65 protein-coding genes and 1 tRNA gene (2 of these 66 running past the window's edge) are annotated in these 54,241 nt (G+C 60.5%); 56 read left to right on the top strand and 10 right to left on the bottom strand.

Annotation, left to right across the window (positions count from 1 at the left end):
• Positions 1 to 314: the final stretch of a protein-methionine-sulfoxide reductase heme-binding subunit MsrQ gene (locus DIC66_RS04090; protein ID WP_117174357.1), read on the top strand. The gene continues 343 nt to the left of window position 1, outside the view; the window shows 314 of its 657 coding nt (coding positions 344–657); the start codon falls outside the window, past its left edge; its stop codon occupies positions 312 to 314.
• Here the strand turns inward: DIC66_RS04090 and lptM are convergent.
• Positions 275 to 403, bottom strand: coding sequence for an LPS translocon maturation chaperone LptM (gene lptM, locus DIC66_RS04095; protein ID WP_117174358.1), 129 nt, complete (start codon positions 401 to 403; stop codon positions 275 to 277). The two genes, DIC66_RS04090 and lptM, sit on opposite strands and share 40 nt — an antisense overlap.
• 12 nt (positions 404 to 415) lie before the next feature.
• Between lptM and cyaY the strand changes: the two genes are divergently transcribed.
• The gene (gene cyaY / locus DIC66_RS04100) at positions 416 to 745 is read left to right on the top strand and encodes an iron donor protein CyaY (RefSeq protein ID WP_117174360.1); all 330 of its coding nucleotides are present in this window, start codon (positions 416 to 418) and stop codon (positions 743 to 745) included.
• Here cyaY and DIC66_RS04105 read toward each other — a convergent pair whose 3' ends face one another.
• Positions 746 to 3,058, bottom strand: a complete 2,313-nt coding sequence (locus DIC66_RS04105; RefSeq protein WP_233505779.1) for a penicillin-binding protein 1A — start codon at positions 3,056 to 3,058, stop codon at positions 746 to 748.
• A gap of 325 nt (positions 3,059 to 3,383) precedes the next feature.
• On the opposite strand from DIC66_RS04105, the gene DIC66_RS04110 reads away from it, so the two are divergent.
• From DIC66_RS04110 to tatC, 38 genes are all read left to right on the top strand, one after another.
• Positions 3,384 to 4,463, top strand: coding sequence for a pilus assembly protein PilM (locus DIC66_RS04110; protein WP_117174364.1), 1,080 nt, complete (start codon positions 3,384 to 3,386; stop codon positions 4,461 to 4,463).
• Positions 4,460 to 5,119 (top strand): PilN domain-containing protein, encoded by a 660-nt coding sequence (locus DIC66_RS04115; protein WP_117174366.1) that lies wholly within the window; start codon positions 4,460 to 4,462, stop codon positions 5,117 to 5,119. Before DIC66_RS04110 ends, DIC66_RS04115 begins: the two co-directional genes overlap by 4 nt.
• Before the next feature lie 9 nt (positions 5,120 to 5,128).
• Entirely contained in the window at positions 5,129 to 5,797 is a 669-nt protein-coding gene (locus tag DIC66_RS04120; protein ID WP_117174368.1) for a type IV pilus inner membrane component PilO, read from the top strand.
• Positions 5,794 to 6,336, top strand: coding sequence for a pilus assembly protein PilP (locus DIC66_RS04125; RefSeq protein ID WP_117174370.1), 543 nt, complete (start codon positions 5,794 to 5,796; stop codon positions 6,334 to 6,336). The genes DIC66_RS04120 and DIC66_RS04125 overlap by 4 nt, the downstream gene beginning before the upstream one ends.
• A 29-nt stretch (positions 6,337 to 6,365) precedes the next feature.
• Positions 6,366 to 8,381, top strand: a complete 2,016-nt coding sequence (locus DIC66_RS04130; protein WP_117174372.1) for a type IV pilus secretin PilQ — start codon at positions 6,366 to 6,368, stop codon at positions 8,379 to 8,381.
• Positions 8,382 to 8,509: 128 nt separating this feature from the next.
• A complete protein-coding gene (locus tag DIC66_RS04135; protein ID WP_117175076.1) occupies positions 8,510 to 9,034 on the top strand; it encodes a shikimate kinase in 525 nt (174 codons plus the stop codon).
• Positions 9,035 to 9,089: 55 nt separating this feature from the next.
• Positions 9,090 to 10,199: a 3-dehydroquinate synthase gene (aroB, locus tag DIC66_RS04140; RefSeq protein ID WP_117174374.1), complete on the top strand. Its 1,110-nt coding sequence runs from the start codon at positions 9,090 to 9,092 to the stop codon at positions 10,197 to 10,199.
• Complete coding sequence (locus DIC66_RS04145) at positions 10,184 to 11,428, top strand: deoxyguanosinetriphosphate triphosphohydrolase (protein ID WP_117174376.1); 1,245 nt, start codon at positions 10,184 to 10,186, stop codon at positions 11,426 to 11,428. The genes aroB and DIC66_RS04145 overlap by 16 nt, the downstream gene beginning before the upstream one ends.
• A 33-nt stretch (positions 11,429 to 11,461) precedes the next feature.
• On the top strand, positions 11,462 to 12,046 hold the full coding sequence (locus DIC66_RS04150; protein ID WP_117174378.1) for a DUF1415 domain-containing protein: 585 nt from the start codon (positions 11,462 to 11,464) through the stop codon (positions 12,044 to 12,046).
• A complete protein-coding gene (locus DIC66_RS04155) occupies positions 12,043 to 12,936 on the top strand; it encodes a class I SAM-dependent methyltransferase (RefSeq protein WP_117174380.1) in 894 nt (297 codons plus the stop codon). Before DIC66_RS04150 ends, DIC66_RS04155 begins: the two co-directional genes overlap by 4 nt.
• Positions 12,937 to 12,989: 53 nt before the next feature.
• Positions 12,990 to 13,457 (top strand): outer membrane lipoprotein, encoded by a 468-nt coding sequence (locus tag DIC66_RS04160; protein ID WP_117174382.1) that lies wholly within the window; start codon positions 12,990 to 12,992, stop codon positions 13,455 to 13,457.
• A 14-nt stretch (positions 13,458 to 13,471) separates the two neighbouring features.
• Positions 13,472 to 14,173 carry a transposase gene (locus DIC66_RS04165; protein WP_117174384.1) on the top strand — a complete coding sequence of 234 codons (702 nt, stop codon included), beginning with the start codon at positions 13,472 to 13,474 and terminating at the stop codon, positions 14,171 to 14,173.
• A gap of 169 nt (positions 14,174 to 14,342) precedes the next feature.
• Entirely contained in the window at positions 14,343 to 19,115 is a 4,773-nt protein-coding gene (locus tag DIC66_RS04170; RefSeq protein WP_117174386.1) for a glutamate synthase-related protein, read from the top strand.
• A 9-nt stretch (positions 19,116 to 19,124) separates the two neighbouring features.
• Entirely contained in the window at positions 19,125 to 20,591 is a 1,467-nt protein-coding gene (locus DIC66_RS04175; protein ID WP_117174388.1) for a glutamate synthase subunit beta, read from the top strand.
• Positions 20,592 to 20,666: 75 nt separating this feature from the next.
• Positions 20,667 to 21,506 (top strand): ABC transporter ATP-binding protein, encoded by an 840-nt coding sequence (locus tag DIC66_RS04180; RefSeq protein ID WP_117174390.1) that lies wholly within the window; start codon positions 20,667 to 20,669, stop codon positions 21,504 to 21,506.
• Entirely contained in the window at positions 21,503 to 22,285 is a 783-nt protein-coding gene (mlaE, locus tag DIC66_RS04185) for a lipid asymmetry maintenance ABC transporter permease subunit MlaE (RefSeq protein WP_117174392.1), read from the top strand. The genes DIC66_RS04180 and mlaE overlap by 4 nt, the downstream gene beginning before the upstream one ends.
• A 13-nt stretch (positions 22,286 to 22,298) precedes the next feature.
• Positions 22,299 to 22,781 (top strand): outer membrane lipid asymmetry maintenance protein MlaD, encoded by a 483-nt coding sequence (gene mlaD, locus DIC66_RS04190; RefSeq protein ID WP_117174394.1) that lies wholly within the window; start codon positions 22,299 to 22,301, stop codon positions 22,779 to 22,781.
• Positions 22,778 to 23,503, top strand: a complete 726-nt coding sequence (locus DIC66_RS04195; protein WP_117174396.1) for an MlaA family lipoprotein — start codon at positions 22,778 to 22,780, stop codon at positions 23,501 to 23,503. The genes mlaD and DIC66_RS04195 overlap by 4 nt, the downstream gene beginning before the upstream one ends.
• 147 nt (positions 23,504 to 23,650) lie before the next feature.
• Positions 23,651 to 24,226, top strand: coding sequence for an MlaC/ttg2D family ABC transporter substrate-binding protein (locus DIC66_RS04200; protein WP_338052475.1), 576 nt, complete (start codon positions 23,651 to 23,653; stop codon positions 24,224 to 24,226).
• A 14-nt stretch (positions 24,227 to 24,240) separates the two neighbouring features.
• A complete protein-coding gene (locus tag DIC66_RS04205; RefSeq protein WP_117174400.1) occupies positions 24,241 to 24,510 on the top strand; it encodes an STAS domain-containing protein in 270 nt (89 codons plus the stop codon).
• Positions 24,511 to 24,645: 135 nt separating this feature from the next.
• Entirely contained in the window at positions 24,646 to 25,605 is a 960-nt protein-coding gene (locus DIC66_RS04210) for an ABC transporter ATP-binding protein (RefSeq protein ID WP_117174402.1), read from the top strand.
• On the top strand, positions 25,602 to 26,357 hold the full coding sequence (locus DIC66_RS04215) for an ABC transporter permease (protein WP_117174404.1): 756 nt from the start codon (positions 25,602 to 25,604) through the stop codon (positions 26,355 to 26,357). The genes DIC66_RS04210 and DIC66_RS04215 overlap by 4 nt, the downstream gene beginning before the upstream one ends.
• Positions 26,358 to 26,400: 43 nt before the next feature.
• Positions 26,401 to 26,640 carry a BolA family protein gene (locus DIC66_RS04220; protein WP_117174406.1) on the top strand — a complete coding sequence of 80 codons (240 nt, stop codon included), beginning with the start codon at positions 26,401 to 26,403 and terminating at the stop codon, positions 26,638 to 26,640.
• Positions 26,640 to 27,905, top strand: coding sequence for a UDP-N-acetylglucosamine 1-carboxyvinyltransferase (gene murA, locus DIC66_RS04225; protein WP_117175078.1), 1,266 nt, complete (start codon positions 26,640 to 26,642; stop codon positions 27,903 to 27,905). Before DIC66_RS04220 ends, murA begins: the two co-directional genes overlap by 1 nt.
• Positions 27,902 to 28,543 (top strand): ATP phosphoribosyltransferase, encoded by a 642-nt coding sequence (gene hisG / locus DIC66_RS04230; protein WP_117174408.1) that lies wholly within the window; start codon positions 27,902 to 27,904, stop codon positions 28,541 to 28,543. The genes murA and hisG overlap by 4 nt, the downstream gene beginning before the upstream one ends.
• Positions 28,540 to 29,916, top strand: coding sequence for a histidinol dehydrogenase (gene hisD / locus DIC66_RS04235; RefSeq protein ID WP_117174410.1), 1,377 nt, complete (start codon positions 28,540 to 28,542; stop codon positions 29,914 to 29,916). Before hisG ends, hisD begins: the two co-directional genes overlap by 4 nt.
• Before the next feature lie 119 nt (positions 29,917 to 30,035).
• Positions 30,036 to 30,341 carry a hypothetical protein gene (locus DIC66_RS04240; protein ID WP_117174412.1) on the top strand — a complete coding sequence of 102 codons (306 nt, stop codon included), beginning with the start codon at positions 30,036 to 30,038 and terminating at the stop codon, positions 30,339 to 30,341.
• 101 nt (positions 30,342 to 30,442) lie between these two features.
• A complete protein-coding gene (hisB, locus tag DIC66_RS04245; RefSeq protein ID WP_117174414.1) occupies positions 30,443 to 31,072 on the top strand; it encodes an imidazoleglycerol-phosphate dehydratase HisB in 630 nt (209 codons plus the stop codon).
• Between the two features lie 15 nt (positions 31,073 to 31,087).
• Complete coding sequence (gene hisH / locus DIC66_RS04250; protein WP_117174416.1) at positions 31,088 to 31,744, top strand: imidazole glycerol phosphate synthase subunit HisH; 657 nt, start codon at positions 31,088 to 31,090, stop codon at positions 31,742 to 31,744.
• 27 nt (positions 31,745 to 31,771) lie between these two features.
• Positions 31,772 to 32,512 (top strand): 1-(5-phosphoribosyl)-5-[(5-phosphoribosylamino)methylideneamino]imidazole-4-carboxamide isomerase, encoded by a 741-nt coding sequence (gene hisA / locus DIC66_RS04255; protein WP_117174418.1) that lies wholly within the window; start codon positions 31,772 to 31,774, stop codon positions 32,510 to 32,512.
• Between the two features lie 86 nt (positions 32,513 to 32,598).
• Entirely contained in the window at positions 32,599 to 33,396 is a 798-nt protein-coding gene (gene hisF / locus DIC66_RS04260; protein ID WP_117174420.1) for an imidazole glycerol phosphate synthase subunit HisF, read from the top strand.
• Positions 33,397 to 33,410: 14 nt separating this feature from the next.
• Entirely contained in the window at positions 33,411 to 33,800 is a 390-nt protein-coding gene (hisI, locus tag DIC66_RS04265; RefSeq protein WP_117174422.1) for a phosphoribosyl-AMP cyclohydrolase, read from the top strand.
• A gap of 4 nt (positions 33,801 to 33,804) precedes the next feature.
• Entirely contained in the window at positions 33,805 to 34,185 is a 381-nt protein-coding gene (locus DIC66_RS04270; protein WP_117174424.1) for a phosphoribosyl-ATP diphosphatase, read from the top strand.
• Positions 34,182 to 34,589, top strand: coding sequence for a DUF4870 family protein (locus tag DIC66_RS04275; RefSeq protein ID WP_233505781.1), 408 nt, complete (start codon positions 34,182 to 34,184; stop codon positions 34,587 to 34,589). The genes DIC66_RS04270 and DIC66_RS04275 overlap by 4 nt, the downstream gene beginning before the upstream one ends.
• Positions 34,586 to 34,972: a histidine triad nucleotide-binding protein gene (locus tag DIC66_RS04280; protein WP_117174426.1), complete on the top strand. Its 387-nt coding sequence runs from the start codon at positions 34,586 to 34,588 to the stop codon at positions 34,970 to 34,972. Before DIC66_RS04275 ends, DIC66_RS04280 begins: the two co-directional genes overlap by 4 nt.
• 52 nt (positions 34,973 to 35,024) lie before the next feature.
• Positions 35,025 to 35,261, top strand: coding sequence for a Sec-independent protein translocase subunit TatA (tatA, locus tag DIC66_RS04285; protein WP_117174428.1), 237 nt, complete (start codon positions 35,025 to 35,027; stop codon positions 35,259 to 35,261).
• A 43-nt stretch (positions 35,262 to 35,304) separates the two neighbouring features.
• Positions 35,305 to 35,757 carry a Sec-independent protein translocase protein TatB gene (tatB, locus tag DIC66_RS04290; protein ID WP_117174430.1) on the top strand — a complete coding sequence of 151 codons (453 nt, stop codon included), beginning with the start codon at positions 35,305 to 35,307 and terminating at the stop codon, positions 35,755 to 35,757.
• A gap of 26 nt (positions 35,758 to 35,783) precedes the next feature.
• Positions 35,784 to 36,587, top strand: a complete 804-nt coding sequence (tatC, locus tag DIC66_RS04295) for a twin-arginine translocase subunit TatC (protein WP_117174432.1) — start codon at positions 35,784 to 35,786, stop codon at positions 36,585 to 36,587.
• 25 nt (positions 36,588 to 36,612) lie between these two features.
• Here tatC and DIC66_RS04300 read toward each other — a convergent pair whose 3' ends face one another.
• Positions 36,613 to 37,758, bottom strand: coding sequence for a S1C family serine protease (locus tag DIC66_RS04300; protein WP_117174434.1), 1,146 nt, complete (start codon positions 37,756 to 37,758; stop codon positions 36,613 to 36,615).
• Between the two features lie 68 nt (positions 37,759 to 37,826).
• Here DIC66_RS04300 and DIC66_RS04305 point away from each other — a divergent pair, with 68 nt between their 5' ends.
• From DIC66_RS04305 to pdxA, 3 genes are read left to right on the top strand one after another with little or no spacing between them, the layout of a single operon-like run.
• A complete protein-coding gene (locus tag DIC66_RS04305; RefSeq protein ID WP_233505782.1) occupies positions 37,827 to 38,219 on the top strand; it encodes a hypothetical protein in 393 nt (130 codons plus the stop codon).
• Positions 38,212 to 38,967 (top strand): Nif3-like dinuclear metal center hexameric protein, encoded by a 756-nt coding sequence (locus tag DIC66_RS04310; protein ID WP_117174436.1) that lies wholly within the window; start codon positions 38,212 to 38,214, stop codon positions 38,965 to 38,967. Before DIC66_RS04305 ends, DIC66_RS04310 begins: the two co-directional genes overlap by 8 nt.
• 8 nt (positions 38,968 to 38,975) lie before the next feature.
• Positions 38,976 to 40,034 carry a 4-hydroxythreonine-4-phosphate dehydrogenase PdxA gene (pdxA, locus tag DIC66_RS04315; RefSeq protein WP_117174438.1) on the top strand — a complete coding sequence of 353 codons (1,059 nt, stop codon included), beginning with the start codon at positions 38,976 to 38,978 and terminating at the stop codon, positions 40,032 to 40,034.
• Between the two features lie 88 nt (positions 40,035 to 40,122).
• Here pdxA and mscL read toward each other — a convergent pair whose 3' ends face one another.
• The gene (gene mscL, locus DIC66_RS04320; RefSeq protein ID WP_117174440.1) at positions 40,123 to 40,551 is read right to left on the bottom strand and encodes a large conductance mechanosensitive channel protein MscL; all 429 of its coding nucleotides are present in this window, start codon (positions 40,549 to 40,551) and stop codon (positions 40,123 to 40,125) included.
• Positions 40,552 to 40,691: 140 nt separating this feature from the next.
• Between mscL and petA the strand changes: the two genes are divergently transcribed.
• From petA to DIC66_RS04350, 6 genes are all read left to right on the top strand, one after another.
• Positions 40,692 to 41,306: a ubiquinol-cytochrome c reductase iron-sulfur subunit gene (petA, locus tag DIC66_RS04325; RefSeq protein ID WP_117174442.1), complete on the top strand. Its 615-nt coding sequence runs from the start codon at positions 40,692 to 40,694 to the stop codon at positions 41,304 to 41,306.
• An 11-nt stretch (positions 41,307 to 41,317) separates the two neighbouring features.
• Positions 41,318 to 42,730 (top strand): cytochrome b, encoded by a 1,413-nt coding sequence (locus DIC66_RS04330; protein ID WP_117174444.1) that lies wholly within the window; start codon positions 41,318 to 41,320, stop codon positions 42,728 to 42,730.
• Positions 42,731 to 42,746: 16 nt separating this feature from the next.
• A complete protein-coding gene (locus DIC66_RS04335) occupies positions 42,747 to 43,505 on the top strand; it encodes a cytochrome c1 (RefSeq protein WP_117174446.1) in 759 nt (252 codons plus the stop codon).
• Between the two features lie 115 nt (positions 43,506 to 43,620).
• The gene (locus tag DIC66_RS04340) at positions 43,621 to 44,232 is read left to right on the top strand and encodes a glutathione S-transferase N-terminal domain-containing protein (RefSeq protein ID WP_117174448.1); all 612 of its coding nucleotides are present in this window, start codon (positions 43,621 to 43,623) and stop codon (positions 44,230 to 44,232) included.
• Positions 44,233 to 44,247: 15 nt separating this feature from the next.
• Positions 44,248 to 44,682 (top strand): ClpXP protease specificity-enhancing factor, encoded by a 435-nt coding sequence (locus DIC66_RS04345; protein WP_117174450.1) that lies wholly within the window; start codon positions 44,248 to 44,250, stop codon positions 44,680 to 44,682.
• A gap of 55 nt (positions 44,683 to 44,737) precedes the next feature.
• Positions 44,738 to 44,813 (top strand) — tRNA-Thr (locus DIC66_RS04350).
• 33 nt (positions 44,814 to 44,846) lie between these two features.
• Here DIC66_RS04350 and DIC66_RS04355 read toward each other — a convergent pair.
• Positions 44,847 to 45,161, bottom strand: coding sequence for a DciA family protein (locus DIC66_RS04355; protein ID WP_117174452.1), 315 nt, complete (start codon positions 45,159 to 45,161; stop codon positions 44,847 to 44,849).
• A 20-nt stretch (positions 45,162 to 45,181) separates the two neighbouring features.
• Between DIC66_RS04355 and DIC66_RS04360 the strand changes: the two genes are divergently transcribed.
• The 7 genes from DIC66_RS04360 to DIC66_RS04390 all read left to right on the top strand — a co-directional run bounded on the left by DIC66_RS04360 (position 45,182) and on the right by DIC66_RS04390 (position 52,613).
• Complete coding sequence (locus DIC66_RS04360; protein ID WP_117174454.1) at positions 45,182 to 46,111, top strand: M23 family metallopeptidase; 930 nt, start codon at positions 45,182 to 45,184, stop codon at positions 46,109 to 46,111.
• Positions 46,112 to 46,253: 142 nt separating this feature from the next.
• Complete coding sequence (gene secA, locus DIC66_RS04365; RefSeq protein WP_117174456.1) at positions 46,254 to 49,040, top strand: preprotein translocase subunit SecA; 2,787 nt, start codon at positions 46,254 to 46,256, stop codon at positions 49,038 to 49,040.
• 71 nt (positions 49,041 to 49,111) lie between these two features.
• Positions 49,112 to 49,468, top strand: coding sequence for a type II toxin-antitoxin system RelE/ParE family toxin (locus DIC66_RS04370; RefSeq protein ID WP_117174458.1), 357 nt, complete (start codon positions 49,112 to 49,114; stop codon positions 49,466 to 49,468).
• Between the two features lies 1 nt (position 49,469).
• Positions 49,470 to 49,817 (top strand): helix-turn-helix domain-containing protein, encoded by a 348-nt coding sequence (locus tag DIC66_RS04375; RefSeq protein WP_117174460.1) that lies wholly within the window; start codon positions 49,470 to 49,472, stop codon positions 49,815 to 49,817.
• A gap of 45 nt (positions 49,818 to 49,862) precedes the next feature.
• The gene (argJ, locus tag DIC66_RS04380; RefSeq protein WP_117174462.1) at positions 49,863 to 51,092 is read left to right on the top strand and encodes a bifunctional glutamate N-acetyltransferase/amino-acid acetyltransferase ArgJ; all 1,230 of its coding nucleotides are present in this window, start codon (positions 49,863 to 49,865) and stop codon (positions 51,090 to 51,092) included.
• A gap of 136 nt (positions 51,093 to 51,228) precedes the next feature.
• Positions 51,229 to 52,104: an ATP-binding protein gene (locus DIC66_RS04385; RefSeq protein WP_117175082.1), complete on the top strand. Its 876-nt coding sequence runs from the start codon at positions 51,229 to 51,231 to the stop codon at positions 52,102 to 52,104.
• A complete protein-coding gene (locus tag DIC66_RS04390) occupies positions 52,101 to 52,613 on the top strand; it encodes an NUDIX domain-containing protein (protein ID WP_117174464.1) in 513 nt (170 codons plus the stop codon). The genes DIC66_RS04385 and DIC66_RS04390 overlap by 4 nt, the downstream gene beginning before the upstream one ends.
• A 6-nt stretch (positions 52,614 to 52,619) precedes the next feature.
• Here the strand turns inward: DIC66_RS04390 and DIC66_RS04395 are convergent, their stop codons facing one another.
• From DIC66_RS04395 to coaE, 5 genes are all read right to left on the bottom strand, one after another.
• Positions 52,620 to 52,901 carry a type II toxin-antitoxin system RelE/ParE family toxin gene (locus tag DIC66_RS04395; protein ID WP_117174465.1) on the bottom strand — a complete coding sequence of 94 codons (282 nt, stop codon included), beginning with the start codon at positions 52,899 to 52,901 and terminating at the stop codon, positions 52,620 to 52,622.
• Positions 52,898 to 53,095, bottom strand: coding sequence for a hypothetical protein (locus DIC66_RS04400; RefSeq protein ID WP_117174467.1), 198 nt, complete (start codon positions 53,093 to 53,095; stop codon positions 52,898 to 52,900). Before DIC66_RS04400 ends, DIC66_RS04395 begins: the two co-directional genes overlap by 4 nt.
• Before the next feature lie 84 nt (positions 53,096 to 53,179).
• Complete coding sequence (locus tag DIC66_RS04405; protein ID WP_117174469.1) at positions 53,180 to 53,383, bottom strand: DNA gyrase inhibitor YacG; 204 nt, start codon at positions 53,381 to 53,383, stop codon at positions 53,180 to 53,182.
• A 22-nt stretch (positions 53,384 to 53,405) separates the two neighbouring features.
• A complete protein-coding gene (gene zapD / locus DIC66_RS04410) occupies positions 53,406 to 54,161 on the bottom strand; it encodes a cell division protein ZapD (RefSeq protein WP_117174471.1) in 756 nt (251 codons plus the stop codon).
• Between the two features lie 22 nt (positions 54,162 to 54,183).
• Positions 54,184 to 54,241, bottom strand: partial view of a dephospho-CoA kinase gene (gene coaE, locus DIC66_RS04415; protein ID WP_117174473.1) — the end only. 554 nt of this gene lie beyond the right edge of the window; only the last 58 of its 612 coding nucleotides appear in the window; the start codon falls outside the window, past its right edge — the gene reads right to left on this strand; it ends in the stop codon at positions 54,184 to 54,186.

Genomic DNA, 54,241 nt, shown 5'->3' on the forward strand with positions numbered 1-54,241 from the left:
TAAAGCGTCCATTTATCCTGGTGGGGTTCAGTGCCTTCGTATTGCTGACCCCGCTGGCCCTGACGTCGTTCAATCGCGCCATCAAGGCCCTGGGTGCCAAGCGCTGGCAGACTTTGCACAAGCTGGTGTATGCCGTGGCGGGTCTGGCCGTGTTGCATTTCTTCTGGATGCGCGCTGGCAAGAACAACTTTGCCGAAGTGGCCGCGTACGCCTTGATTCTTGCTGTGTTGCTGGGCTGGCGCGCTTACCGGCGCTGGCACCTGTCCTGGCGCAGCTATTTGGGTGCTGTGCCAACGGGTGGTGCTGGCAGATAGAGCGGGCCGGTCTGCCCGCAGGCCGTGAGATTCAACACACAGACAACGAGGACAAGCACGCTGACTAAAATTCGGTTTGCATTCAACATGGTGAAATTGTAATGACTGACCTCGAATATCTGGACCAAGCCGAAGCGCTGCTCAATCTGGTGGAAGCTTGTTGCGACCGGATGAATGATGACAGTGACGCGGATATTGACAGCCAACGTGTCGGTGCCATGGTGACCCTGACCTTTGCCAACCGCAGCCAGATCGTCATCAACCTGCAAAAGCCGCTGCAGGAAATATGGATGGCCGCCAAGGCCGGCGGCTACCATTACCGCCTCAAGGACGGGCAGTGGATGGATACCAAGGGTGCGGGCGAGTTGCTGGCCGAACTGTCGCGTCAGGCCAGCACACAGGCTGGCATGACGTTGCAGTTTTCTGTCTGATCAGTTTTTGAACAGATCCAGAATTTTCTTTTTCTCTTCGGTGGGGGCTGGCGCTTGAGTTGGCTCTGACTTGTCCTCAGACTTCAGAGCGGCAATGCCGGCGCCTTTGGCAAATTCTTCAAAATACCATTCGCCACCTATGTGCGTCACGCCTTCTGGTGCCGTGGGCTCCATCACTGGGACACCCTTGAGTGCAGTCTCCATGAAGCTGATCCAGACCGGCAGGCTCAGGCCGCCGCCGGTTTCCTTGTCGCCCAGTTTGCGCGGCGTGTCATAGCCTATCCAGGTGACTGCGGTAATGGTCGGCTGAAAGCCGGCAAACCAGGCGTCCAGGGAATCATTGGTGGTGCCGGTTTTTCCGTAGACATCTGGACGTTTGAGTATGGCCTGCGCTTTGGCAGCAGTACCGGTACGAGTTACTTCCTGCAGCAGACTAGTCATCAGGAAGGCATTGCGCGGCTCGATCGTGCGCTGGGATTCATCCAGCACCACCGGCGGAGTGCTCACCAGCACCTTGCCACGCTGTTCGCTGATGCTCGATATCAGCCAGGGATTGATCCGGTAGCCGCCGTTCGCAAACACGGAATAGGCCCCCGCCATTTGCATAGGGGTGACTGAGCCTGCGCCCAAAGCCATGGTCAGGTAAGGTGGGTGCTTGTCGGCTTCAAAACCAAAGTGGGTGATCCAATCCTGGGCATATTCGGTGCCAATGGACTGAAGGATCTGGATGGAGATCATGTTTTTGGATTTGGCCAGTCCCCGCCGCATCGTCATGGGGCCTTCGAAGGTGCCGTCGTAGTTTTTGGGCTCCCATGGCTGCCCTCCGGTGACCCCCGCATCAAAGAACAGCGGCGCATCATTGATGACCGTTGAGGGCGTGAAGCCCTTTTCAAGGGCGGCCGAATAAATGAAGGGCTTGAAACTGGAGCCTGGTTGGCGCCACGCCTGGGTGACGTGGTTGAACTTGTTTTTGGCAAAGTCAAAGCCCCCAACCAGTGCGCGGATGGAGCCGTCACGCGGGTCAATCGCCACGAAGGCGCCTTCCACTTCGGGCAATTGCGTAATCTCCCAGCCGCCCTTGGTGGTTTTGGCAACGCGTATCACAGCACCTCGGCGCAGCTTGATGTTGGGTGCCGCTTTGTCCGATAGACCTGACTGCGCCGGCTTCAATCCGTCACCGGTAATCTCCAATGTCTCTCCTGCTGCCCGCATGGCCAGAATGTGCCGGGGATCCGCCTCCAACACCACGGCGGACATGACGTCACCGTTGTCTGGGTGCTCGTCCAGCACGTCATCCACCGTGTCTTCCAGTTCCTGTTGGACAGTGGGCAATGCCACAAATTGCTCGGGCCCGCGGTAGATCTGGCGTCGCTCAAAATCCATGATGCCCCGGCGCAGGGCTTTGTAAGCAGCGTCCTGCTCGGCCGAGTGGATGGTTGTCTGTACGTTCAGGCCGCGCGTGTACGTTTCCTCGCCGTACTGGTTGAACATCAACTGGCGGGCCATCTCCGCCACGTATTCGGCGTGTATTTTGGAGCTGTCCGGGCCGGTTCTGACATTGAGCTCCTGGGCCTTGGCTGCTTCCGCTTCCTGTGCTGTGATGAAGCCGTTCTCCACCATGCGGTCAATGATGTAGAGCTGGCGCGAGCGCGCCCGCTTGGGATTGCTGATGGGGTTGTAGGCCGAGGGCGCCTTTGGCAATCCGGCCAGCATGGCTGCCTCGGCGATGGTGATGTTCTTCAGGGGCTTGCCAAAATAGGCTTCCGAGGCGGCCGCAAAACCGTAGGCCCGGTTACCCAAAAAGATCTGGTTCATATAGATTTCCAGGATCTGGTCCTTGCTTAGCAAGTGCTCCAGCTTGAAGGTCAGCAGTATTTCGTAAATCTTGCGGGTGAAGGTCTTTTCAGACGACAGGTATACATTGCGGGCCACCTGCATGGTGATGGTGGACGCACCCTGACTCTTGGAGCGCCCCACGTTGGCCAGTCCAGCCCGGATCACACCCAGGTAGTCCACGCCTCCGTGTTGGTAGAAGCGCGCGTCCTCAATGGCCAGAACGGCGTTGGACATGACCTTCGGGATATCACGAATGGGCGTCAAGTTGCGCCGCTCTTCGCCAAATTCTCCCAGCAAGTCGCCTTCCATTGAAAAGACCCGCATGGGCAATTTGGGGCGGTAATCTGACAGGTCCGAAATATCTGGCAAGTTGGGAAAGGCCACGGCCAGTGCGATGGCCAACAGGATCAGCCCACTGAGCAGTGCGGCAACTCCCAGGCCAAGGACCCACGCCAGAGCCCGCAACGCCCAATGCATAGAGGGCTTGCTGGCAGATGCAGGTGCGGAATCAGAAGCGGGGGGCTTGGTTGGCATAGAAAGTACGGTTAGGTCGCTGGCGCATTATAAAAATGCATGAATGTCTGGCTCCAACGATATATTGGCTATTGTTGGGTGCTTGGTGCAAAAGTACGTGCAGAATGTTATCCGTCAGCGTTGGGGCTTCATGGTTCGTCTGCTTTTGGCAACGCCAAGAGCCAATCGAATTTTAAAAAACCTTTGCGGGACAACGAGCTTGCTGATAGCATTCAAGTGAATTCTTAAGTAGGGCTGGCACGGAGTCGGTCTGTTTCAGGGGACAGTTTTGATTTCATTGGGGGCGCTTTTCAGCCGTCAACCGGCACCATTGCTCGGGCTGGACGTTAGCACGTCTGGTGTCAAACTGGTCGAGCTGGGCCGTGACAAGGCTGGCAATCTGGTGTTGGAACGGTGCGCCATAGAGCCACTGGAACGCGGCTGGATTACAGACGGCAATATCGAAAACTTTGATGAAGTCGCCGCGGCTATCAAGCGGCTGGTAAAGAAAAGCGGCACCAAGACCCGAAATGTGGCGATGGCCTTGCCGCCATCGGCTGTGATTACCAAGAAAATCATCCTGCCAGGTGGCATGTCCGATGACGAACTTGAGCAACAGGTCGAGACCGAAGCCAATCAGTACATTCCCTTCCCCTTGGATGAAGTCAGCCTGGATTTCTGCGTGATCGGGCCCAGCACCACGTCAGTTGGTGATGTAGAGGTGCTGATTGCTGCTTCCAGGCGAGAAAAAGTGCAGGACGTCCAAGGGCTTGCCGAGGCAGCAGGCTTGACTCCTGTGGTGGTGGACGTCGAGTCCTACGCTTCGCGCCTTGCAACCAGTCGTCTGATTGAAAATTTGCCCAACCACGGCAAGGGTCTGATTGTGGCTTTGTTCGAAGTGGGTTCTCTCACCACGAGTATGCAGGTGATGCGGGACGAAGAAGTCTTGTATGACCGTGACCAGGCCTTTGGCGGCGCCCAGTTGACGCAGCAAATTGTCCGTCAATACGGGTTCTCGGCGGAAGAGGCAGAGACGAAGAAGCGCAGCGGTGAACTCCCCGAGGACTATGAGGCAGCAGTTTTGAAGCCCTTCATGGAGTCCATGGTGCAGGAGTTGGGACGGGCACTGCAATTTTTCTTCACCAGCACGCCACACAACAAGGTGGACTACATTCTTTTGGCCGGCGGTTCTGCGGCCTTACCTGGTTTGACCGGAGCGGTCACCCAACACACTTCCTTCCCCTGCAGCCTGCTCAACCCGTTTGACGGTATGGAAATTGGGGATGGTGTGAGGCTGAAGAAGATGACGCGTGAGGCACCTTCTTACCTGACGTCCTGCGGCCTGGCCCTGCGGAGGTTTGCTCTGTGATTTTGATCAACCTGCTCCCGCATCGGGAAGCTGCCCGCAAACGCCGCCGCGACGTATTCAACGTCACTCTGGGAGCCTCTGCTCTCTTGGGTGGTTTGATCGCCGGTGCGATCTTCCTGTGGTACCAATCAGAGATATCGTCGCAGCAAAATGCGAATGGAATTCTCGCTGCTGAAATCACCAGGCTGGAAGGACAAATCAAGGACATTGCAGGGCTTGAGACGGAAATTGCAGCACTGAAAGCCAGGCAGCAGGCCGTCGAGGATCTGCAATCCGATCGCAATTTGCCGGTCCACCTGCTGACCGAGTTGGTCCAGCAATTGCCGGATGGTGTGTTCATCGCGAAGATGGTGCAAGCAGACCAATCGGTGACCATCACCGGCACGGCGCAAAGCAATGAACGTGTGTCTGAATTGCTGCGCAATTTGGGCAACAATACCCCTTGGTTTGCAAAGCCGGAGTTGGTCGAAATTGTTGCAGGCAGCATTACCCTCTCCACCAAAGAACAAAAACGGGTATCCAATTTTGTGATCAAGGTTCGCTTGGTGCGTGCCACCGAGGCAGAAAAGTCATTGGCGCCGGCCACTGGGGCTTCGGGGCCTAATGCGATGGCATCCGCGCCTGCAAAGGCTGCATCCTTACCAACGAAGCAATAGGGGCGGGCCATGGCTAGCAAATCATCACCCTCTTTCGACTTCCAGGCATTTCAGAACAATCTGAAGTCGCAGTTTCTGGATCTGGATCCGCGCGATCCATCGCTCTGGCCTGTGTTTCCGCGCTATGCCCTTTTTCTTGCGACCACACTTGGCGTAATCGCCGTTTTGTGGTTTTTGTGGTTGGGTGGTTCGCAAACGGAACTGGAAGCCGAGCAAGCCAGGGAAGTGACGCTTCGCGATGACTACAAAGTCAAGCTGACAAAAGCCGTGAATCTGGACGTTCTGAAGAAGCAGCGCGAACAGGTTCAGCAATATGTGACCCAACTCGAAAAGCAGTTGCCCAGCAAGGCTGAAATGGATGCACTGCTATCCGATATCAATCAGGCTGGCTTGGGGCGCAGTCTCCAATTTGATCTCTTCAGGCCCGGCCAGGTTGCAGTGAAAGAGTACTACGCCGAACTGCCTATATCCTTGAAGGTGACCGGCCGTTACCACGACATCGGTGCATTCGCTTCAGACATCGCGAATCTGTCCCGTATCGTTACTTTGAACAACTTGTCCATCGTACCCAAGGCCGATGGTGCTTTGTCCCTTGAATCCACTGCCAAGACATTCCGCTATCTGGACGCTGATGAAGTAATGGCTCAGAGAGCCGCTTCAGCACCGAAGAAAAAATGAAGCGAATCTACACACTCCTTTTGATTTTGCTGGCCACTCTCCTGGCCGGATGTTCTGCTTCCAAGGAGGATGGCATTCGCGAGTGGATGGTACAGGAGCGCAACCAGACCAAGCCACGTGTCGCCCCCATCAATGCGCCCAAGCAATTCATCCCTGAGCCCTACACCAATGCGGCAGCCATAGAGCCATTCAGCAATCTGAAGTTGACCCAGGCGCTCAAGCGGGATTCCACACAAGTCACCTCCAACGCCGCGTTGGTAGCGCCGGAGTTGGCGCGCCGCAAGGAGCCCATGGAAGCGTTCCCGCTGGACGCCATGTCACTTGTGGGCAGTATCATCAAAGCGGGTCAACCAGTGGCCTTGGTGAAAGTGGACAACCTGTTGTACCAGGTCAAGCTTGGCAATTACCTTGGATTGAATTTTGGGCGAGTCACAAAGATCACTGAAACACAGGTCACTCTTCGGGAAATCGTGCAGGATGCGGTTGGCGAGTGGATTGAACGCGTTGCGACGTTAGAGTTGCAGGAGAGGTCCAAATGAATACAAATAAATTTCGGTTAGGGTCTGACATGTGGCGTCGTTTTGTTTTTGCATCAACCTTGATGGTTCTGGCCCCCTTGGCTTGGGCGCAGACCGCGATTGAGTCTGTGACAGGATCCATGCAGGGCGGTGTGGAATATGTGCGCATCGACTTATCCAAGGCGTTGGACAGTGTTCCTGCCGGTTTCACCATTCAGGCGCCTGCACGCATCGCGCTGGACTTCCCGGGTGTGGTCAATACCATGGGTCGCTCCACCATCGATATCAATGAAGGCAATCTGAAGTCCGTGAGCGTGGTGCAGGCCGGTGACCGCACCCGTGTGGTACTGAACCTGAAGCAGCCCACCACCTACAAGGCCGAGATACAGGGCAAGTCTTTGCTGGTGATGCTGAACACTTCCAGCGCCAATGCACCGAGTTCTTCAGCGCCAACGGTTTTTGCTGAAAACCGGACCCGCGACATGCAGGCCCTGAAGGATGTCGATTTCAGGCGCTCAGCCGATGGATCCGGCCGCGTCGTGGTGACCCTGCCAAACAACAATGTCGGTGTTGACATTCGCCAGCAGGGCAAATCGCTGGTTGTGGAATTCATGAAGAGCACCCTGTCTGAAGGGCTGCGTCGCCGAATGGACGTGGCGGACTTCGGTACGCCCATCAAAACTGTCAGCACCACACAGGTAGGTGACAAGGTTCGCATGGTCATCGAGCCGCAGGGCGTATGGGAACATTCTGCCTACCAGAACGACGAACAGTTTGTTGTCGAGGTCAAAGAAGTCAAGGTGGACCCGAAGAAGCTGACGCAAGGCATTGGCTACAACGGCCAGAAGCTGTCATTGAACTTCCAGAGCATCGAAGTGCGCTCCTTGCTGCAGGTGATCGCTGACTTTACGAATTTCAACATCGTGACCTCTGACAGCGTCAGTGGCTCGGTCACCCTGCGCCTGCAGGATGTCCCTTGGGACCAGGCACTAGACATCATCCTGCAAGCCAAAAGCCTGGGCATGCGCAAAAGCGGAAATGTGATCTGGGTCGCACCCAAGGATGAAATTGCCACCAAGGAAAAATTGGATCTGGAGTCCATGACGGCGGTTCAGAATCTGGAGCCTGTCAAAACCCAGTCCTTCCAGATCAACTTTGCCAAGGCCGCAGAAATTGCAGTTCAAATCACGGGCGGTGGTGGCGGTGCGTCTCCTGCATCGGGAGCCGGATCGGCGCGCATCCTGAGCGCACGCGGCAGCGTGATTGCAGAGCCTCGCACCAACCAGCTTTTCGTGACCGACATCCCCAGCCGTTTGGAGCAGGTGCAGAGCCTGTTGGCCAAGCTCGATGTCGCCGTCCGGCAAGTGGTAATCGAGGCCCGTATTGTTGAAGCCTCCGACACCTTCAGCAAATCGCTGGGTGTCAAGCTGGGCGGGTCAGCCGCGGGCAATAGCGGTGGAACGATCAACCGGGCCTCTGGTTCGGTCAATTTGCCAGCGTCCGGCAATGTGGCTGGCACGTTTGCACTGAACATATTCAACTCAGCGGCCGACCAATTCCTGAATCTTGAAATTACCGCGTTGGAGTCGGACGGCAAGGGCAAGGTGATTTCCAGTCCCCGCGTTGTTACCGCTGACCAGACCAAGGCCCTGATTGAACAAGGCACGGAGCTGCCCTACCAAGTGGCGTCTTCCAGCGGAGCCACCAGCATCCAGTTCCGCAAAGCCAACCTCAAGCTGGAGGTGACGCCTCAAATCACTCCCGAGGGCAGCATTATTCTGACTCTGGACGTGAACAAAGACACGGTGGGCCAGCTGACTCCCGGTGGCTATGCCATTGACACCAAGCACATCCAGACCCAGGCGCTGGTCGAGAACGGTGGAACCATTGTGATTGGTGGCATCTTCACTGAAGACCAGACCAACCAAGTGGACAAAGTTCCATTCTTTGGTGACTTGCCCATTCTGGGCAACCTTTTCAAGTCGACTTCCAAGTCCTCCAACAAAAAGGAAATGCTGGTCTTCATTACCCCCAGGGTGTTGGCTGACCGCAGTTCATCCAACTAAAATCGTCTGGCCGGGATCGATGGACTCGATTCCGACCGGCCCAGTACTCCCTACTTCGCCGCTGCAGCCAAGGCTGGCTCAAGCGGCGTTGGTGCGTAATGGCTTTGAACTAACTGGTGGAGTCTGCTATTTCGGTTGCTTTGATTGGCCTTCCAGGCTCTGGCAAAACCACTGTCGGGCGGCAACTGGCCCGGCGGCTCCAGTTGCCCTTCGTAGATTCTGACCACGAAATCGAAATCCGGATCGGATGTTCCATCCGCGAGTTTTTTGAGCGTGAGGGTGAGGTGCGTTTCCGTGACATTGAAGAGGAAGTGCTGGACACCCTTACCCAAGCGCCTGCCAAGGTTGTTTCTACCGGGGGCGGTTCTGTGTTGCGAGCAGCAAATCGTCAGCATTTGCGTGAGCGTGGCCGCGTGGTTTATCTCAAGTCCACTCCTGAGGAACTGTTTCGGCGTTTGCGCCACGACACAAACCGACCCTTGCTGCAAGTGGCGGACCCGTTACTGAAACTGAAAAACCTGTTTGCCGAGCGTGACCCTTTGTACCGCGAAGTGGCGCATTTTGTACTGGAAACCGGTCGACCCTCGGTCTCGACTTTGGTGAACATGATCATGATGCAACTTGAACTCTCGGCGCACCAGAACAAGGGCTGAACAAGGCCGGTGGGTGGGCCTCAAGGGTCTGTTGCAAAAGCTCTAAACTTGGACCATGAGCAAGTCCCTATTTCAAACCGTATCCATTGACCTGGCCGAGCGCAGCTACGACATCCATATAGGCTCGGGCCTGTTGAACCTGGAGGCCATGCTCGATGGCTTGCCAAGGGCCACCTCGGTGTTGATCGTCAGCAATGAAACCGTGGCCCCCTTGTATGCCGCACGCCTTGCTGAATCACTTGGCAAAAAATACGCCCATGTGTTGACCCTTGCGCTGCCCGACGGTGAAGTCCACAAGAACTGGCAAACCCTCAACCTGATCTTTGACACACTGCTGCAGAACGGCTGCGACCGCAAGACCCTGCTGGTTGCTCTGGGTGGAGGTGTGGTGGGCGACATGACTGGCTATGCCGCCGCCAGTTTCATGCGGGGTGTTCCGTTCCTGCAGATTCCCACCACCTTGCTGTCACAGGTCGATTCCTCGGTAGGTGGCAAAACGGGCATCAACCACCCGCTGGGCAAAAACATGATCGGAGCTTTCTACCAACCGCTGCGCGTGATTTGCGACCTGGACACTCTCCAGACGCTGCCGGACCGTGAGCTCAGCGCCGGGCTGGCCGAGGTCATCAAATACGGACCGATTGCCGACCTGTCCTTCATGGACTGGCTGGAGCACAACATGGACGCCTTGCGGGCCCGTGATGTCACTGCCATGGCGCACGCCGTGCAGCGCAGCTGCGAGATCAAGGCCTGGGTGGTGGCGCAGGACGAGCGCGAAGGCGGCTTGCGGGCGATTCTGAATTTTGGCCATACGTTTGGTCATGCCATCGAGGCCGGCATGGGCTACGGTGCCTGGCTGCATGGCGAGGCCGTAGGCTGCGGCATGGTCATGGCTGCCCAGTTGTCGCTGCGCCTGGGGCTGGTAGATGCCGGCTTGGTGGCGCGCCTGCATGCGCTGACACTGCGTGCAGGATTGCCCGTAGTGGGCCCCGTTCTGGACGCTACCGATAATGCCGGCCGTTACCTGCAGCTCATGCGCCTGGACAAAAAGGCGGACGCGGGTCAGATCAAGTTTGTGCTGATCGACGGAGCGTCCAAGGCCACCGTGCAAGGTGCTCCTGATGCACTGGTGCGCGAAGTGATTGACGCATGTTGCAAGGCCTAGACCTGCCTGCGGCCCATCTTGCGCCGGGCTTGGCGTCGTATGCCAGTGACCCTGCGCATTCGCGGGGACGCCGCATAGGGGAGCGTGCGCCAGCCACACGCACCGAATACCAGCGCGACCGCGACCGGATAGTGCACTCCACGGCCTTCAGGCGTCTGGTCTACAAGACGCAGGTATTTTTGAACCATGAGGGCGATCTGTTTCGCACCCGCCTGACGCATTCACTGGAGGTGGCGCAACTCGGCCGCAGCATTGCACGCTCACTGCGCTTGAATGAGGACCTGGTAGAGGCTATTGCCCTGGCCCACGACCTGGGGCATACCCCTTTTGGTCATGCCGGCCAGGACGCCTTGCATGAATGCATGTCCGAATTTGGCGGCTTTGAACACAACCTGCAAAGCCTGCGCGTGGTCGACTTGCTGGAAGAGCGTTATCCCTTGTTCGACGGCCTGAACCTGACCTTTGAAACCCGGGAGGGCGTTCTCAAACACTGCTCCCGCAACAATGCCCGTCTGCTCGAAGCGGCCGAGCATGTCTATGCCGATGGACAGGGCGGTGTAGGCCAACGTTTTCTGGAGGCCGCTCAGCCCAGCCTGGAGGCGCAGTTGTGCAATCTGGCAGACGAAATCGCCTACAACGCCCACGATATTGACGATGGCATTCGCTCCGGATTGATCACGCTGGAGCAGGTGCGGGCCGTTCCCCTCTTCAACACCTATTGCGAACAGGCCCTGTCCGCGCATGCCCATTTGCACCAGCCCGCACAGGCGCGGCGCCTGATGTACGAGAGCATTCGCCTGATGCTCAGTGACCAGGTCTTTGCCGTGATTGCAGCCACCGGCGAGGCCATTGCGCAGGCCGGGGTAGAGAGCCCGGGCGACGTTCGCCGCAGCGTGCCCCTGGTTGTGTTTGGCAGCGACATGCAGCAGCGTTCGGCCCAGCTCAAGAGCTTCTTGTTTGCGCACCTGTACCGCCACCCCCAGGTGGTGCACACCATGTCGCAGGCCAAACAGGTGGTGCGCGAACTGTTTGACCTCTACTGCGTACGACCCGGCGAAATGCAGGCGGGGTTTGCCCTCAGGTCTCAGGCAACGCAGGCCGCAACGTGGGATGCGGGTCCGCCCCTTCAACGCAGCGTTGCCGACTATATTGCCGGCATGACAGACCGTTTCGCTTCGCGCGAACACCATCGCCTGACTGGACAACATCTGCTGACCGGGGCCGACTGAATGCCTGTCTACTGAACCCGACAAACAAGACATATGAATATTGAACAGGCAGCGCGCGATGCGCTGGTCATCGAAGACACGCGCCGCTGGGTGCAGCGAGCCGTCATTGGCCTGAACCTGTGCCCCTTTGCCAAGGCGGTCGAGGTCAAGCAGCAAGTGCGCTATGCCATCAGCACAGCCACGGGCGCAAAGGCCTTGCTGGCAGATCTAAAGCGCGAGTTGCTGGCACTGGTTGCGGCAGACCCGCAGTTGGTGGACACCACATTGCTGATCGCTCCCAACGGATTTTTTGACTTCCTGGAGTTCAATGAGGTGTTGGCGCGTGCCGACAAACTGTTGGCCGATCTGGATCTGGAGGGTGTGCTGCAGATTGCCAGTCTGCATCCGCACTACCAGTTCGCCGGCACCGAGCCAGACGACATCACCAATTGCACCAACCGTGCACCTTACCCAACCCTGCACCTGTTACGCGAAGACAGTGTGGACAGGGCTGTGGCGGCCTTCCCCAACCCGGAAGCCATCTTTGAGACCAATATGCAAACCTTGCAGCGATTGGGTCACGAGGGCTGGACGGCGCTGGACCTCTCCGCCCGCCTCAAACCGGAGGACATGCCATGAAGCGCGCCCCAAGCACAACACCCAACCCGCTGGCAGAGGAATTGCGGCCTGGCCAATCCATTGAGCTCCTGAAGGAATTGCACATCCTGACCCGTGAGGGCAAGCTGAATCAGGACTCGCGGCGCAAACTCAAACAGGTCTATCACCTGTTCCAGTTTATTGAAAAGCTGCTGGACGAACTGCCTGTGCAGCCCGGGCGCGAGCTGACCCTGGCAGACCATGGCGCAGGAAAGTCCTACCTGGGTTTTATTCTGTACGACCTGTACTTCAATACACGATCCAGTGGCCACATCTACGGCATTGAAACCCGTGCAGAGCTCGTGCAAAAGTCCATGCTGCTGGCCAGCAAACTGGGCTTTGAGCGCATGTCCTTTCTCAATCTGACCGTGGCCGAGTCTGCCGACAGTGCGCTCTTGCCGGATCGGGTTGATGTGGTGACGGCACTGCATGCCTGCGACACCGCCACGGACGATGCCATCGCCTTCGGCCTGCAGAAAAAGGCCCGGGCCTTTGTGCTGGTGCCCTGTTGCCAGGCCGAAGTGGCACGCCATTTGAACCAGGGCAAGGCACTGTCACTGAACCGAACGCCCCTGGCCGAGCTGTGGCGCCACCCGCTGCATGCGCGGGAAATGGGCAGCCAGCTGACGAATGTGCTGCGCTGCCTTTACCTGGAAGCCTGTGGCTATCAGGTTACGGTGACCGAATTGGTCGGATGGGAGCACAGCATGAAAAATGAGCTGATACTGGCGCGCTATACAGGGCAGCGCAAGCGCAGTTCAGCTGACAGGCTGATGGCCATTCTGAAGGAATTTGGCATTCTTTCCCTGCTTGACGTGCGGTTTACACAGCTGCAAGACAATCATCCGGTCAGTGAACAGGTCGACGCTTAAGCGGTTTGCAGCGTTACGGTTACAGTGCCCAATATTTATTTGTGGAGTTGAGAATGAAAAAAGCAATTCGTCTGGTTCTGGTGGTTTCGATTGCCGTTCTCCTGGGCGCCTGCGCCAGCAGCAGCCCCGATGTCATCCAGCGTGGCGATGCCCAGCGCATGGCAAAAATTGAAGATGCAGTGGTTCTCTCCGTTCGCACAGTCACGGTGGATGGTAGCCAATCCGGTGTGGGTGCCACCGTTGGCGGCGTTGTCGGCGCCATTGGCGGCTATGGCGGCAGTGGTGTGCAACGCGAGGCTCAGGTACTGGGTGTACTGGCTGGTGTGGCTGGGGCGGCTGCAGGTAACGCCATCGAGCGATTCTCAACCCGGGAAGAGGCTGTCGAAATTCTGGTCCAACTCAAGGGTGGTGAGCGCCGTGCCATCGTGCAGGCCAAAGCTGCAGAAAAACTCGAAGCGGGCGACCCTGTGATCATCGTCACCACAGGCAGCAAAGTCCGGGTTACCAAAGCGCCTAAATAGGAATTCTTGACGCTATGGCCCGCCTGCCACGTTTGAGTTTCGCGGGCCTGCCCCATCACGTCATTCAGCGCGGTCACAACGGCCAGCCCATATTCCTGCAGACTGCTGATTACCAACTGATGCTGGATTTGCTGCTCGAATATGCGCGCAAATTCCAGGTCGCGGTACACGCCTATGTGCTGCTGCCCAACCACATTCACCTGCTGCTGAGCCCCGAGGCCGTCAATGGCCTGCCGTTGATGCTCCAGTCGGTAGGGAGACGCTATGTGCGTTACTTCAACGACCAGCAGGGGCGCAGCGGCACACTCTGGGATGGGCGTTACCGCTGCACTGTGATGCAACCCGAGCGGTTCGTCTTGCCCTGTATGTCCTACATGGATCTCAATCCTGTGCGTGCTGGTCTGTCGGACAGTGCTGCGGACTATGCCTGGTCGAGCCACGGGCACTATATCGGCCGTCGGGTAGACCGCTTGGTCACGCCCCATGCACAATTTTGGGGACTGGGAAACACCCCATTTGCGCGCGAAGACGCCTACGCACAACTGGTCCAGGCCGGTACCGATGCAAGCCAGCAGTCTGTCCTGACCGATGCCACCCTGAAAGGCTGGGCATTGGGCGACGCCGCCTTCGTGCAGGCCCTGCAAAAAGACAGCCCACGCCGCCTTGTCAAAGGGCGTGCCGGCCGGCCAGTCAGAGCCTTGCTCAAACCCCAGTGAACGCATGGCGGTGGGTGATGGGGCCGATCGTTGGTAATTAATGTGTCCCTAATTAAAAACTGCGGCCTGTTGTGTTTTTTAAAATGGGATCTGACCCTGTTTAATTTTCTTGGCATCTTTGTTGCATTGCAGTAAGCTCCACGTCCACTGTCATTTTCAGGAGCGCGCCATGACGACGGCTGCAGAAATCAAGCATCTTTCAGACCACGGTCTGTATTCCACTTCACAAGAACACGACGCCTGCGGCGTTGGCTTTGTGGCCCATATTCGCGGTGAGAAGAGCCATTCCATCGTCAAGAACGCGCTCAAGATTCTTGAAAACCTGGACCACCGGGGCGCAGTGGGCGCTGACAAGCTCATGGGCGACGGCGCCGGCATCCTGATCCAGCTGCCCGACGCGCTGTACCGCGAGGAGATGCTGGCCCAGGGCGTGACCCTGCCAGCCCCCGGCGAATACGGTGTCGGCATGATCTTCCTGCCCAAAGAGCACGCCTCCCGCCTGGCCTGCGAGCAGGAGATGGAGCGCGCGATCAAGGCCGAAGGCCAGGTGCTGTTGGGTTGGCGCGACGTGCCGGTCAACCGTGACATGCCGATGTCGCCCACGGTGCGTGAAAAAGAGCCCATCCTGCGCCAGGTTTTCATTGGCCGCGGCAACGACGTCATCGTGCAGGACGCGCTGGAGCGCAAGCTGTACGTGATCCGCAAGACGGCCAGTGCCAACATCCAGGCCCTCAAGCTCAAGCACAGCAAAGAGTACTACGTGCCCAGCATGTCCAGCCGCACGGTGGTCTACAAGGGCCTGCTGCTGGCCGACCAGGTGGGCGTGTACTTCAAGGACCTGGAAGACGAGCGCTGTGTGTCGGCTCTGGGCCTGGTGCACCAGCGCTTCTCCACCAACACCTTCCCCGAGTGGCCCCTGGCCCACCCCTACCGCTATGTGGCGCACAACGGCGAGATCAACACCGTCAAGGGCAACTACAACTGGATGAAGGCGCGCGAAGGCGTGATGTCCTCGCCCGTGCTGGGCGAAGACCTGCAAAAGCTCTATCCCATCAGCTTTGCTGGACAAAGCGACACCGCCACGTTTGACAACTGCCTGGAGCTGCTGACCATGGCCGGCTACCCCATCAGCCAGGCCGTGATGATGATGATCCCCGAACCCTGGGAGCAGCACAGCACCATGGACCCGCGTCGCCGCGCGTTCTACGAATACCACGCCGCCATGCTCGAGCCTTGGGACGGCCCGGCCTCCATCGTGTTCACCGACGGCCGCCAGATCGGCGCCACCCTGGACCGCAATGGCCTGCGCCCCTCGCGTTACTGCATCACCGATGATGATCTGGTGATCATGGGCTCCGAGTCCGGCGTGCTGCCCGTGCCCGAAAACAAGATCGTACGCAAATGGCGCCTGCAGCCCGGCAAGATGTTCCTCATCGACCTGGAACAGGGCCGCATGATTGACGACGAAGAGCTCAAGGCCAACCTGGCCAACAGCAAGCCCTACAAGCAGTGGATCGAGAACCTGCGCATCAAGCTGGATGACGTGTCCTTTCAGGAGCGCCGCACCGCCCATCCCATGACTGACGTTGTGGCCAAGGTCGAGCCCAAGCGCGTAACCGATCAGGTCTCCCTGTTGGACCGCCAGCAGGCCTTTGGTTTTACCCAGGAAGACCTGAAGTTCCTGATCGCCCCCATGGCCACCGCCGGGGAAGAGGCGATCGGCTCCATGGGCAACGACAGCCCGCTGGCTGTGCTGTCCGACAAGAACAAGCCGCTGTACAACTACTTCAAGCAGTTGTTCGCGCAGGTGACCAACCCGCCGATTGACCCGATCCGCGAAGCCATCGTGATGTCGCTGGTGTCCTTTGTGGGCCCCAAGCCCAACCTGCTGGACATCAACCAGGTCAACCCGCCCATGCGGCTGGAGGTGAGCCAACCGGTGCTGGACTTCCAGGACATGGCGAAACTGCGCGATATCGAAGCCCACACCAACGGCAAGTTCCGCAGCTACACGCTGGACGTGACCTACCCGCTGGCCTGGGGCCATGAAGGTGTGGAAGCCAAGCTGGCTTCTCTGTGTGCCGAGGCTGTTGACGCCATCAAGGGTGGCAAGAACATCCTGATCATCAGCGACCGCCACATCAGCGCCACCCAGGTTGCCATTCCGGCCCTGCTGGCCCTGTCTGCCATCCACCAGCACCTGGTGATTGCCGGTCTGCGCACAACAGCCGGCTTGGTGGTGGAAACCGGCACTGCCCGCGAAGTGCACCATTTTGCGGTGCTCGCCGGTTACGGCGCCGAGGCCGTGCACCCCTACCTGGCCATGGAAACGCTGGCCAGCATCCACAAGGATCTGCCGGGTGACCTGAGCGCCGAGAAGGCCATTTACAACTACGTCAAGGCAGTGGGCAAGGGCCTGTCCAAGATCATGTCCAAGATGGGTGTCAGCACCTACATGAGCTACTGCGGCGCCCAGCTGTTTGAAGCCATCGGGCTGTCCACCGAGACCGTCAACAAATACTTCACCGGCACCCCCAGCCGCGTGGAAGGCATCGGCGTGTTTGACATTGCCGAAGAGTCCATCCGCATGCACCTGGCCGCCTTTGGCGACAGCCCGGTGCTGGCCAACGCATTGGAAACCGGGGGCGAGTACGCCTGGCGCGTGCGCGGCGAAGAGCATATGTGGACGCCCGACGCCATTGCCAAGCTGCAGCACAGCACGCGCGCCAACAACTGGAACACCTACAAGGAATACGCCCAGATCATCAACGACCAAAGCAAGCGCCATCTGACGTTGCGCGGCCTGTTCGAGTTCAAGCTGGACCCTTCCAAAGCCATTCCCGTGGACGAAGTCGAGTCCGCTGCGGAAATCGTCAAGCGCTTTGCCACCGGCGCCATGTCGCTGGGCTCCATTTCCACGGAAGCCCACGCCACACTGGCCGTGGCCATGAACCGCATTGGCGGCAAGAGCAACACCGGCGAGGGCGGGGAAGACCCGGCCCGTTACCGCAACGAGCTCAAGGGCATCCCGATCAAGCAGGGCGACTCGCTCAAGAGCGTGATCGGCAATGACGTGGTGGAAGTCGACCTGCCGCTGCAGGCCGGTGACTCCTTGCGTTCGCGCATCAAGCAGGTGGCCTCAGGCCGCTTTGGCGTCACGGCCGAGTACCTGTCCAGCGCCGACCAGATCCAGATCAAGATGGCCCAAGGCGCCAAGCCAGGCGAGGGCGGTCAACTCCCCGGTGGCAAAGTGTCCGAGTACATCGGCCGCCTGCGCCACAGCGTGCCCGGCGTGGGCCTGATTTCGCCCCCGCCGCACCATGACATCTACTCGATTGAAGACCTGGCCCAGCTGATCCACGACCTGAAAAACGTGGCCCCGCATTCCGGCATCAGCGTCAAGCTGGTGTCTGAAATCGGTGTGGGCACAATTGCTGCCGGTGTGGCCAAGTGCAAGGCCGACCACGTGGTGATTGCCGGACATGACGGCGGTACCGGTGCCTCGCCCTGGTCCTCCATCAAACACTGCGGCAGCCCTTGGGAAATCGGCCTGGCCGAAACCCAGCAGACCCTGGTGCTCAACCGTCTGCGCAGCCGCATCCGCGTGCAGGCCGACGGCCAGATGAAGACCGGCCGCGACGTCGTCATCGGGGCCCTCCTGGGTGCTGATGAGTTCGGTTTTGCCACCGCACCGCTGGTGGTGGAAGGCTGCATCATGATGCGCAAGTGCCACCTCAACACCTGCCCGGTGGGTGTGGCCACGCAAGACCCGGTGTTGCGCCAGAAGTTCTCCGGCAAACCAGAGCACGTGGTCAACTACTTCTTCTTCATCGCTGAAGAAGTGCGCCAGATCATGGCCCAGCTGGGCATCCGCAAGTTTGACGACATGATTGGCCGCGCCGACCTGCTCGACACCCGCAAGGGCATTGAGCACTGGAAGGCCAGCGGCCTGGACTTCGGCCGCCTGTTTGCCATGCCGCAAGTCGGCCCCGAGGTACCCCGCTTCCAGACCCTGACCCAAGACCACGGCCTGGAAAAGGCCCTGGACAATGTGCTCATCGCCAAGAGCCGTGCGGCCATCGACAAGGGCGAGCGCGTGCAGTTCATGGAGCGTGCCCGCAACGTGAACCGTTCCGTGGGTGCCATGCTCTCCGGCGCTGTGACCAAGGTGCACCCCGAAGGCCTGCCGGACGACACCATCCGCATCCAGCTGGAAGGCACGGGCGGCCAGTCTTTTGGCGCCTTCCTGTGCCGGGGCATCACCATGTACCTGATTGGCGACGCCAATGACTACACCGGCAAGGGCCTGTCCGGCGGCCGCGTGGTGGTGCGCCCCAGCATCGACTTCCGGGGCGAGGCCATCAAGAACACTATCGTTGGCAACACCGTGATGTACGGCGCCACCACCGGTGAAGCCTTCCTGAGCGGCGTGGCCGGTGAGCGTTTTGCCGTGCGCCTGTCGGGTGCCACTGCGGTGGTCGAAGGCACGGGTGACCATGGTTGCGAATACATGACCGGCGGCACCGTGGCCGTGCTGGGCCAGACCGGACGCAATTTTGCGGCCGGTATGAGCGGCGGCATTGCCTATGTGTACGACGAGGACGGCAAGTTCGCCACCCGCTGCAACACCGCCATGGTCAGCATGGAAAAAGTGCTGACCGCCGCCGAGCAGGAAGCTTCCATCGATAAGGCCGTCTGGCACCGTGGCGAGAGCGACGAGGCCCAGCTCAAGAAGCTGCTGGAAGACCACAACCGCTGGACCGGCAGCAAGCGTGCGCGTGACCTGCTGGACACCTGGGAGACTTCGCGCCTGAAGTTCGTCAAGGTCTTCCCCAACGAGTACAAGCGTGCTCTGGGCGAAATCCATGCACGCAAGGAAGCCGCCGCCGTCACCAAGACGGCCGCTGCCACCGCCAAACAACAAGCCGCTCTGGCAAAGTAAGGATTCAACATGGGAAAGATCACAGGCTTCATGGAGTTTGAGCGCATCGAAGAGGGCTACAAGCCCGTTGCCGAGCGCCTCAAGAATTACAAGGAATTTGTCATCGGTCTGGATGATGCGCAGGCCAACAAGCAGGCCGCGCGTTGCATGGACTGCGGCACGCCGTTTTGCAACAACGGCTGCCCGGTCAACAACATCATTCCGGACTTCAACGACCTGGTGTTCCGGGGCGACTGGAAGAACGCCATCGACGTTCTGCACAGCACCAACAACTTCCCTGAGTTCACCGGCCGCATCTGCCCCGCACCCTGCGAGGCCGCCTGCACCCTGAACGTCAACGAAGAAGCCGTGGGCATCAAGTCCATCGAGCACGCCATCATCGACCGTGCCTGGCACGAAGGTTGGGTGGTGCCCCAGTTGCCCAAGGTGAAGACCGGCAAGAAGATTGCCGTGGTCGGCTCCGGCCCAGCCGGCCTGGCCGCTTCCCAACAGCTGGCACGCGCAGGCCATGATGTGACGCTCTTCGAGAAGAACGACCGCGTGGGCGGCCTGCTGCGCTACGGCATCCCCGACTTCAAGATGGAAAAAACGCACATCGACCGCCGGGCTGAGCAGCTCCAGGCCGAAGGCGTGACCATCCGCACCGGCGTGCTGATTGGCGACATGCCCAAGGGCAGCAAGGTCACGAACTGGGCCAAGGAAACCATTTCCGCCGAACAACTGCAAAAGGACTTTGACGCGGTGCTGCTCACCGGCGGCTCCGAGCAATCGCGCGATCTGCCCGTGCCCGGCCGCGAACTGGACGGCATTCACTTCGCCATGGAGTTCCTGCCGCAACAGAACAAGGTCAACGCCGGCGACAAGCTCAAGGGCCAGTTGCGCGCCGACGGCAAGCACGTCATCGTGATTGGTGGCGGCGACACCGGCTCCGACTGCGTGGGCACCAGCAACCGCCACGGCGCGGTCAGCGTCACCCAGTTTGAAGTGATGCCCCAGCCACCGGTGGAAGAAAACCGCCCCATGACCTGGCCCTATTGGCCGCTGAAACTGCGCACCAGCTCCAGCCATGACGAAGGCTGCGAGCGCGTGTTTGCCATCTCCACCAAGGAATTCGTGGGTGAAAAGGGCAAGGTCACCGGCCTCAAGACGGTTCAGGTCGAGTGGAAGGACGGCAAGATGGTCGAAGTGGCAGGCTCCGAGAAGCTGCTCAAGGCCGATCTGGTGCTGCTGGCCATGGGCTTTGTCAATCCGGTGGCCACCGTGCTGGAAGCCTTTGGCGTGGACAAGGACGCCCGTGGCAATGCCAAAGCCAGCACCGAGAACAGCCAGGCCTACTACACCAATGTGCCCAAGGTGTTTGCCGCTGGCGACATGCGCCGCGGCCAAAGCCTGGTGGTGTGGGCCATCCGCGAAGGCCGTCAGGCCGCGCGCTCGGTGGATGAGTTCCTGATGGGAGCCAGCTCGCTGCCACGCTGACCTCGGGCCCGGCGCTGGGCTAAGCGTTTTCCCTTATGATGCAAAAGCCAGCTTCGTACTGGCTTTTGTTTTTTTATGGCACCACCTTCCTCCACTTCTCTCGTCGAATTTCAGAACGTCCGCTTCGGTTACGGCGAGCGCCTGATTCTGGATGACGTGTCCTTCACCATCCCGCGTGGCAAGGTCACGGCGCTCATGGGCGCCTCGGGCGGTGGCAAGACCACCGTCATGCGCCTGATTGGTGGCCAATACAAGGCGCAGCAGGGGAAAGTGCTGCTGCATGGACTCAAAGACTCGGGCGAGGTGCTGGATGTGGGCCAGATGGACCGCAACGCGCTGTACCTGGCGCGCCGGCGCATGGGCATGCTGTTCCAGTTTGGCGCGCTGTTTACCGACATCAATGTGTTTGACAACGTGGCCTTCCCCTTGCGCGAGCACACCAACCTCAACGAAGACCTGATCCGCGACGTGGTGCTGATGAAGCTCAACGCAGTGGGCCTGCGCGGCGCACGCGACCTGATGCCGGCCGAAGTATCGGGCGGCATGGCCCGGCGCGTCGCCCTGGCCCGTGCCATTGCCCTGGACCCCGAGCTGGTCATGTATGACGAGCCCTTTGCCGGCCTGGACCCGATTTCCCTGGGCACCGCCGCACGGCTGATACGCCAGCTCAACGACGCCATGGGCCTGACCAGCATTGTGGTGTCGCACGATCTGGAAGAGACCTTCCACATCGCGGACCAGATCATCATCCTGGCCAACGGCAAGATTGCCGCCCAGGGCACACCGGATGAAGTGCGCAACAGCGACAACCCGCTGGTGCACCAGTTTGTCAACGCCCTGCCCGAAGGACCCGTGCAATTCCACTACCCCGCAGCCAGCGTGGATGCAGATTTCTCCAATGGAGCGCAGTCATGAGCTGGTATCGCCCCTCCGAGCTGGGTTTTTCCGTGCGCCGGCAATTGGCCGACATGGGTTTTGCCGCACGCCTGTTCCTGCGTCTGCTGGCCTCCATTGGCGCCACCCTCAAGCGCCCGGCGCTGCTGCGCGACCAGATCCATTTCATGGGCAATTACTCGCTGGCCATCATTGCGGTGTCCGGTGTTTTCGTGGGCTTTGTGCTGGGCCTGCAGGGCTACTACACACTGCAGCGCTATGGCTCTTCCGATGCGCTGGGCCTGCTGGTGGCACTCAGTCTGGTGCGTGAACTCGGGCCGGTGATCACCGCCTTGCTGTTTGCCGGACGGGCCGGCACCTCGCTGACGGCAGAGATTGGATTGATGAAAGCAGGGGAACAACTCAGCGCCATGGAAATGATGGCGGTGGACCCGGTGCAGCGCATTCTGGCGCCGCGTTTCTGGGGCGCGGTGATTGCCATGCCGCTCCTGGCTGCCGTGTTCAGCGCTGTGGGTATTCTGGGTGGCTGGGCCGTGGGCGTGGCCATGATCGGCATTGATTCGGGATCGTTCTGGAGCCAGATGCAGGGCGGGGTGGATGTGTGGGCGGACGTGGGCAATGGCGTCATCAAGAGCGTTGTCTTTGGTTTTGCCGTCAGCTTTATCGCCCTGCTGCAAGGTTACGAGGCGCAGCCCACGCCCGAGGGTGTGGCGCATGCCACCACCCGCACGGTGGTGATGGCGTCGCTCACGGTGCTGGGTCTGGACTTTGTCCTGACCGCAATGATGTTCAGTATTTAGGAGGAGAAAAAATATGCAACGCTCCAACACGGATGTATGGGTAGGCTTGTTTGTGCTGCTGGGTGGCGCTGCGCTGCTGTTTCTGGCACTGCAGTCGGCCAATCTGCTGACACTCAACTTTGACAAGGGATACCAGGTGTCGGCCAAGTTCGACAATATTGGTGGCCTCAAGCCCAAGGCCGCGGTGAAAAGCAGCGGAGTGGTGGTGGGTCGGGTCGAATCCATTACCTTCGACGACAAGACTTTCCAGGCCAAGGTCACGCTGTCCATGGAAAAGCGCTATGCCTTCCCCAAGGACAGCTCACTCAAGATTCTCACCAGTGGCCTGCTGGGTGAACAGTACATTGGTATTGAGGCCGGTGCAGACACAGCCAACTTGGCAGCAGGCGACGCCATCAGCACGACGCAGTCGGCCGTGGTGCTGGAAAACCTGATAAGCCAGTTCCTCTACAGCAAGGCCGCCGACGGCCCCAGCGCAGACAAGGCCAAGCCATGAGCTTGTCGAACAGCCGCCCGAACCTTTGGCGTGCATGTCTGCTGCTGCTGGCAGTTTTGGCAGTGCAAGGCTGTGCCACGGTGCCCCAGCCCAATGCCCGGGATCCGCTGGAGTCATTCAACCGCACGGTGTTTGGTTTTAACGAGGCGGTGGACAAAGCCGTCATCAAGCCCATTGCGACCGGCTACCTGGCTGTCACACCCAACTGGTTGCGCAAGGGTGTGGGTAATTTCTTCAACAACCTGGAAGACATGTGGTCGGTAGTCAACAACGGCCTGCAGGGTCGCGGCAACGACTTCAGCGACAGCGTGGGCCGCGTCATGGTCAACACGACCATTGGCCTGTTGGGCGTTGTGGATGTGGCCAGTGATCTCAATATCGAGCGCCACACGGCCGACTTCGGTTTGACCCTGGGCCGCTGGGGTGTACCGCCTGGGCCCTATGTGGTGTTGCCGATTTTGGGGCCACGCACCTTGCGTGAAGTGGCGGCGCTACCGGTTGACAGCGCAGGCATGCCGGTCTATCAGATCGGTGATCAGGACACGCGCACGTGGTTGCCCCTGGTGAATGTTGTGGATATTCGTGCCAGGTATCTGAATGCCGGGAATGTGCTGGAGGGTGCGGCCCTGGACAGCTATACCTTCCGGCGTGACGCCTATTTCCAGCGGCAACGCAATCTGCAGTACGACGGCAACCCGCCGGATGAAGACGCGGAGCCTTGATACAAGCTTTACAGGCAGGCAACGCAGGCAAATGGGGTGCGGTACATAATGACAACCATGTTCTTCAGCAAAAAAGTGGCTATGAAAAGAGACTTTCTCCGTAAACTGGTTCTTGGTTTTTCTCTGGTCGCAGGTTTGGGCTTGTCCATGCATGCGCGTTCAGAAGACGAGGCGCCTGATGCGCTGATCAAGCGCCTGTCGGTGGACGTGCTGGACACCATCAAGGCCGACAAGTCCATACGCGCTGGTGACATGGGCAAGGTCGTAGCCCTGGTGGACGCGCGCATTCTGCCCAACCTGAACTTCCAGCGCATGACGGCCTCAGCTGTGGGCCCCGCCTGGCGCCAGGCCACACCGGACCAGCAAAAGAAGTTGCAGGACGAGTTCAAAATTCTCCTGGTCAGAACCTATGCCGGCGCCTTGGCCCAAGTGACAGACCAGACGGTTTCCATGAAGCCGATGCGCGCTGGCGCCGATGACAAAGAAGTCATTGTGCGCACCGAGGTCAAGGGCAGCGGAGACCCCATCCAGCTGGATTACCGCCTGGAAAAGACACCAGGGCAGGGCGCTGGCTGGAAGATATACAACATCAACGTGCTGGGTGTCTGGCTGGTGGAGAACTACAAAAGCCAGTTCGCTGCAGAAATCAATGCCAAAGGCCTTGACGGCCTGATCACCACGCTGGTAGAACGCAACAAAGCGAACGCCAAAAAGTCCTCCTGAACCCCGAGACCGCCATGTTGATCCTTCCCGCCATCCTCACCCAGCTACAGGCCAGCGATTGCCTGGAGAAGCTCACGCAGGATATGCAGCGCGAGGCCGAGAAGCAGGTCGTGGTGGATGCAGCGCCGCTCAACAGCTTCGACTCTTCAGCCTTGGCGGTGTTGCTGGCCGTACGCCGCGAATGCGCCCGTGCCGGCAAGCTGTTTGCGGTCAAAGGGTTGCCGGATCGTCTGCGTGATCTGGCCGCACTCTACGGCATTGAAGGTCTGCTCACTGCGGCCTGAGGCTGGCGCCCACGCTTGCTACTGCGTGTGCGCGCTGCCCCCCAAGGGGCCAAGCCCAGTTTGGGGCGGCCCGGCACTGGGCTTATTCCCTTTACGGGGCTGCCCTGCGGGGCCCGGTTAAAATAGCGGTCTCCCATGGCCGCAATCTCCTTCCAATCCGTCTCCAAAGCCTACCCTTCGCCCAAGTCTTCCAAAAGCAGCGAACGGCCCGGCACCTTTCTGGCCCTTGACGCGGTCAGCCTCGATATCCAGGAGGGCGAATTCTTCGGCCTGCTGGGCCCCAACGGAGCCGGTAAAACCACCATGATCAGCGTGCTGGCCGGGCTTACACGTGCCACCAGCGGACGCGTCAGCGTGCTGGGCCATGATGTGCAGGCCGACTTTGCCGCCGCCCGCCGCGCCCTCGGTGTGGTGCCCCAGGAACTGGTGTTCGATCCCTTCTTCAACGTGCGCGAACTGCTGCGTATCCAGTCCGGCTACTTCGGCGTGAAGAACAACGGCGCCTGGATTGACGAACTGCTGGAAAGCCTGGGCCTGGCCGACAAGGCCAACGCCAATATGCGCCAACTCTCCGGCGGCATGAAGCGCCGCGTGTTGGTGGCGCAGGCCCTGGTGCACAAGCCTCCCGTCATCGTGCTCGACGAGCCCACCGCCGGTGTGGATGTGGAATTGCGCCAGACGCTGTGGCAGTTCATCGCCAAGCTCAACCGCGAAGGCCACACCGTCTTGCTCACCACCCATTACCTGGAAGAGGCCGAGGCCCTGTGCGGCCGCATCGCCATGCTCAAAACCGGACGCATTGTGGCGCTGGACAAAACCAGCGACCTGCTCAAAGCAGCCTCCAGCAATGTGCTGCGTTTCAAGCTCGATGCCGAAATGCCCAAGGCCCTGGCGGACAAGGCCCGCATCACCGGGCGCATCGTGCAGTTCCCTGCCAATGACGCGCTGGAAATTGAACGCTATCTGGCCGCCGTGCGCGAAGCCGGGCTGGTGGCGCAGGACATCGAAATCCGCAAGGCCGACTTGGAAGACGTGTTCCTGGACGTGATGACGCAGAACAAGGATTCTGTGCACGGTGTGGGAGCTGTGGCATGAACGGTTGGCAGACCCTTTTGTACAAGGAATCCTTGCGGTTCTGGAAAGTCGCGTTCCAGACCATCGCCGGGCCCGTGCTCACAGCCATGCTCTACCTGCTGATCTTCGGACACGCGCTGGAAGACCACGTCAAGGTCTACGACAAGATTGGCTACACCGCCTTTCTGGTGCCCGGCCTGGCCATGATGAGCCTGCTGCAAAACGCCTTTGCCAACAGCTCGTCCTCGCTCATCATGAGCAAGGTCATGGGCAACCTGGTGTTTCTGCTGCTTACACCACTGTCTTACGTCCACTGGTTTGTGGCCTACGTGGGTGCCTCGGTGCTGCGTGGCCTGATTGTGGGCTTGGGCGTGTTTGCAGTCTCGCTGCTATTCACCTACACGGGCTTTGAAGCCCCGGTTTGGATCTTCGTGTTTGCCGTGATGGGTGCGGCCCTCATGGGCACCCTGGGTCTGATTGCCGGCCTGTGGGCCGAAAAATTTGACCAGCTGGCTGCCTTCCAGAATTTTGTGGTCATGCCCATGACCTTCCTGAGCGGCGTGTTCTATTCCATCCACTCTTTGCCACCCTTTTGGCAGGCGGTGAGCCATTTCAATCCGTTTTTCTACATGATTGACGGCTTTCGCTTCGGCTTCTTTGGCGTCAGCGACGTGTCGCCCTGGCTGAGCTTTGCTGTGGTGGGTTCCACCTTGCTGGTGGTCAGCCTGATTGCCTTGCAACTGCTGCGCAGCGGTTACAAAATCCGCAGCTAACTATTTTTCACGCCAACCTCACCCGGGCCCGCCCGCACACCCCATGACAGCAGAAGAACTCCAATCCCTGATCGCCACCGGACTGCCCTGCGAGCAATGCACCCTCGAAGGTGACGGGCGCCACTGGTACGCCACGATCGTCTCCGCTGCCTTTGAAGGCAAGCGCCTGATCCAGCGCCACCAGCAGGTCTATGCCACGCTGGGCGGCCGTATGCAAACCGACGAGGTGCACGCCCTCTCCATGAAAACCTACACACCGGCCGAATGGGCCGCCAAAGCCTGATGGACAAATTACTCATTCGCGGCGGCCGCCCGCTTAACGGCGAGGTGCTGATTTCCGGCGCCAAGAACGCCGCCCTGCCCGAGCTGTGCGCAGCCCTGCTGACTGCCGACACGCTGACCCTGCGCAACGTGCCGCGTCTGCAGGACGTCTCCACCATGCTCAAGCTGATCCGCAACATGGGCGTGACAGCCGATGTGCAGGCCGACGGCTCGGTGGTGCTCAATGCCGCGGACCTCACCAACCCGGAAGCCCCCTACGAGCTGGTCAAGACCATGCGCGCCTCGGTGCTGGCACTGGGCCCCTTGCTGGCGCGCTTTGGCCACGCCAAGGTGTCACTGCCCGGCGGCTGCGCCATTGGTTCACGCCCGGTGGACCAGCACCTCAAGGGCCTGACCGCCATGGGTGCGGACATTGCAGTGGAGCACGGCTACATGGTGGCAAAGCTGGCCAATGGCCGCACCCGCCTCAAGGGCGCGCGCATCGCCACCGACATGGTCACCGTTACTGGCACCGAGAATTTCCTCATGGCTGCGGCCCTGGCCGAAGGCGAGACCCTGCTGGAAAACGCCGCGCAAGAGCCCGAGATTCCTGATCTGGCCGAGCTGCTCATCAGCATGGGCGCCAAGATTGAAGGCCACGGCACCAGCCGCATCCGCATCCAGGGTGTGGAGTCGCTGCATGGTGGCGCCCACCAGGTGGTGGCCGACCGCATCGAGACCGGCACCTTTTTGTGCGCTGTGGCGGCCACTGGTGGCGATGTGTTCCTGAAGCACGGCCGCGCCGAGCATCTGGACGCCGTCATCGACAAGCTGCGTGACGCCGGTGCCACCATCACCGCGCTGGAAGACGGCATCCGCGTGCAGTCCCAAGGGCGGCTGAAGGCCCAGAGCTTTCGCACCACCGAGTACCCCGGCTTCCCCACCGACATGCAGGCCCAGTTCATGGCGCTCAACTGCATCGCGCACGGCACCAGCAAAGTTACAGAGACGATCTTTGAGAACCGCTTCATGCACGTCAACGAGATGGTGCGCCTGGGCGCGCACATCCAGATCGACGGCAAAGTGGCAGTGATCGAAGGCGTGGAAAAATTGTCAGGCGCCACCGTCATGGCCACCGACCTGCGGGCCTCGGCCAGCCTGGTGATTGCCGGCCTGGTGGCCGAAGGCGAAACCCTGGTCGACCGCATTTACCACCTGGACCGTGGCTACGACCAGATGGAAGCCAAGCTGCGCGCCATCGGTGCGGATATTGAAAGAACCAAGTGATCACCTTAGCCCTGTCCAAAGGCCGCATCTTTGAAGAAACCGTGCCCCTGCTCAAGGCCGCAGGCATCGAGGTGCTGGACGACCCCGAAAAATCGCGCAAGCTGATCCTCGACACCAACCAGCCTGGCGTGCGCGTGCTGGTGGTGCGCGCCACCGACGTGCCCACCTATGTGCAGTACGGTGGCGCCGACATGGGCATCACCGGCAAAGACACCTTGCTCGAGCACGGCAGCCAGGGCCTGTACCAGCCGCTGGACTTGCAGATTGCCAAGTGCCGCATCAGCGTGGCCGTGCGTGCCGACTTTGATTACGCCTCCGCCGTCAAGCAGGGCTCGCGCCTCAAGGTGGCCACCAAGTACGTGGCCATTGCACGCGAGTTTTTTGCCTCCAAGGGCGTGCACGTGGACCTGATCAAGCTCTATGGCAGCATGGAGCTGGCTCCCCTGGTGGGCCTGGCCGATGCCATCGTCGACCTGGTCTCCACGGGTAACACCCTCAAGGCCAACCACCTGGTGGAAGTCGAGCGCATCATGGACATCAGCTCGCGTCTGGTGGTCAACCAGGCCGCGCTCAAGCTCAAACAGGAACCGATTCGCGCCATCATCGACGCCTTTGCCGGCGCTGTAGGAAAGCCATGACTTTGCAAGCCAAGCCCGTTCGCCTGTCCACCGCTGATCCGCAATTCGAAGCCAAGTTCAAGGCGCTGCAGCACTGGTCTGCCGACACCGACGCCGCCATCGAGCAGCGCGTGGCCGACATCCTGGGCGATGTGCAGCAGCGTGGCGACGCTGCCGTGCTGGAATACACCGCGCGCTTTGACGGCTTGCATGCCCAGAGCGTGGCCGCATTGGAACTCTCGCAGGCCGACTTCAAGGCCGCCTTTGAAAGCATTCCCGAGGCCCAGCGCAAAGCCTTGCAGGACGCCGAGCGCCGTGTGCGCAGCTATCACGAAGCCCAGAAAAAGGCCTGCGGTGAGAGCTGGAGCTACCGCGATGAAAACGGCAGCCTGCTGGGGCAAAAGGTCACACCGCTGGACCGCGTGGGCATTTATGTGCCGGGCGGCAAAGCCTCTTACCCATCCAGTCTGATCATGAACGCCGTGCCCGCCCACGTGGCGGGTGTGGCCGAGATCATCATGGTGGTGCCCACCCCCGTGCGTGGCAGCGTGGCCACCGGTGGCAGCGGCAACACTGAGGGCAGCGCCGGTGCCACTAAAGGTGAGCGCAACGAACTGGTGCTGGCCGCCGCCTATGTGGCCGGTGTCACCCGCGCCTTCACCATCGGTGGCGCGCAGGCCGTGGCCGCTCTGGCCTATGGCACGGCCACCATTCCCGCCGTGGACAAGATTACCGGCCCCGGCAATGCCTATGTGGCTGCCGCCAAGCGCCGCGTGTTTGGCACCGTGGGTATCGACATGATTGCCGGGCCCAGCGAAATCCTGGTTCTTGCCGACGGCAGCACGCCCCCCGACTGGGTGGCCATGGACCTTTTTTCACAGGCCGAGCACGACGAATTGGCGCAAAGCATTCTGCTGTGCCCCGATGCTGCCTACCTGGACGCGGTACAGGCCGCCATTGACCGCCTGCTGCCCGAGATGCCACGTGCCGCCATCATTGCCAAAAGCCTCAATGACCGCGGTGCCCTGATCCTCACGCGCAACATGGAAGAGGCCTGCGCCATTTCCAACCGCATCGCCCCCGAGCACCTGGAAGTCTCCAGCAGCGAGCCGCACCGCTGGGAGCCATTGCTCAAGCATGCAGGTGCCATCTTCCTGGGCGCGTTCACCAGCGAATCGCTGGGCGACTACTGTGCCGGCCCCAACCACGTGCTGCCCACCAGCGGCACGGCGCGTTTCAGCAGCCCGCTGGGCGTGTACGACTTCCAGAAGCGCAGCAGCCTGATAGAGGTGAGCCAGGCCGGCGCCCAGGTGCTGGGCCCGATTGCCGCCGAGCTGGCTTTTGGTGAGGGGCTGCAGGCCCACGCGCGCGCTGCCGAGATGCGCCTGAAATAGGACTTGCTGCCCTGATGCGACCGCCAGCCATGCAAACATCACTTCGGACCAGCCCTGGGCCCACCCCTTGGTCCACTGTGTGCCGCCTGGGGTCTGTGTGCGCCTTGCTCGTGCTGACAATGCAAAGCGCAGGCGCCATGTCCATCCGCGAACTGCGTTTGCTGGAAAAGTCGGACACCAAGCAGGGTGCCAATTACAAGCGCTACTACCTCGTAGGCGTGATGGAAGGCGCGCTGGAGGCCCATGACAGCGGCGTGCGCGCCGGCGCCAAAGCCTCCATTTGCCTGAATGGCCGACGCCTGCTGCCCAGCATGGCCGAGGGCCTGTACCAGACCGAGCTGCAGCGCAACCAGGACCTGTACGAGGCCGACATGCCGGTGACACTGGTGATGCGCAATGCCCTGGGTTCGGTCTACACCTGTTGAAGCGTTTCTACAATGCACCCATTGCTTAACCACTTTTTGCGCATTACCGTAGCCACCGCTGCGGAGAATGCACCGCTGCTTGCGGCACCACAGGAAATCCTATGACCAGCTACCCCCTGACCGAAGTCCCCGCCACGCCCGCTGCGCGCACCGCCGAAGTTTCCCGCAACACGGCCGAGACGCGCATCCAGGTCAAGGTGAATCTGGATGGCACCGGCAAAAGCCGCCTGTCCACAGGCATCGGTTTTTTTGACCACATGCTCGACCAGATCGCCCGCCATGGCCTGATTGACCTGGATATCCAGGCCGAGGGCGACCTGCACATTGACGGCCACCATACCGTGGAAGACGTGGGCATCACCCTGGGCCAGGCCGTGCACCAGGCAGTGGGCGACAAAAAGGGCATTCGCCGCTACGGTCACGCCTATGTGCCGCTGGACGAAGCCCTGTCGCGCGTGGTGATTGATTTTTCCGGACGTCCCGGCCTGGTGATGGATGTACCCTTCAAGAGCGGCTCCATCGGCAGCTTTGACACCCAACTCACCCACGAATTTTTCCAAGGCTTTGTGAACCACGCTTTTGTCACCCTGCACATCGACAACCTGAAGGGCGAAAACTCGCACCACCAGGCCGAAACCGTGTTCAAGGCCTTTGCCCGCGCATTGCGCTTTGCGCTGGAAATTGACCCGCGCTCGGTGGGCACCATTCCTTCCACCAAGGGTTCGCTCTAGCATGAAAGCATCGGCATGAAGAAGGTTGCAGTCGTCGACTACGGCATGGGCAATCTGCGCTCCGTCACGCAGGCCGTCATCCATGTGGCCGCCGAGGCCGGTGTGGAAGTAGTGTGGGCGCGCACGGCGCAAGAGGTCATGGACGCCGACCGCGTGGTGCTGCCGGGCCAGGGCGGCATGCGCGACTGCATGCAGGACCTGCACGCCTGCGGCATGTTTGATGCCGTCATGCACGCTGCTGCCAACAAACCCCTGATGGGCGTGTGCGTGGGCATGCAAATGCTGCTGGACCACAGCCAGGAACTCGACACCCCCTGCCTGGGCCTGATCCCCGGCGACGTCGTCAAGTTCGAGCTGGCCGGGCAAACCCAGCCCGATGGCAGCCGCTACAAGGTGCCGCAAATGGGCTGGAACCAGGTCTGGCAAACCGCCCACGGCGTGCCCCGGCACCCGGTGTGGGGCGAGGTGCCCGATGGCAGCTACTTCTACTTTGTTCACAGTTACTACGCCAAACCGTATGATCCAAGCCACAGCGTGGGCGAAACGGACTACGGACAGCGCTTTTCTTCGGCCATTGCGCGCGATAATATTTTCGCAACCCAATTTCACCCCGAAAAAAGCGCTGAGCACGGCCTCTCCCTTTACCGCAACTTCCTTCACTGGAACCCCTGATTCTTCCCCTCGGCAAAAACCGCCATCATGCTTCTCATCCCCGCGATTGACCTGAAAGACGGTCACTGTGTACGCCTCAAACAAGGCGATATGGACCAATCAACCACCTTTGGTGAAGACCCTGCCGTCATGGCCAGAAGTTGGGTCGACAAGGGCGCCAGGCGATTGCACCTGGTAGATCTGAACGGTGCCTTTGCCGGGCACCCGAAGAACGAGGCAGCCATCCGCAAGATTCTCAAGAGCGTGGGCAGCGAAATCGACGTGCAACTCGGCGGCGGCATCCGCGACCTCGACACCATCGAGCGCTATCTGGATGCGGGCCTGCGCTACGTCATCATCGGCACCGCAGCGGTCAAGAACCCCGGCTTCCTGCAAGACGCCTGCACCGCCTTTGGCGGCCACATCATCGTGGGGCTCGACGCCCGCGACGGCAAGGTCGCCACCGACGGCTGGAGCAAGCTCACCCGCCATGACGTCATCGACCTGGGCAAGAAGTTTGAAGACTACGGCGTCGAATCCATCATCTACACCGACATTGGACGCGACGGCATGCTCTCGGGCATCAACATCGAAGCCACGGTCAAGCTGGCTCAAGCCCTCACCATCCCCGTGATCGCCTCGGGCGGCCTGTCCAATATGGCCGACATCGAAGCCCTGTGCGAAGTGGAACAAGAGGGCGTGGAAGGTGTGATCTGCGGTCGCGCGATCTACAGCGGCGACCTGGATTTCGCCGCAGCGCAAGAGCGCGCCGACGAATTGAACGGCTAGACGTGGCCCCCACGCTTCTCGCTTTGCGTAATGCGCTGCCCCTCAAGGGGGCGAAGTCTCCTCGGGGCGGCCCTTCGGAGACTTGAGTGCTCGCTAAAAGAATTATTCCCTGCCTCGATGTAACCGGCGGGCGGGTCGTCAAGGGCGTCAACTTTGTGGAACTGCGTGATGCCGGTGACCCGGTGGAAATCGCCGCCCGCTACAACGACCAAGGCGCTGACGAACTCACCTTTCTGGACATCACCGCCACCAGCGATGGCCGCGACCTGATCCTGCACATCATCGAAGCCGTGGCCTCGCAGGTCTTCATTCCACTCACCGTGGGTGGCGGTGTTCGGGTGGTGGAAGACGTGCGCCGCCTGCTCAATGCCGGTGCCGACAAGGTCAGCTTCAATTCGGCAGCCATCTCCAACCCGCAGGTGATTGAAGACGCCTCCCTCAAATACGGCGCGCAGTGCATCGTGGTGGCGATAGATGCCAAGCGCCGCACCACTGAAGATGCCCTGCGCCTGGTGGATGGCAAAGCCATTGGCCCGGGCTGGGATGTCTTCAGCCATGGTGGGCGCAAGAACACCGGGCTGGACGCGGTGCAGTGGGCGGCCAACATGGCCCAACGCGGCGCCGGCGAAATCCTGCTCACCAGCATGGACCGCGACGGCACCAAGTCGGGCTTTGACCTGCAACTCACCCGCGCGGTGGCCGATGCCGTGTCGGTGCCGGTGATTGCCTCGGGTGGTGTGGGCACCCTGGACCACCTGGCCGATGGCGTGCAGCAGGGCGGCGCCGACGCGGTGCTGGCTGCCAGCATTTTTCATTACGGCGAATTCACCGTGGCGCAAGCCAAGGCCCGCATGGCCGAGCGCGGCATCCCGGTGCGGATATAGCCGACAATCGCTGGATGAACTGGTTAGACGAAGTCAAATGGGACGCGCAGGGCCTGGTGCCTGTCATTGCGCAGGAGCAGGGCACGAACGATGTCCTGATGTTCGCGTGGATGAACCGCGAGGCGCTCGAAAAAACCGCTGAGCTGGGGCGCGCTGTGTACTTCAGCCGCTCGCGCGCCAAGCTGTGGTTCAAGGGCGAGGAGTCCGGCCATGTGCAGACCGTGCATGAGATTCGCATCGACTGCGACAACGACGTGGTGCTGCTCAAGGTCACGCAACTCGGACACTCGCCTGGCATTGCCTGCCATACCGGCCGCCACAGCTGTTTTTTTAGTGTTTTGAAGGACGGAGCCTGGCAAAGTGCCGATCCGGTCTTGAAAGACCCGGCATCCATCTACAAATAGGCCTATGTCATCCCACATCACTTCCCAGGACGCCTTGGCCGGTCTGGCCGCTGTCATTGAAAGCCGCAAGGCGGCCAATGGGGGCGACCCCGGCGCCAGTTACGTGGCGCGTCTGCTCCACAAGGGCCCGGACAGCTTTCTCAAGAAAATTGGTGAAGAGGCCACCGAAGTCGTCATGGCCGCCAAGGACGCTGACCATGGCGGTGACAAGACCCAGATCGTCTATGAAGTGGCTGACTTGTGGTTCCACTGCATGGTGGCCTTGGCCCACTACGGCCTCACCCCCGGCGATGTGATTGCCGAGCTGCAGCGCCGCGAAGGTACCAGCGGCATTGAGGAAAAAGCTTTGCGCAAGGTGCTTGCGCGCGAGGAGGGACAGGCATGACACAAGACTTCACAAGCCCCATGACCCCGGACCAGGCGAGCCTGCAGCGGATGCAGTCGCTCAACACCGTGGGCACCATCAGCTATGTGCTGCATTTGCTGGTGGCCGTGGGTGCCGTCATACCCGGCGGGCAGTTTGGCCCGGTGTTTCTGGTGGTGGCACTGATCATCGACCTGGTGAACCGCGACAAGGCCGAGGGCTCCTGGCACGCATCGCATTTTCGTTGGCGCATTCGCACGGTGTTGATTGCTGCGGCGCTGTACCTGGTGACGGCACCTTTGTGGGCCTTTTTGATATTCCCTGGCTATATCGCGTGGATGGCCATTTCGATCTGGTTCCTGTACCGCATCGTCACCGGCTTTGTGGCCATGAACAAGGGCCAGGAAATAGGGCAGACACCATGAGTGACTTGCTGCGCGCCCACACAGCTGCACACGACCCCGATTGCATCTTCTGCAAGATCGTTGCCAAACAAATCCCTTCGGGCATCGTGTACGAAGACGAAGAAATTTTTGCTTTCCACGACATCCATCCGTGGGCGCCGGTGCACTTCTTGCTAATACCCAAGATGCATATTCCTTCCATGGCCCAAGTCGGCCCTGATCAAGCCGGGCTGCTGGGGCGCATGATGGCCCTTGCCCCGAAACTGGCTTTGGAGCAGGGCTGCAACCCGTATCCAGAAGGCGGCTATCGTATGCTGACCAATACCGGCCGTGAAGGCGGCCAGGAAGTGCAGCATCTGCATTTCCATGTCATGGGCGGTCCGCGCCCTTGGCTGCGCGGGTAGAGATCTGCCTTGCGCGCAGACTAGAATCATCATCAATCGTTAGGAGTAATTCATGGGTTCATTTTCTATTTGGCATTGGCTGATCGTTCTGCTCATCGTGGTGATGATTTTCGGCACCAAGAAACTCAAGAACATGGGGCAAGATCTGGGTGGGGCCGTCAAGGGCTTCAAGGACGGCATGCGCGACGGCACAGCCGCTGCGGAAGAGGCTCCCGCGGCACCCAGCCAGGTGGCCAATGCAGCGGCTGAAAAGAACACCATCGATGTGGAAGCGCGGCACAAGTCTTGATCGCTGCTGTTTCCTTTGTGATGTGCTCTTGCGTTAAACCCGCGTGATCGATCTCGGCATATCCAAGCTGGCGCTCATAGGTGCTGTTGCCCTGATCGTCATTGGCCCTGAAAAGCTGCCCAAGGTAGCTCGTACCGTGGGCACCTTGCTGGGCAAAGCGCAGCGCTACGTGTCCGATGTGAAGGCCGAAGTTGGCCGCGCCATGGAACTCGACGAACTGAAGAAGATGCGTGACACGGTGGAAAGCGCCGCGCGCGATGTGGGCAACACCATACAGACACAGGCCAGCGAGTTTGAGAACTCCTGGTCGCACAGTGATGCCGCAGCTGCGCTGCCCGTTGAAGCCGAGCCACCCGCCTACAAGCACCCTGGCAAGAACTGGCGCCTCAAGCAGGGCGCCACACCCCACTGGTACAAGGCCCGCAACGGCGTGCGTACCAAGGCTCTGTCCGGCGCGGCCCGTGTTGCCCGGTTCCGTCCCCGCCGCACCAGCTGAGGCTTTTGTTTTAGTGATACCCGTTCATGGCCTCTGACAACTCCAAAGAAGACGAACTCGCCGGCACCGAGCAGCCCTTTGTGGCGCATCTGGTGGAGCTGCGCGACCGTCTGGTCAAAGCCGCCATTGCCATTGGCGTGATGGTGGCCATTCTGGCCCTGTACCCCGGCCCGGCCGCGCTCTATGACATCCTGGCCCAGCCTTTGGTGGCGTCGCTGCCTGTGGGCGCAACCATGATTGCCACTTCGGTCATCTCGCCCTTCATGGTGCCCTTGAAGATCATGATGATGGCCGGCTTTCTCATGGCCTTGCCCTTTGTGCTGTGGCAGGTGTGGGCCTTTGTGGCACCCGGCCTGTACTCCCACGAGAAGAAGCTGGTGCTCCCGCTGGTGGTGTCCAGCACCATCCTGTTCTTCATTGGAGTGGCCTTCTGCTACTTCTTTGTGTTTGGCCAGGTGTTCAAGTTCATCCAGAGCTTTGCGCCCAAAAGCATTACCGCTGCCCCCGATATCGAAGCCTATCTGGATTTTGTGTTGTCTATGTTCCTGGCCTTTGGCCTGGCTTTTGAGGTGCCTATCGTCGTGGTGGTGCTGGCGCGCATGAATATTGTCAGCATTGACAAGCTCAAGAGCTTCCGCAGCTATTTCATCGTGGTGGCCTTCGTGGTGGCGGCTGTTGTGACGCCACCGGATGTGGTGTCACAGTTGGCGCTAGCCATCCCCATGTGCATTCTGTACGAGTTGGGTATCTGGGCGGCACAGCTGTTTATCCGCCACACCCAGGCGCCCACCGACGAGCCCACCAAGCCAACCACCAGCCAGTCGCCTTAGGGCGGCCCGGCGGCGAAACTTCTGGTTAGCGCGGCGCTGCCTTGGGTTTGGGCCGCACGCCGGGCGTGACGTCCAGCTCCACCTTCTGGCTCTTGCGGTTGATGGTGAAGCGGGCCGCCGTGCCGGGCTTGAGGGACGCCACCACCGACAGCAGCTGCGTCACGTCGGCAATCTTGCGCTCACCAATCGCCTCGATCACATCGCCCGGCTTCACTCCCGCCTGAGCGGCGGGGCCGTTCTGCAGCACACCGGTAATGATCACGCCCTCTGTGAGCTTGGTGTTGAACGTTTCCGCCAGCTCGGGAGACAAATCGTTGGGCTCCACACCGATCCAGCCGCGCGTGACCTGACCATCCTTCACCAGCCCTTCGAGCACCAGCTTGGCGGTGGACACGGGAATGGCAAAACCAATACCCATGCTGCCGCCCGAGCGTGAATAGATGGCCGTGTTGATGCCCAGCAGGTTGCCGTTGGTATCCACCAGCGCGCCCCCGGAGTTGCCGGGATTGATGGCGGCATCGGTCTGGATAAAGTTCTCAAAGGTGTTGATGCCCAGCTGGTTGCGACCCAGCGCGCTGACGATGCCGCTGGTGACTGTCTGGCCCACGCCGAAGGGGTTGCCAATGGCCAGCACCTGGTCGCCCACCTGAATTGCATCGGAGTTGCCCAGCACAATGGTGGGCAGTTTGTCCAAGCCGATCTTGAGTACAGCCAGATCACTGTCTGGGTCGGTGCCGATCACCTTGGCCATGGTGTGGCGGCTGTCGTTCAGGATGACTTCAATTTCATCTGCGTCCTCGACCACATGGTTGTTGGTCAGTATGTATCCGCTGGCACTGACGATCACGCCACTGCCCAGGCCGCCCTGGGGTTCGTTGCCCTGGTCGCCGTAAAAGAACTTGAACCAGGGGTCATTGGCATTGGGGTTCTTCCTGGCGGCCTGGCTGGTGCTGATGCTGACCACGGCGGCCGACGCTTTTTGCGCCGCAGTGCGCAGGCTGCCTGGTGGAATTTCGCCCGGGGCCGCAGGAGGCGCCTCAAAGAGTGCTACGCCCGCACCCATGCTGCCCGGCACATGGTCCAGCCACTGCGGCTTGAGGGTTGCCACCACAAAGTAGGCCGCCAGGAATACGGTAGCGGTTTGCGAGAAGAGGAGCCAGAGACGTTTCATAGGGCCAAATTGTAGGCCGCCAGCCTTGGCCTGTTGGCTTGGCGGTACATTGCAGTCCAGAGTCCACCATGCGCAGCCCCTCCCGCTCAGCCCAGACCCGTCAGCAGGTCATCCATATCGAACCGCTGGCCGCCGCCAAGCCGCCCATGGGGGCAGCCTGCAACGGATGCGGCCTGTGTTGCCTGGCTGAGCCCTGCCCCCTGGGCGTGTTGCTGTCGCGCAGCCGAAGCGGTCCCTGCAAGGCGCTGCGGTGGGTGGAGGCAGAGCGCCAGTACCGCTGTGGTGCACTGGGGCAGACTCAGGCAAGCCGCGGCCTGGTAAGACTGAAAGCATGGTTGACGGCCTGGGTGGTGCGTCGCTGGATTGCCGCGGGCGTGGGCTGCGACTGCGATCTGGAGCCCACCGCATCCGCCACAATCAGCGCTACAAGTCCCATCTCAAGCAACACCTCTCATGATTGAACGCCAGCAACTTCTGAACGCCCTCGATACCCTGCTGCAACCCGAGCGCTTCAAGGACTACGGGCCCAACGGCCTGCAGGTCGAGGGGCGTGCACAGATTGGAAAAATCGTCTCCGGAGTTACCGCCAGTCTGGCCTTGATTGAGGCAGCCGTTGCCGCTCAGGCCGATGCCATCTTTGTGCACCACGGCCTGTTCTGGCGCGGCCATGATGGATGCGTCACCGGTTGGCTGCGCCAGCGACTGGGCCTGCTGATGCAGCACAACATCAACCTCTTTGCCTACCATTTGCCCCTGGATGCCCATCCGGAACTGGGCAACAACGCGCAGCTGGGTTTGCATCTGGGCTTCACGGCAGACGGGCGCTTTGGCGATCAGCAACTGGGCTGGCTGGGCCAGGCGCCCGAGGCGCTCATGCGCAGTCCGCAGGTCCTGGCGCAGCATGTGGAAACCAGATTGGGGCGGCCGGTCACACTGGTGGTCGGCAAGCCGGGCGCCATGCGGCGCATTGCCTGGTGCAGTGGGGGTGCGCAGGGCTATTTCGAAGCGGCGATTGCCGCAGGCGTAGACCTCTTCCTGACCGGTGAGATCTCCGAGCCGCAGGCCCACTACGCACGTGAATGCGGTGTCAGCTTCATTGCCTGTGGCCACCATGCCAGCGAGCGCTATGGCGCGCCTGCCCTGGCTGCCCAGGTGGCGGCGCAATGCGGGCTGGCGCATCATTTCATTGACATTGACAACCCCGCCTGAAAGTCGCCATGCCGCAGCCTCCGCCTTCCACCCGTCTGCCCATCGCCATCACCCTGGGTGACGCCGCAGGCATTGGCCCGGAAATCATCGCCAAAGTCTTTCGCCAAGAGCCAGAGCTGCTGCAAGGCTGCTTCGTCTGGGGCGATGTGGGCAGCATGCGGCGCGCCAGTGCGGCGTTGGGCGTACCGGGTGTGCCTTACCCGCTGGCCCGGATCGCCAGCCCGCAGGAAGTCTGGACCGTGCCTCCCCATTGCATTCCCGTCCTGCAGGAGGGCGAGGCGCTGGTCCCCGTTGTGGTGGGCCAGGTCAGCGCGGCAGCCGGAGCCTTTGCCGGGCGCTGTGTAATGGCTGCCGCCCAGGCGGCCATGCAGGGCCGCATTGCAGCGCTTGTTACTGCACCTTTGCACAAGGAGGCGCTGTCCGCCGCCGGTGCACCCTACAGCCTGTATCCGGGCCACACCGAAATGCTGCAGGCCGTGGCGGCCCAGCACCTGGGCAAGCCGGTGGGCGAAGTGCCGGTACGCATGATGTTGGCCAATGACGAGTTGCGCACGGTGCTGGTCAGCATCCATGTGTCGCTGCGTGCGGCTCTGGACGCGGTCACCTTTGACAACGTGCTGCAGACCCTGCTGATCACGCATGCGTCCCTGCAGCGGGTGCTGGGGCGCGCACCCCGCATTGCCGTGGCGGGTTTGAATCCGCATGCCGGGGAGGGTGGTCTGTTTGGGCGGGAAGAGCTGGAGGTTATTGTTCCTGCCATGCAGGCTGCAGCCAGTCAGGGCTGCAATGTGAGTGGGCCGTGGGCGCCCGATACCGTCTTCATGCGCGCGCGCCAGAAGCCGGGACAGCCAGCCGAGTTCGACGTGGTGGTGGCCATGTACCACGACCAGGGGCTTATACCCGTGAAATACCTCGGAGTAGAGAAGGGCGTGAATGTCACCCTGGGTCTGCCGCTGGTGCGTACCAGCCCGGACCATGGCACGGCCTTCGACATCGCCGGCAAGGGCTGCGCCGATCCGTCCAGCCTGCTGGAGGCGATCCGGATGGCGCAGGCCCTGTCAGCTTGAGCGTGCAATTTGCTGCAGGGCCGCCCCAAAGCAAATTAGCCCCCTCGTGGGGGCAGCGACCCACACGAAGCGGGGGAGCGTGGGGGCCCTATCTCTTCAGGCTGTCGCGGATTTCGCGCAGCAGGATGACGTCTTCGGGTGTCGCTACGGGCGCCGCTTCTGCAACGGGCTCTTCCTTCTTCAGGCGGTTGAGCTGCTTGACCATCATGAACACAATGAAGGCCAGAATGGCGAAGTTCACGGCAATGGTGATGAAGTTGCCATAGGCAAACACCGGCACACCGGCTTTCTTCAGCCCGGCCAGTGTGGTGTCGGTGCCGGCAGGAATGCTGCCCAGCACCACAAACATATTGGAAAAGTCCACCTTGCCAATGACAGCGCCGACGATGGGCATGAACAAGTCAGCCACCACCGAGTCCACAATCTTGCCAAAGGCGCCTCCAATGATCACACCCACAGCCAGATCGACTGCATTGCCCTTGATGGCAAATTCCTTGAATTCCTGCACCATTCCCATAGAAACTCCTTGTTGGTTTGGAACCGGAGTGTACTTGCGCAGCCGTCGGGCATCTACTGACACGTAGCTGACCGAGTGTCCGCCACTGGTCAGCTACAATCGCCGTTTGCCCATAGTTGTGATGTTCATTGAGGATTCTCATGAGTGAAACCCTAGTCGACACCAAATCGATCGACGCCAGTAAACGTACCTGGATGATTGCATCTGGTTGTGCCGGTGCAGTGGGCGGCATTGCCGTCGCTGTTCCTTTTGTCAGCACCTTCCAGCCATCGGAGCGCGCCAAAGCTGCCGGTGCTGCCGTCGAAGTGGATATTGCAGGCATCAAACCCGGTGAAAAAATCACCGTGGAATGGCGTGGCAAGCCCGTCTGGATCCTGCGCCGCACGCCCGAGCAAATCGCAGCCCTGCCCAAGCTCGACGCGCAGCTCGCTGACCCCAAGTCCGAGCGCAAGCGCGGCGAAATGACGCCCGAATACGCCCTCAACGAAGGCCGCTCCATCAAGCCCGAATTCTTCGTGGCCGTGGGCATCTGTACCCACCTGGGCTGCTCGCCTTCCGACAAGCTATCGGCCGGACCGCAAGCCTCGGTGCCGGACGACTGGCAAGGCGGCTTCCTGTGCCCTTGCCACGGCTCCACCTTCGATCTGGCTGGCCGTGTCTTCAAGAACAAGCCCGCGCCTGACAACCTCGAAGTGCCGCCGCACATGTACCTGTCCGACAGCAAGCTGCTGATCGGCGAAGACAAGAAAGCCTGAGGACATACGACATGGCGACATTCAAGGAAATTTCTCCCAACGCATCGGCTGGTGCCAAGGTCACGAACTGGTTTGAAAACCGCTTCCCCACCGCCTTCGATGCCTACAAGGTTCACATGTCGGAGTACTACGCTCCGAAGAACTTCAACTTCTGGTACATCTTCGGCTCGCTCTCGCTGCTGGTGCTGGTCATCCAGATCGTCACCGGTATCTTCCTGGTGATGCACTACAAGCCCGATGCCAACCTGGCCTTCGGCTCGGTCGAGTACATCATGCGCGATGTGCCATGGGGTTGGCTGATCCGCTACATGCACTCCACAGGCGCCTCCGCCTTCTTTGTGGTGGTCTACCTGCACATGTTCCGTGGCCTGATGTATGGCAGCTACCGCAAGCCGCGCGAACTGGTCTGGATTTTTGGCTGCGCCATCTTCCTGTGCCTGATGGCCGAAGCCTTCATGGGTTACCTGCTGCCCTGGGGTCAAATGTCCTACTGGGGCGCCCAGGTGATCGTCAACCTGTTTGCTGCCGTGCCCTTTGTCGGTCCCGACCTGGCCCTGCTGATCCGTGGCGACTTCGTGGTGGGTGATGCCACCCTCAACCGCTTCTTCAGCTTCCACGTGATTGCCGTGCCTCTGGTGCTGCTGGGCCTGGTGGTCGCTCACTTGCTGGCGCTGCACGATGTGGGCTCCAACAACCCCGACGGTGTGGAAATCAAGGGCCCTGACGCACCGCGTGACGCCGCTGGCCACCCGCTGGACGGCATCCCCTTCCATCCCTACTACACGGTGCACGACATCTACGGCGTGAGCCTGTTCCTGTTGGTGTTCTCTGCCATCATCTTCTTCGCGCCCGAGTTCGGCGGCTACTTCCTGGAGTACAACAACTTCATCCCGGCCGACCCGTTCAAGACCCCGCTGCACATCGCTCCGGTCTGGTACTTCACGCCTTTCTACTCGATGCTGCGTGCCATCACCAGTGAGATGATGTACGTGCTGGTGGCCGGCGTGCTCGCTGGTGCTGCGTTTGGCGTGTTCAAGGCGCCACTGCCCAAGATCTTCAAGCCCGTCATCGCTGTGGCGGCCGCTGCCGTGATTGCCATGATGCTGTCGATCGACGCCAAGTTCTGGGGCGTCGTGGTGATGGGTGGCGGTGTGGTGATCCTGTTCTTCCTGCCCTGGCTGGACTACAGCCCCGTCAAGTCGATCCGCTACCGCGCTTCCTGGCACAAGTACATGTACGCCGTGTTCGTGATCAACTTCCTGATCCTGGGCTGGCTCGGTACCCAGCCACCGTCGCCCGTCGGCGAGCGCGTGTCGCAACTCGGCACCCTGTTCTACTTCGGCTTCTTCATTCTAATGCCCGTGTGGAGCCGTATTGGCGAGCCCAAGCCAGTGCCCAAGCGCGTCAACTTTGTTGCCCACTGAAATGGAAACAAACACAATGAAAAAAATACTCGCGTCCCTTCTCCTGGTCCTGGGCCTGTCCCTGACTGCCCAGGCCAACACCGGCGGCATCGCCTGGGACAAGGCCCCCGCCAAGACCAATGACCTGGCTGCCCTGCAAAACGGCGCCAAAGTGTTTGTCAACTACTGCCTGAACTGCCACTCCGCCTCCTTCATGCGTTACAACCGCCTGAAAGACATCGGTCTGACTGAACAGCAGATCAAGGACAACCTGCTCTTCACCTCCGACAAGGTGGGCGACACCATGCAGGCCGCCATTGATCCCAAGCAGGCCAAGCAATGGTTCGGCGGCAACCCGCCCGACCTGACCGTGATTTCACGTTCGCGTTCGGCACAGGGCCAGGGCACGGGTGCAGACTACCTCTACACCTACCTGCGCACCTTCTATGTGGATGACACCAAACCCACTGGCTGGAACAACCTGGCTTTCCCCAACATCGGCATGCCCCACGCCCTGTGGCAATTGCAGGGCAAGCGCGCTCCCATCTATGAAGTAGTTGAAGAGCACGGCAAGGAAGTCCACGTGTTCAAGGGCTGGGAGCAAATCACTCCCGGTACCATGACGTCCGAGCAGTACGACCAGACCATCGGTGATCTGGTGAACTACATGCAGTGGATGGCAGAACCCGCGGCCAACACGCGTGTGCGCCTGGGCGTGTGGGTCATGTTGTTCCTGTGTGTGCTGACCTTCTTTACTTGGCGTATGAATGCTGCGTTCTGGAAAGACGTCAAGTAATTTTTTTGCTGCAGGTCCCCAGCACTCCTTGCGAGTGCCGGGACACCAGGGAGTGGGCTGGCAATTCTTGCAATTGCGGTAGCCCACTCTTTTTAATTTTTAGGAGTCTCTTGCCATGATGGTGCTGTATTCAGGAACAACCTGCCCCTTTTCCCACCGCTGCCGCTTTGTGTTGTTCGAAAAAGGCATGGACTTCGAAATCCGTGACGTGGACCTGTACAACAAGCCCGAAGACATCAGCGTCATGAACCCCTATGGCCAGGTGCCCATCCTGGTCGAGCGCGATCTCATCCTGTATGAGTCCAACATCATCAACGAATACATTGATGAGCGCTTCCCCCATCCCCAGCTGATGCCCGGCGACCCGGTGGACCGCGCCCGCGTGCGCCTGTTCCTGCTCAACTTCGAGAAGGAACTCTTTGTGCACGTCTCCACCCTGGAAGCACGCGCCTCCAAGGGCAACGAGAAGGCCCTCGAAAAAGCCCGCGCCCACATCCGTGACCGCCTGACCCAACTGGCCCCCGTGTTCCTCAAAAACAAGTACATGCTGGGCGACAACTTCTCCATGCTCGACGTGGCCATTGCCCCGCTGCTGTGGCGCCTGGACTACTACGGTATCGACCTGAGCAAGAACGCTGCACCGCTCTTGAAGTATGCCGAGCGCGTGTTCTCGCGTCCGGCCTACATCGAGGCGCTGACGCCTTCTGAGAAGGTCATGCGCAAGTAAGCACAAGGGTGGCCCATGTTTGATGCCAAAGAATCCCACTCCACGCGCCCCTACCTGATACGCGGCCTGTATGAATGGTGTACCGACAACGGTTTCACCCCGTTCATTGCCGTGCTGGTCGATGACTCGGTGCGCGTGCCCAATGAGTTTGTGAAGGACGGCGAAATTGTCCTCAACATCAGCTTCGACGCCACCAGCGCCCTGAAGCTGGGGAACGACTACATCGAGTTCAAGGGCCGCTTCGGCGGTGTGGCGCGCGACATCCTGGTGCCAGTGGACCGGGTGCTGGCCATCTACGCCAAAGAGAATGGGCAAGGCATGGCTTTCCCCTTGCTGGCCAGTACGGCAAGCCCTGCCTCATTGGCGCCTGTAGAGCAGCCATCTACAACCACTCCTGAAGGCCCACGCCCCGGTGGCGGTGGCCGTCCATCCCTCACACGCATCAAATGATTTGGGTGTTGCAAGTGTCAAAGTGCCTGTTTCCCTGGGTTAGAATTCAGCCCGTGCCGCTTTAGCTCAGTTGGTAGAGCAACCGCCTTGTAAGCGGTAGGTCGTCAGTTCGATTCCGACAAGCGGCACCACCCCCATCCAGTCCCCTCTCCGCAAAGCCTGACTCAGTCCGGCTTGCGCGACATTTGAACCTTCAATCGAATTGCGTTAACCTCCCAGCCCTTGGAGCGCAGGTGCGCCAGCAAGGACGGCAACAGTTGCTTGATTTTTGCGGCCACAGCGTTGTTGTCCAGCAGCAGGCACCAGACCGGCCCCTCTATCGGGCCGGGGTGCACGCAGTCCCGCAACGAAGGCGGCATCAGGGTCTGGATCGACTTCAGGCGCTGTGACGATTCAGTGGCCAGCTCGAACAAGCGGTTGAGTGTTTCAGAGTCCTGGGTTGCTTGTAGCAGCGTAATGGCACGGGTGCGGCGGATCATGGCCCCTTGGAAGGAATGGTATGCAATTGATTATCACGGATGCAAGGCTTTCCAAAAGCCGCTCCATCCAGCTCAGTGGCCTGCGCCTGTGCGCAGTGGCGCTGGGCTTGTCATTGTGCTTGATGCTGGTGTCTGCAGTCCTCTACCACTGGGTGTTTCTCAAGGGCGCCCGCGAGGGCTGGCCCGTGATCTCCACCCTGGTGCGGCTGGTGGTGAGGGATGAAGTGGCCCAGCGCGAACGCTTCATGCGCGAGAACATCGACGTCATGGCCAAGCGCCTGGGCGAGATGCAGGCCAAGATGATGCAACTGGAGTCGCTGGGCGAGCGGGTATCCGGCTTGGCTGGCATCAACCCCGCGGACATCCGTGCCAGGCCGGGGCAGGGCGGGGTGCTGGTGGCTGGGCATGACCTGTCCATGGAAGAGCTGCAGGCTGCCCTCAGCGACCTTGAAAAGGTTAGCCAGCAGCGCACCGATGTCATGACTGTGATCGAGTCGCGGCTGTTTGAGCAAAAAATAAAACAAATGATGGTGCCCACCGAGCTGCCCGTGAAAGACGTCAGCCTGGGCTCCAGCTTTGGCTGGCGCATTGACCCGTTTACCGGGCGCTCTGCCCTGCACACGGGCCTGGATTTTCCGGCCGAGGTCGGCACGCCCATTCTTGCTGCCGCTGGTGGTGTGGTGGTGGCACAGGAGTACCACCCGCAATACGGCAACATGATCGAAGTCGACCATGGCAATGACCTGATCACCCGCTACGCCCACTCATCGCGTGTGTTCGTCAAAAAGGGTGACCTGATCAAACGCGGTCAAAAGATAGCCGAAGTGGGCACCACCGGACGCTCCACCGGCGCCCATTTGCACTTTGAAGTGCTGGTGCAAGGCGTGCCACAAGACCCGCAAAAATTCCTGAACGCAGGCAGTCATCTGGCAGCCTTGGGCAAACGCTAAAATCAGCGGTTTAGCACGCCGTGCAGGCTGCCCGCGCCCCGTGCGCTTGCGTTTTGCCGGATTGCCCTCATATCACCTAGATTAGAAAAAGGACTGCGCTGTTCTGTAGGCCCGCTGTGGGAAACAGGCCAGTCTTGCTTGCATGGCCACCAATATTCTTACCAAAATCTTCGGAAGTCGTAACGACCGGCTGCTTAAAACTTACCGTTCCGTGGTGGCCCGCATCAATGCGCTGGAGCCCGAATACGAGAAGCTCAGTGATGAGGCTCTGAAGGCCAAAACGCAGGAGTTCAAGACCCGCGTTGCCAACGGAGAGACCCTCGAAGCCATCCTGCCCGAAGCCTTTGCCGTGGTGCGCGAGGGCTCCAAGCGCGTCATGAAGATGCGCCACTTCGATGTGCAGATGCTGGGCGGCATGTCGCTGCACTACGGCAAGATTTCCGAAATGGGCACGGGCGAAGGCAAGACGCTCACCAGTACCCTGCCGGTCTACCTGAACGCACTGACCGACAAGGGCGTGCACGTGGTTACGGTGAATGACTATCTGGCCAGCCGTGACGCGCGCTGGATGGGCCGCCTCTACAACTTCCTGGGCCTCACGGTGGGTATCAACCTGCCGCAAGCCCCGCGCGAGGAAAAGCAGGCCGCCTACCGCGCCGACATCACTTACGGCACCAACAACGAGTACGGCTTTGACTACCTGCGCGACAACATGGTCCACGAGGTGGGCGACCGCGTACAGCGCGGCCTGAACTTTGCCATCGTCGACGAGGTGGACTCCATCCTGATTGACGAAGCGCGCACGCCCCTCATCATCAGCGGGCAGGCCGAAGACCACACCGAGATGTACCTGGCCATCAACAAGATCGTTCCCTTGATGACCAAGCAAGAGGGCGAGGCCGACCCCCACACCGGCGAAGGCATCACCAAGCCGGGCGACTTCACGGTGGATGAAAAATCGCACCAGGTCTACCTGACCGAAGCTGGCCACGAGAACGCCGAGCGGGTTCTGGCCAGCATTGGCCTGATTGCCGAAGGCGCCTCCCTGTACGACCCGGCCAACATCACACTGATGCACCACCTGTACGCCGCGCTGCGTGCCAACCACCTCTACCATCGCGACCAGCACTACGTGGTGCAAGAGGGCGAGATTGTGATCGTGGACGAGTTCACCGGCCGCCTGATGACGGGTCGCCGCTGGAGCGACGGCCTGCACCAGGCCGTGGAAGCCAAGGAAGGCGTGGAGATCCAGGCCGAAAACCAGACCCTGGCCTCCATTACCTTCCAGAACTATTTCCGGCTGTACGGCAAGCTCGCCGGCATGACCGGCACTGCCGACACCGAAGCCTACGAGTTCCAGGAAATCTACGGCCTCGAGACCGTGGTCATTCCCCCCAACCGCAAGAGCCTGCGCGAAGACCAGCTGGACCGCGTGTACAAAACCACGCGCGAAAAGTACGAGGCCGCCATCAAGGACATCCGCGAATGCTACGAGCGCGGCCAGCCGGTGCTGGTGGGCACCACGTCCATCGAGAACTCCGAAATCATTGCCCAGCTGCTCGACAAAGACAAATTGCCCCACCAGGTGCTCAACGCCAAGCAGCACGCCCGCGAGGCCGAGATCGTGGCCCAGGCCGGACGCGCCAAGATGATCACCATTGCCACCAACATGGCCGGCCGGGGTACCGACATCGTGCTGGGTGGCAGCATCGAGAAGACACTGGAAGCCGTGGAGGCCGACGAATCCCTGGACGCTGCAGCCAAGCAGGCCCGCATTGCCGACATCCGCGCTTCCTGGAGCAAAGACCACGAGGCCATCAAGGCCCTGGGCGGCTTGCGCATCATCGCCACCGAGCGCCATGAGTCGCGCCGCATTGACAACCAGCTGCGTGGCCGCTCCGGCCGCCAGGGTGACCCGGGCTCCAGCCGCTTTTACCTGAGCCTGGATGACTCGCTGATGCGCATCTTTGCCGGTGACCGCGTCAAGTCCATCATGGACCGCCTGAAGATGCCCGATGGCGAAGCCATTGAGGCCGGCATTGTGTCGCGCAGCATCGAGAGCGCGCAGCGCAAGGTGGAGGCCCGCAACTTCGACATGCGCAAGCAGCTGCTGGAGTACGACGATGTGTCCAATGACCAGCGCAAGGTGATCTACCAGCAGCGCAACGCGATCCTTGACGCGCAAGACCTGAGCGCCCAGATCGCCTCGCTGCGCGAAGGCTGCTTTGAAGACCTGGTGCGTCAGTACGTGCCTGCCGAGTCGGTGGAAGAACAGTGGGACATCTTGGGCTTGGAGAAGGCGCTGCAGGAAGACTGGCAGCTGGAGCTGGGCCTGGAGAAGCAGATTACGGACGCCAGCGCCATCACCGACGAAGACATTCTGCACACCGTGGCCAGCGCGGCCGATGCCGCCTTCAACGCCAAGGTGGAGCAGGTGGGCCAGGCCAACTTCACCCAGTTTGAGCGCATGGTGCTGCTGCAAAGCATAGACACGCATTGGCGCGACCACCTGAGCGCGCTGGACTACCTGCGCCAGGGCATCCACCTGCGCGGCTATGCGCAAAAGCAGCCCAAGCAGGAATACAAGCGCGAAGCCTTCGAGCTGTTCGGCCAGTTGCTGGATTCGGTGAAGAATGATGTCACCAAGGTGCTGATGACCGTGCGCATCCAGTCTCAAGAACAGATCGACGAAGCTGCGCAACAACTCGAAGCCCGGGCGGAAGCCATCTCCAACGTGACCTACTCCGCCCCCACCGAAACCGGCGAGGTAGAGACAACCGTTGATGCTGAAACCGTAGGCCTGGCCCGCACCGCCAGCGCCACCGCAGCGGCCGCCGCCGCAGCCAGCATTGGCCGCGTTGGCCGAAATGACCCTTGCCCTTGCGGCAGCGGCAAGAAGTACAAGCAGTGCCACGGGAAGCTGGCGTAGCGCTACAAGGGCCCTTTGAAATGGGCAACTTGCTACGCTGACGGAATATACCTTTTAAGGTAATAATTGCCATGCGCGCAAAAGACAAACCACTTGGATGGATTGGCAGCAGCAAGAAAGACCTGATGGCACTGCCGCTGGATGTGCGCAAGTTTTTCGGGCATGCCCTGGATTTTGCTCAGCGTGGTGACAAGCACGATGCGGCAAAGGTACTCAAGGGTTTCGGTGGCGCCGGCGTGCTGGAGTTGGTGGAAGACGATCAGGCTGGCACATACCGTGCTGTTTATACCGTCAAGTTTGCCAGCGCTGTTTTTGTGCTTCACTGCTTCAGCAAGAAGAGCAAGCGCGGAGTCGAGACACCGAAAGAGGACATGGACATCATTCGCGCGCGGCTCAAAGTGGCCGAGGCACTTGCAAAGGAGCTGTGATATGACGAAAAAATCCGCCGTTCGCACCATCAAGGGCATAGATGTAGAAATGGGCTCAGGAAATGTCTTTGCCGACCTCAGCCTGCCCGGTGCCGACAAGCTCAAGATCAAGTCCGGACTGGTTATCGAGATCACCAAGGCCATGCGCAAGTTGGGCCTCACTCAGAAGGCTGCGGCTGAGCGCATGGGCATTCCCCAGCCCAAGGTGTCGGCCATGGTGCGTGGCGACTTCACCAACTTGTCCGAGCGCAAACTGATGGACTGCCTGAATCGCCTGGGCTATGACATTGAAATCAAGGTGCGGCCTGCAGCAGAGCCTTTGGGGCATTTGATGCTGGCGTTTGCCTGAATTTGGGTAATACGCCCACCTCTCTACTTGAAAGACAAGAAACCTATGCCCGTTAACCTGCCCCTGCCCGACGCCGCCACGCTGTACCCCATTGCTGGTGTGCGCATCGGCGTGACCGAAGCCGGTATCCGCAAAGCCAACCGCAAAGACCTGACCGTTGTGTTGCTTGACGCAGGTGCCAGCGTGTCGGGCGTGTTCACCTCCAACCGCTTTTGCGCAGCGCCCGTGCAGCTGTGCCGCGAGCACCTGGCCACTGGCCCGGGTGTGCGTGCCATGGTCATCAACACCGGCAACGCCAACGCCGGTACCGGCGCCGATGGCCTGGCCCGTGCGCAGCGCTCCTGCGCCGCACTGGCCCAGCGTCTGGGCATCACAGCCGAACAGGTGCTGCCGTTCTCCACCGGTGTGATCATGGAGTCGCTGCCCGTGGAGCGCATCGAGGCCGGTCTGGACGCAGCCATTGCAGACGCCACACCAGACCATTGGCTCAAGGCCGCCGAAGGCATCATGACCACCGACACCCAGCCCAAGGCCTTTGGCGCCCGGGGCCTCGTGGGTGGCAAGCAAATCAGTGTCTCGGGCATCAGCAAGGGTGCCGGCATGATCCGCCCCAACATGGCCACCATGCTGGGCTTTATTGCCACCGATGCGTGTGTAAGCCAGGCGGTGATGAAGCAGCTCTCCTTGGAACTGGCCGAGGGTTCGTTCAACCGCGTTACCGTGGATGGCGACACCTCCACCAACGATTCGCTGGTGGTGATCGCCACCAACAAGGCCGGCAACGCAGTCATCGATTCGCTGGCATCAAGTGACGGCCAGGCGCTCAAGGCGCTGATGCTGGATGTGGCGCGCAAACTGGCCCAGGCCATCGTGCGGGACGGCGAAGGCGCCACCAAATTCATCAGCGTGGTGGTGCAGGGTGGCCGCACCGCGGAGGAATGTCGCAAGGTGGCCTATGCCATTGCCCACTCGCCCTTGGTCAAGACCGCCTTTTTCGCCAGCGACCCCAACCTGGGCCGCATCCTGGCCGCCGTGGGCTACGCCGGTATTGACGACCTGGACCAGACCGGCATCGAGCTGTACCTGGACGACGTGCATGTGGCCACCCAAGGCGGGCGCAACCCGGACTACCGCGAAGAAGACGGCCAGCGCGTCATGAAGCAAAGCGAGATCACCGTGCGCGTGGCACTGGGCCGGGGCGACGCAACAGAGACGGTTTGGACCTGCGACTTCAGCCACGAGTACGTCACTATCAATGCAGACTACAGGAGTTGAACACCCCCGTCCAGGCTCACTGCGTGTAGCCCGTTCCCCCCTTGCAGGGGGCAACACCAGCGGCCCGGCAGAGCCGGTTCCGCGGTGTTCCTGGTATTGAAATCACTTCGCTTCGGACATGGAAATAGGTATGGATATGAACGACCAACTGACCGCCTTCCTGGCGCGTGCCGAGCTGTTTATGGCCCGGGTGGAGGCCTCGCTGCCGCACACCTTGAGCGAGCCCGACTGGAACGAGTCCATCGCCTTCCGCTACCGCCGCCGTTCCTCCGGCCAGGGCATCCTGTCGGCCGTGCACCACGTGGGCGCCATGAGCCTGGCAGACCTGAAGGAAATCGACGTCCAGAAGGAAAAGATCCAGCGCAACACAGCGCAGTTTGTGCGCGGTGCCACCGCCAACAATGTGCTGCTTACCGGTGCACGCGGCACCGGCAAGTCGTCCCTGATACGCGCCTGCCTGCACGCCTATGCCGACCAGGGCCTGCGCCTGATCGAGGTGGACAAAGCCGATCTGGTGGACCTGCCTGACATCGTGGAACTGGTGGCCGCCCGACCTGAAAAATTCATCGTGTTCTGTGACGACCTGAGCTTTGACGAGGGCGAGCCCGGCTACAAGGCGCTCAAATCGGTGCTGGACGGCTCGGTGTCGGCCAACACGGCCAATGTGCTGGTCTATGCCACCAGCAACCGCCGCCACCTGCTGCCCGAGTACATGTCCGAAAACCTCACCTACACCCACACGCCCGAGGGCGAGGTGCATCCGGGCGAGGTGGTGGAAGAAAAGATTTCGCTCTCCGAGCGCTTTGGCCTGTGGGTCAGTTTTTACCCCTTCACCCAGGACGAATACCTGCATATTGCCGCCCAGTGGCTGAGGGTGCTGGGCGTGCCGCAAAGCGAGATAGAAACCGCCCGCCCCGAGGCGCTTCTGTGGGCCCTGGAGCGGGGTTCCCGCAGTGGGCGCGTGGCCTGGCAGTTTGCACAGGACTACGCCGGGCGCAAGTCCGCTTTATGAGCGACACGGCAGGCCAGCCCCACCAGGCAAAGCCACCGCTGGTGGCCGACGCCCACGCCGAGCGCGCAGGTGGCCCTAACCGCCCTGTGACCGAGGTGGCTGTGGGCGTGCTGGTGCGCCCAGATGGCGCCTTTTTGCTGACCTCACGCCCCGTGGGCAAGGCCTATGCGGGTTACTGGGAATTTCCCGGCGGCAAGCTCGAAACCGGTGAATCCGTGGAGCAGGCCCTGCACCGCGAACTGCACGAAGAACTCGGCATAGCCATTGGTGCCGTCACGCCCTGGCGTGTCGAGATGGTCGACTACCCCCACGCCCTGGTGCGCCTGCACTTCTGCAAGGTGTTTGCCTGGAGTGGTGAGCTGCAAATGCGCGAGGCCCAAAGCTTTGCCTGGGAACAGTTGCCAGTGCAGGTGCAGCCGGTGTTGCCGGGCACTGTGCCGGTGCTGGAATGGTTTGCCGCAGAGCGTGGATTTGCGGACGCTACGCACACCACGGTTGGCGCCAGCTAACCTGGGTTACTTTGGAGGCCATTGCTGCGCACCATGTAGCAGACGAAGTATTTCAATGCGGTTTCCCTTGATGCGGTAAATCACAAGGAATGGGGTGTGGCTGATGACCAATTCGCGTGTGCCTTTTACGCGCCCTGGCCGTCCAATTTTGGGATGCTGCAAAAGCATTTCTACTTGCTGCGCAATGCGGTCACCTTGGGAAATTGCCGCTGTGGGATTGTCATCGGCGATGTAGTCGAGTTGCGCGTCCCTGTCGTCAATGGCACGCTGCAACCACAACAGGATCAAGACTTGATTCCTGTACTTTGTAAATATTCAGCCCGTTTCTTTTGCCAGTTGGCTTTTGCTTCAGTGGAAGGTGTCCATTCGGCATCGGGTGAATCGGCCTCTCTAACAGCAAGGTCCACCTGCTCCTTAAACCAAGCGTCATAGCTGTCGTCTTCCTGCTTCTGCTGGAGAGGACCAGTGATGGATGTGTTCATGGGTGTATGCAATCAAAGTTGGAAAATTTTCCAACTTTCACGTGAAAAGCGCAATGGCAGACCAACGCCCGGCAGACGCAAAGCCTACTGCAGCTTCGGATCCCCATACAGCCCATCTTCCGGTGGTGCCTCGGTCGGCACGCGAAAGGCTTCGCTGGCCCAGGCGCCGAAGTCCAGGTTCTTGCAGCGCTCGCTGCAAAACGGGCGGAACGCGTTGCTGGCCGCATAAATGCTTTTGCCGCCACAGGCGGGGCAGCGCACGATTTTGGTGGGAATGGATGCATCCATGGCTATACCTCTGCAGCAAGGCTCAGGAGCAAAGGGCCAGCTCGAACGCACCGTCGGTATGGGCAGGGTGCATCTTTTCGTCAGCATCCAGTCGCATCAGGCGGATGGACACCATCAGGCGGTTGCCGCTGATCTCGGGAATGAGCTGCAGCTCCGGGTCCAGCGCCAGACGCAGCAACTGGAAGGTGCGGCCCTGTGGCAGGTTTTGCTGGAACTGGCCACCGGTAGCCACCACTTTTTGTGGTGAGCCCGAGTCGCGCAGCATCTTCAGCAGCAAATGGATGGAGTCGGCCAGCGGCGCCAGGGTACCGGCCCAGCGGTGCAGGTCCTTGATGCGCAGGTCCGCGCTGCGGTGCTGCCAGGCAAAGTAGGCCGGCAAGTCAAACTCGCAGGTGCCACCAGGAATACCCACGCGGCTGCGAATGCTCATCAGCCAGTCGTTCTCGGTGAGCGATTGGCCGGCCTTGCCGGACGTGGCATTCAGCGCGTCAAAACAGCCTTCCACCTGACCAACAACCTTGTCCAGAACCGACTCGGCAATGGCAGGGTTGCCGCGGTAGGAATTGAGCACCTGCTTTTGCTTGTCCAGGTCCTTGAGCACATCCGACTTCAGGTCGGCGCGGGCGCCCACGTCCATCACTTCAAAGATGGTGGTGAGCGCAAAGTGGTGGTCCAGCGGGGCCTCGCGCGAGACCAGTGTGGCCAGACGCAAAAACAGGTGTTCAAGCCGCAGGTAAGTGCGTATGCGTTCGTTAAAGGGATATTCGTAAAGAATCACGCTGTGCTTTCGGGTGGGCGCATCATAGCCCGAACTGTGGCGCCATTTGCCGCACCATTTCGGCCAGTGCGGGCAATCCC

The organism is Rhodoferax lacus, assembly GCF_003415675.1.
Lineage (GTDB): Bacteria > Pseudomonadota > Gammaproteobacteria > Burkholderiales > Burkholderiaceae_C > Allorhodoferax > Allorhodoferax lacus.

What these genes read in the sequence shown, in the direction of transcription:
- DIC66_RS04195 (WP_117174396.1), top strand. Translation starts at nt 22,778, where the DNA reads ATGAGCTTGTCGAACAGCCGCCCGAACCTTTGGCGTGCATGTCTGCTG.
- DIC66_RS04335 (WP_117174446.1), top strand. Translation starts at nt 42,747, where the DNA reads ATGAAAAAAATACTCGCGTCCCTTCTCCTGGTCCTGGGCCTGTCCCTG.
- DIC66_RS04240 (WP_117174412.1), top strand. Translation starts at nt 30,036, where the DNA reads ATGCAAAGCGCAGGCGCCATGTCCATCCGCGAACTGCGTTTGCTGGAA.
- DIC66_RS04360 (WP_117174454.1), top strand. Translation starts at nt 45,182, where the DNA reads ATGCAATTGATTATCACGGATGCAAGGCTTTCCAAAAGCCGCTCCATC.
- mscL (WP_117174440.1), bottom strand. Translation starts at nt 40,551, where the DNA reads ATGGGAATGGTGCAGGAATTCAAGGAATTTGCCATCAAGGGCAATGCA.
- DIC66_RS04300 (WP_117174434.1), bottom strand. Translation starts at nt 37,758, where the DNA reads ATGAAACGTCTCTGGCTCCTCTTCTCGCAAACCGCTACCGTATTCCTG.
- DIC66_RS04160 (WP_117174382.1), top strand. Translation starts at nt 12,990, where the DNA reads ATGAAAAAAGCAATTCGTCTGGTTCTGGTGGTTTCGATTGCCGTTCTC.
- DIC66_RS04355 (WP_117174452.1), bottom strand. Translation starts at nt 45,161, where the DNA reads ATGATCCGCCGCACCCGTGCCATTACGCTGCTACAAGCAACCCAGGAC.
- DIC66_RS04280 (WP_117174426.1), top strand. Translation starts at nt 34,586, where the DNA reads ATGAGTGACTTGCTGCGCGCCCACACAGCTGCACACGACCCCGATTGC.
- DIC66_RS04330 (WP_117174444.1), top strand. Translation starts at nt 41,318, where the DNA reads ATGGCGACATTCAAGGAAATTTCTCCCAACGCATCGGCTGGTGCCAAG.
- hisD (WP_117174410.1), top strand. Translation starts at nt 28,540, where the DNA reads ATGACTTTGCAAGCCAAGCCCGTTCGCCTGTCCACCGCTGATCCGCAA.
- DIC66_RS04120 (WP_117174368.1), top strand. Translation starts at nt 5,129, where the DNA reads ATGGCTAGCAAATCATCACCCTCTTTCGACTTCCAGGCATTTCAGAAC.
- argJ (WP_117174462.1), top strand. Translation starts at nt 49,863, where the DNA reads ATGCCCGTTAACCTGCCCCTGCCCGACGCCGCCACGCTGTACCCCATT.
- DIC66_RS04210 (WP_117174402.1), top strand. Translation starts at nt 24,646, where the DNA reads ATGGCCGCAATCTCCTTCCAATCCGTCTCCAAAGCCTACCCTTCGCCC.
- DIC66_RS04155 (WP_117174380.1), top strand. Translation starts at nt 12,043, where the DNA reads ATGAAGCGCGCCCCAAGCACAACACCCAACCCGCTGGCAGAGGAATTG.
- secA (WP_117174456.1), top strand. Translation starts at nt 46,254, where the DNA reads ATGGCCACCAATATTCTTACCAAAATCTTCGGAAGTCGTAACGACCGG.
- DIC66_RS04105 (WP_233505779.1), bottom strand. Translation starts at nt 3,058, where the DNA reads ATGCATTGGGCGTTGCGGGCTCTGGCGTGGGTCCTTGGCCTGGGAGTT.
- lptM (WP_117174358.1), bottom strand. Translation starts at nt 403, where the DNA reads ATGTTGAATGCAAACCGAATTTTAGTCAGCGTGCTTGTCCTCGTTGTC.
- murA (WP_117175078.1), top strand. Translation starts at nt 26,640, where the DNA reads ATGGACAAATTACTCATTCGCGGCGGCCGCCCGCTTAACGGCGAGGTG.
- DIC66_RS04165 (WP_117174384.1), top strand. Translation starts at nt 13,472, where the DNA reads ATGGCCCGCCTGCCACGTTTGAGTTTCGCGGGCCTGCCCCATCACGTC.
- hisI (WP_117174422.1), top strand. Translation starts at nt 33,411, where the DNA reads ATGAACTGGTTAGACGAAGTCAAATGGGACGCGCAGGGCCTGGTGCCT.
- tatA (WP_117174428.1), top strand. Translation starts at nt 35,025, where the DNA reads ATGGGTTCATTTTCTATTTGGCATTGGCTGATCGTTCTGCTCATCGTG.
- DIC66_RS04400 (WP_117174467.1), bottom strand. Translation starts at nt 53,095, where the DNA reads ATGAACACATCCATCACTGGTCCTCTCCAGCAGAAGCAGGAAGACGAC.
- DIC66_RS04270 (WP_117174424.1), top strand. Translation starts at nt 33,805, where the DNA reads ATGTCATCCCACATCACTTCCCAGGACGCCTTGGCCGGTCTGGCCGCT.
- hisH (WP_117174416.1), top strand. Translation starts at nt 31,088, where the DNA reads ATGAAGAAGGTTGCAGTCGTCGACTACGGCATGGGCAATCTGCGCTCC.
- tatC (WP_117174432.1), top strand. Translation starts at nt 35,784, where the DNA reads ATGGCCTCTGACAACTCCAAAGAAGACGAACTCGCCGGCACCGAGCAG.
- hisB (WP_117174414.1), top strand. Translation starts at nt 30,443, where the DNA reads ATGACCAGCTACCCCCTGACCGAAGTCCCCGCCACGCCCGCTGCGCGC.
- DIC66_RS04370 (WP_117174458.1), top strand. Translation starts at nt 49,112, where the DNA reads ATGCGCGCAAAAGACAAACCACTTGGATGGATTGGCAGCAGCAAGAAA.
- DIC66_RS04125 (WP_117174370.1), top strand. Translation starts at nt 5,794, where the DNA reads ATGAAGCGAATCTACACACTCCTTTTGATTTTGCTGGCCACTCTCCTG.
- DIC66_RS04310 (WP_117174436.1), top strand. Translation starts at nt 38,212, where the DNA reads ATGATTGAACGCCAGCAACTTCTGAACGCCCTCGATACCCTGCTGCAA.
- mlaD (WP_117174394.1), top strand. Translation starts at nt 22,299, where the DNA reads ATGCAACGCTCCAACACGGATGTATGGGTAGGCTTGTTTGTGCTGCTG.
- DIC66_RS04305 (WP_233505782.1), top strand. Translation starts at nt 37,827, where the DNA reads ATGCGCAGCCCCTCCCGCTCAGCCCAGACCCGTCAGCAGGTCATCCAT.
- DIC66_RS04375 (WP_117174460.1), top strand. Translation starts at nt 49,470, where the DNA reads ATGACGAAAAAATCCGCCGTTCGCACCATCAAGGGCATAGATGTAGAA.
- DIC66_RS04150 (WP_117174378.1), top strand. Translation starts at nt 11,462, where the DNA reads ATGAATATTGAACAGGCAGCGCGCGATGCGCTGGTCATCGAAGACACG.
- DIC66_RS04405 (WP_117174469.1), bottom strand. Translation starts at nt 53,383, where the DNA reads ATGGATGCATCCATTCCCACCAAAATCGTGCGCTGCCCCGCCTGTGGC.
- DIC66_RS04340 (WP_117174448.1), top strand. Translation starts at nt 43,621, where the DNA reads ATGATGGTGCTGTATTCAGGAACAACCTGCCCCTTTTCCCACCGCTGC.
- mlaE (WP_117174392.1), top strand. Translation starts at nt 21,503, where the DNA reads ATGAGCTGGTATCGCCCCTCCGAGCTGGGTTTTTCCGTGCGCCGGCAA.
- DIC66_RS04170 (WP_117174386.1), top strand. Translation starts at nt 14,343, where the DNA reads ATGACGACGGCTGCAGAAATCAAGCATCTTTCAGACCACGGTCTGTAT.
- DIC66_RS04200 (WP_338052475.1), top strand. Translation starts at nt 23,651, where the DNA reads ATGCATGCGCGTTCAGAAGACGAGGCGCCTGATGCGCTGATCAAGCGC.
- DIC66_RS04220 (WP_117174406.1), top strand. Translation starts at nt 26,401, where the DNA reads ATGACAGCAGAAGAACTCCAATCCCTGATCGCCACCGGACTGCCCTGC.
- DIC66_RS04205 (WP_117174400.1), top strand. Translation starts at nt 24,241, where the DNA reads ATGTTGATCCTTCCCGCCATCCTCACCCAGCTACAGGCCAGCGATTGC.
- DIC66_RS04145 (WP_117174376.1), top strand. Translation starts at nt 10,184, where the DNA reads ATGTTGCAAGGCCTAGACCTGCCTGCGGCCCATCTTGCGCCGGGCTTG.
- hisA (WP_117174418.1), top strand. Translation starts at nt 31,772, where the DNA reads ATGCTTCTCATCCCCGCGATTGACCTGAAAGACGGTCACTGTGTACGC.
- DIC66_RS04175 (WP_117174388.1), top strand. Translation starts at nt 19,125, where the DNA reads ATGGGAAAGATCACAGGCTTCATGGAGTTTGAGCGCATCGAAGAGGGC.
- petA (WP_117174442.1), top strand. Translation starts at nt 40,692, where the DNA reads ATGAGTGAAACCCTAGTCGACACCAAATCGATCGACGCCAGTAAACGT.
- DIC66_RS04385 (WP_117175082.1), top strand. Translation starts at nt 51,229, where the DNA reads ATGAACGACCAACTGACCGCCTTCCTGGCGCGTGCCGAGCTGTTTATG.
- DIC66_RS04275 (WP_233505781.1), top strand. Translation starts at nt 34,182, where the DNA reads ATGACACAAGACTTCACAAGCCCCATGACCCCGGACCAGGCGAGCCTG.
- DIC66_RS04130 (WP_117174372.1), top strand. Translation starts at nt 6,366, where the DNA reads ATGTGGCGTCGTTTTGTTTTTGCATCAACCTTGATGGTTCTGGCCCCC.
- pdxA (WP_117174438.1), top strand. Translation starts at nt 38,976, where the DNA reads ATGCCGCAGCCTCCGCCTTCCACCCGTCTGCCCATCGCCATCACCCTG.
- DIC66_RS04215 (WP_117174404.1), top strand. Translation starts at nt 25,602, where the DNA reads ATGAACGGTTGGCAGACCCTTTTGTACAAGGAATCCTTGCGGTTCTGG.
- DIC66_RS04390 (WP_117174464.1), top strand. Translation starts at nt 52,101, where the DNA reads ATGAGCGACACGGCAGGCCAGCCCCACCAGGCAAAGCCACCGCTGGTG.
- DIC66_RS04180 (WP_117174390.1), top strand. Translation starts at nt 20,667, where the DNA reads ATGGCACCACCTTCCTCCACTTCTCTCGTCGAATTTCAGAACGTCCGC.
- cyaY (WP_117174360.1), top strand. Translation starts at nt 416, where the DNA reads ATGACTGACCTCGAATATCTGGACCAAGCCGAAGCGCTGCTCAATCTG.
- aroB (WP_117174374.1), top strand. Translation starts at nt 9,090, where the DNA reads ATGAGCAAGTCCCTATTTCAAACCGTATCCATTGACCTGGCCGAGCGC.
- DIC66_RS04345 (WP_117174450.1), top strand. Translation starts at nt 44,248, where the DNA reads ATGTTTGATGCCAAAGAATCCCACTCCACGCGCCCCTACCTGATACGC.